This window comes from Granulicella sp. L46 (genome assembly GCF_009765785.1).
GTDB lineage: Bacteria > Acidobacteriota > Terriglobia > Terriglobales > Acidobacteriaceae > Granulicella.
The window spans coordinates 194,066-245,073 of sequence record NZ_LMUT01000018.1; the positions used below are offsets into that span (position 1 = coordinate 194,066).

General features: G+C 57.4%; 42 protein-coding genes and 1 tRNA gene. 24 read left to right on the plus strand and 19 right to left on the minus strand.

The genetic code is table 11. The annotated features are described in order from the left end of the window. The first annotated feature begins 161 nt into the window (after positions 1-161). The 13 genes from GSQ80_RS19620 (at position 162) to GSQ80_RS19680 (ending at position 13,907) form a co-directional block, all read left to right on the plus strand. On the plus strand, positions 162-2,516 hold the full coding sequence (locus GSQ80_RS19620; RefSeq protein WP_158789342.1) for a hypothetical protein: 2,355 nt from the start codon (positions 162-164) through the stop codon (positions 2,514-2,516). Positions 2,517-2,632: 116 nt separating this feature from the next. Next, positions 2,633-5,098 (plus strand): putative Ig domain-containing protein, encoded by a 2,466-nt coding sequence (locus tag GSQ80_RS19625; protein WP_158789343.1) that lies wholly within the window; start codon positions 2,633-2,635, stop codon positions 5,096-5,098. A gap of 389 nt (positions 5,099-5,487) precedes the next feature. After that, positions 5,488-6,549 (plus strand): 4-(cytidine 5'-diphospho)-2-C-methyl-D-erythritol kinase, encoded by a 1,062-nt coding sequence (locus GSQ80_RS19630; protein WP_158789344.1) that lies wholly within the window; start codon positions 5,488-5,490, stop codon positions 6,547-6,549. Between the two features lie 30 nt (positions 6,550-6,579). Beyond that, positions 6,580-6,653: transfer RNA gene (locus GSQ80_RS19635), tRNA-Gln, on the plus strand. 518 nt (positions 6,654-7,171) lie between these two features. Beyond that, positions 7,172-8,119 carry a ribose-phosphate pyrophosphokinase gene (locus GSQ80_RS19640; RefSeq protein ID WP_174241372.1) on the plus strand — a complete coding sequence of 316 codons (948 nt, stop codon included), beginning with the start codon at positions 7,172-7,174 and terminating at the stop codon, positions 8,117-8,119. A gap of 78 nt (positions 8,120-8,197) precedes the next feature. Next, positions 8,198-8,887: a 50S ribosomal protein L25 gene (locus GSQ80_RS19645; RefSeq protein WP_158789345.1), complete on the plus strand. Its 690-nt coding sequence runs from the start codon at positions 8,198-8,200 to the stop codon at positions 8,885-8,887. Between the two features lie 21 nt (positions 8,888-8,908). Further along, positions 8,909-9,517, plus strand: coding sequence for an aminoacyl-tRNA hydrolase (gene pth, locus GSQ80_RS19650; RefSeq protein WP_158789346.1), 609 nt, complete (start codon positions 8,909-8,911; stop codon positions 9,515-9,517). Positions 9,518-9,603: 86 nt separating this feature from the next. Then, the gene (rpsF, locus tag GSQ80_RS19655; RefSeq protein ID WP_158789347.1) at positions 9,604-10,068 is read left to right on the plus strand and encodes a 30S ribosomal protein S6; all 465 of its coding nucleotides are present in this window, start codon (positions 9,604-9,606) and stop codon (positions 10,066-10,068) included. Between the two features lie 205 nt (positions 10,069-10,273). After that, on the plus strand, positions 10,274-10,678 hold the full coding sequence (rpsR, locus tag GSQ80_RS24010; RefSeq protein ID WP_158789348.1) for a 30S ribosomal protein S18: 405 nt from the start codon (positions 10,274-10,276) through the stop codon (positions 10,676-10,678). 48 nt (positions 10,679-10,726) lie between these two features. Continuing rightward, positions 10,727-11,260, plus strand: a complete 534-nt coding sequence (gene rplI, locus GSQ80_RS19665; protein ID WP_158789349.1) for a 50S ribosomal protein L9 — start codon at positions 10,727-10,729, stop codon at positions 11,258-11,260. 147 nt (positions 11,261-11,407) lie between these two features. Beyond that, positions 11,408-12,151: an SOS response-associated peptidase gene (locus GSQ80_RS19670; RefSeq protein ID WP_158789350.1), complete on the plus strand. Its 744-nt coding sequence runs from the start codon at positions 11,408-11,410 to the stop codon at positions 12,149-12,151. A 168-nt stretch (positions 12,152-12,319) separates the two neighbouring features. Continuing rightward, on the plus strand, positions 12,320-12,592 hold the full coding sequence (locus GSQ80_RS19675; protein ID WP_158789351.1) for a hypothetical protein: 273 nt from the start codon (positions 12,320-12,322) through the stop codon (positions 12,590-12,592). Beyond that, positions 12,507-13,907: a radical SAM/SPASM domain-containing protein gene (locus GSQ80_RS19680; protein ID WP_158789352.1), complete on the plus strand. Its 1,401-nt coding sequence runs from the start codon at positions 12,507-12,509 to the stop codon at positions 13,905-13,907. The genes GSQ80_RS19675 and GSQ80_RS19680 overlap by 86 nt, the downstream gene beginning before the upstream one ends. A gap of 3 nt (positions 13,908-13,910) precedes the next feature. Here GSQ80_RS19680 and GSQ80_RS19685 read toward each other — a convergent pair whose 3' ends face one another. From GSQ80_RS19685 to nadA, 4 genes are all read right to left on the minus strand, one after another. After that, complete coding sequence (locus tag GSQ80_RS19685) at positions 13,911-15,173, minus strand: ABC transporter permease (protein WP_158789353.1); 1,263 nt, start codon at positions 15,171-15,173, stop codon at positions 13,911-13,913. Positions 15,174-15,566: 393 nt separating this feature from the next. Next, positions 15,567-16,448 carry a carboxylating nicotinate-nucleotide diphosphorylase gene (gene nadC / locus GSQ80_RS19690; protein ID WP_158789354.1) on the minus strand — a complete coding sequence of 294 codons (882 nt, stop codon included), beginning with the start codon at positions 16,446-16,448 and terminating at the stop codon, positions 15,567-15,569. Further along, positions 16,448-18,046 (minus strand): L-aspartate oxidase, encoded by a 1,599-nt coding sequence (locus tag GSQ80_RS19695; protein WP_158789355.1) that lies wholly within the window; start codon positions 18,044-18,046, stop codon positions 16,448-16,450. Before GSQ80_RS19695 ends, nadC begins: the two co-directional genes overlap by 1 nt. Positions 18,047-18,080: 34 nt before the next feature. Next, positions 18,081-19,382, minus strand: coding sequence for a quinolinate synthase NadA (gene nadA, locus GSQ80_RS19700; RefSeq protein ID WP_216850469.1), 1,302 nt, complete (start codon positions 19,380-19,382; stop codon positions 18,081-18,083). Positions 19,383-20,310: 928 nt separating this feature from the next. Between nadA and GSQ80_RS19705 the strand changes: the two genes are divergently transcribed. Further along, the gene (locus GSQ80_RS19705; protein WP_158789357.1) at positions 20,311-20,751 is read left to right on the plus strand and encodes a nuclear transport factor 2 family protein; all 441 of its coding nucleotides are present in this window, start codon (positions 20,311-20,313) and stop codon (positions 20,749-20,751) included. A gap of 56 nt (positions 20,752-20,807) precedes the next feature. On the opposite strand, the gene GSQ80_RS19710 is transcribed toward GSQ80_RS19705, so the two are convergent. Next, complete coding sequence (locus GSQ80_RS19710) at positions 20,808-21,005, minus strand: NTF2 fold immunity protein (protein WP_158789358.1); 198 nt, start codon at positions 21,003-21,005, stop codon at positions 20,808-20,810. Between the two features lie 421 nt (positions 21,006-21,426). Here GSQ80_RS19710 and GSQ80_RS19715 point away from each other — a divergent pair, with 421 nt between their 5' ends. Next, on the plus strand, positions 21,427-22,194 hold the full coding sequence (locus GSQ80_RS19715) for a DUF4239 domain-containing protein (protein ID WP_256369920.1): 768 nt from the start codon (positions 21,427-21,429) through the stop codon (positions 22,192-22,194). A 13-nt stretch (positions 22,195-22,207) separates the two neighbouring features. Here the strand turns inward: GSQ80_RS19715 and mtgA are convergent, their stop codons facing one another. Continuing rightward, positions 22,208-22,963: a monofunctional biosynthetic peptidoglycan transglycosylase gene (mtgA, locus tag GSQ80_RS19720; RefSeq protein ID WP_158789360.1), complete on the minus strand. Its 756-nt coding sequence runs from the start codon at positions 22,961-22,963 to the stop codon at positions 22,208-22,210. 231 nt (positions 22,964-23,194) lie between these two features. On the opposite strand from mtgA, the gene GSQ80_RS19725 reads away from it, so the two are divergent. After that, the gene (locus GSQ80_RS19725) at positions 23,195-26,104 is read left to right on the plus strand and encodes a hypothetical protein (protein ID WP_254059797.1); all 2,910 of its coding nucleotides are present in this window, start codon (positions 23,195-23,197) and stop codon (positions 26,102-26,104) included. Between the two features lie 38 nt (positions 26,105-26,142). Here GSQ80_RS19725 and GSQ80_RS19730 read toward each other — a convergent pair whose 3' ends face one another. Beyond that, positions 26,143-26,940 carry a transporter gene (locus tag GSQ80_RS19730; protein WP_158789361.1) on the minus strand — a complete coding sequence of 266 codons (798 nt, stop codon included), beginning with the start codon at positions 26,938-26,940 and terminating at the stop codon, positions 26,143-26,145. A gap of 4 nt (positions 26,941-26,944) precedes the next feature. Between GSQ80_RS19730 and GSQ80_RS19735 the strand changes: the two genes are divergently transcribed. Continuing rightward, complete coding sequence (locus tag GSQ80_RS19735) at positions 26,945-27,541, plus strand: low affinity iron permease family protein (RefSeq protein WP_254059798.1); 597 nt, start codon at positions 26,945-26,947, stop codon at positions 27,539-27,541. 42 nt (positions 27,542-27,583) lie between these two features. On the opposite strand, the gene GSQ80_RS19740 is transcribed toward GSQ80_RS19735, so the two are convergent. From GSQ80_RS19740 to GSQ80_RS19750, 3 genes are all read right to left on the minus strand, one after another. Next, entirely contained in the window at positions 27,584-29,359 is a 1,776-nt protein-coding gene (locus GSQ80_RS19740; protein WP_158789363.1) for a CHASE3 domain-containing protein, read from the minus strand. Positions 29,360-29,513: 154 nt separating this feature from the next. After that, a complete protein-coding gene (locus tag GSQ80_RS22925) occupies positions 29,514-29,741 on the minus strand; it encodes a hypothetical protein (RefSeq protein ID WP_174241369.1) in 228 nt (75 codons plus the stop codon). A gap of 56 nt (positions 29,742-29,797) precedes the next feature. Next, a complete protein-coding gene (locus tag GSQ80_RS19750) occupies positions 29,798-30,889 on the minus strand; it encodes a LacI family DNA-binding transcriptional regulator (protein ID WP_158789364.1) in 1,092 nt (363 codons plus the stop codon). Positions 30,890-31,065: 176 nt separating this feature from the next. On the opposite strand from GSQ80_RS19750, the gene GSQ80_RS19755 reads away from it, so the two are divergent. Together GSQ80_RS19755 and GSQ80_RS19760 are read left to right on the plus strand one after the other, a co-directional pair. Beyond that, entirely contained in the window at positions 31,066-31,281 is a 216-nt protein-coding gene (locus GSQ80_RS19755; RefSeq protein ID WP_158789365.1) for a hypothetical protein, read from the plus strand. A gap of 253 nt (positions 31,282-31,534) precedes the next feature. Then, complete coding sequence (locus tag GSQ80_RS19760; protein WP_254059799.1) at positions 31,535-32,833, plus strand: site-specific integrase; 1,299 nt, start codon at positions 31,535-31,537, stop codon at positions 32,831-32,833. 307 nt (positions 32,834-33,140) lie between these two features. Here GSQ80_RS19760 and GSQ80_RS19765 read toward each other — a convergent pair whose 3' ends face one another. Then, complete coding sequence (locus GSQ80_RS19765) at positions 33,141-33,410, minus strand: hypothetical protein (RefSeq protein ID WP_158789367.1); 270 nt, start codon at positions 33,408-33,410, stop codon at positions 33,141-33,143. Between the two features lie 1,289 nt (positions 33,411-34,699). Here GSQ80_RS19765 and GSQ80_RS19770 point away from each other — a divergent pair. The 4 genes from GSQ80_RS19770 (at position 34,700) to GSQ80_RS24015 (ending at position 41,519) form a co-directional block, all read left to right on the plus strand. Then, the gene (locus tag GSQ80_RS19770; RefSeq protein WP_158789368.1) at positions 34,700-35,854 is read left to right on the plus strand and encodes a hypothetical protein; all 1,155 of its coding nucleotides are present in this window, start codon (positions 34,700-34,702) and stop codon (positions 35,852-35,854) included. Positions 35,855-36,773: 919 nt separating this feature from the next. Then, positions 36,774-38,858, plus strand: coding sequence for an O-antigen ligase family protein (locus tag GSQ80_RS19780; RefSeq protein WP_216850471.1), 2,085 nt, complete (start codon positions 36,774-36,776; stop codon positions 38,856-38,858). 279 nt (positions 38,859-39,137) lie between these two features. After that, entirely contained in the window at positions 39,138-40,952 is a 1,815-nt protein-coding gene (locus tag GSQ80_RS19785; RefSeq protein ID WP_158789370.1) for a prolyl oligopeptidase family serine peptidase, read from the plus strand. A gap of 18 nt (positions 40,953-40,970) precedes the next feature. Continuing rightward, a complete protein-coding gene (locus tag GSQ80_RS24015) occupies positions 40,971-41,519 on the plus strand; it encodes a peptidoglycan recognition family protein (RefSeq protein WP_158789371.1) in 549 nt (182 codons plus the stop codon). 334 nt (positions 41,520-41,853) lie between these two features. Here the strand turns inward: GSQ80_RS24015 and GSQ80_RS19795 are convergent, their stop codons facing one another. The 8 genes from GSQ80_RS19795 to GSQ80_RS24020 form a co-directional block, all read right to left on the minus strand. Further along, on the minus strand, positions 41,854-43,059 hold the full coding sequence (locus tag GSQ80_RS19795; protein WP_158789372.1) for a hypothetical protein: 1,206 nt from the start codon (positions 43,057-43,059) through the stop codon (positions 41,854-41,856). Next, positions 43,031-43,492, minus strand: a complete 462-nt coding sequence (locus GSQ80_RS19800) for a hypothetical protein (RefSeq protein ID WP_158789373.1) — start codon at positions 43,490-43,492, stop codon at positions 43,031-43,033. The genes GSQ80_RS19795 and GSQ80_RS19800 overlap by 29 nt, the downstream gene beginning before the upstream one ends. Further along, positions 43,492-44,076, minus strand: a complete 585-nt coding sequence (locus GSQ80_RS19805) for a hypothetical protein (protein WP_158789374.1) — start codon at positions 44,074-44,076, stop codon at positions 43,492-43,494. The genes GSQ80_RS19800 and GSQ80_RS19805 overlap by 1 nt, the downstream gene beginning before the upstream one ends. Then, a complete protein-coding gene (locus GSQ80_RS19810) occupies positions 44,073-44,648 on the minus strand; it encodes a hypothetical protein (RefSeq protein WP_158789375.1) in 576 nt (191 codons plus the stop codon). The genes GSQ80_RS19805 and GSQ80_RS19810 overlap by 4 nt, the downstream gene beginning before the upstream one ends. A 462-nt stretch (positions 44,649-45,110) precedes the next feature. Further along, positions 45,111-46,085 (minus strand): tyrosine-type recombinase/integrase, encoded by a 975-nt coding sequence (locus GSQ80_RS19815; RefSeq protein WP_158789376.1) that lies wholly within the window; start codon positions 46,083-46,085, stop codon positions 45,111-45,113. Then, positions 46,082-47,326, minus strand: a complete 1,245-nt coding sequence (locus GSQ80_RS23705) for a site-specific integrase (RefSeq protein WP_158789377.1) — start codon at positions 47,324-47,326, stop codon at positions 46,082-46,084. Before GSQ80_RS23705 ends, GSQ80_RS19815 begins: the two co-directional genes overlap by 4 nt. A gap of 41 nt (positions 47,327-47,367) precedes the next feature. Further along, complete coding sequence (locus tag GSQ80_RS19825; RefSeq protein WP_158789378.1) at positions 47,368-48,381, minus strand: tyrosine-type recombinase/integrase; 1,014 nt, start codon at positions 48,379-48,381, stop codon at positions 47,368-47,370. A 10-nt stretch (positions 48,382-48,391) separates the two neighbouring features. Then, positions 48,392-49,537 carry a tyrosine-type recombinase/integrase gene (locus tag GSQ80_RS24020; protein WP_158789379.1) on the minus strand — a complete coding sequence of 382 codons (1,146 nt, stop codon included), beginning with the start codon at positions 49,535-49,537 and terminating at the stop codon, positions 48,392-48,394. Positions 49,538-50,303: 766 nt separating this feature from the next. On the opposite strand from GSQ80_RS24020, the gene GSQ80_RS19835 reads away from it, so the two are divergent. Then, complete coding sequence (locus GSQ80_RS19835) at positions 50,304-50,729, plus strand: hypothetical protein (RefSeq protein WP_158789380.1); 426 nt, start codon at positions 50,304-50,306, stop codon at positions 50,727-50,729. The last annotated feature ends 279 nt before the right edge of the window (positions 50,730-51,008 follow it).

Here is a 51,008-nt window from a genome sequence, read left to right on the forward strand (position 1 = left end):
GGTCCATCAGTCGCCATGCGAGGCAAAATAATTTTGAGGATCCCCAAAGTTTGAGATTATAGTTTTCTAATCTATACCTGCATTTAGCGGCCGCCCCTCCTGGTAATTGTAAAAGGCAGCCGAAGTACCCTGACCCTGCATCGCGTACATCGGAGATCCTCATGAAGCCCTCGGCCCTTTCCAGCTTGTCTGTTCTCTCTCTCTTGATCGGAACCCTCAGTCTGGTAGGTTGCGGCGGAGCCATGAATATGCCGGACTCCGTGGCTAGCTCCCAGGGAGCCGCCCCGCCTATCGTCGGCGGCGTCTTCGGTGGCCACGCGCCTATTGCAGGCTCGCACGTCTACCTCCTCCAGGCCAGCACTGCCAACTATGGAGGCGCCGGCTCCGGCGCCACCCTCGGCATCGCCACGTCCCTGCTCGGCACAGGAACCACCACCAACCCCGGCGGACTGTTCCCTCTCCAAACCAACACCAGCGATCACAACGTCCCCGCGGGATGGAAGTATGTCGTTACCGATGCCAACGGCAACTTCAATCTCACCAATGCCTACACCTGCACAGCCGGCGAACCCGTCTACGTTTACTCCTTCGGCGGCAACGCTACGGGCGGCTCGCCCATCACGGCCAATAACACCGCCATCGTCCTGCTTGCGGTCCTCGGCAACTGCCCGGCCAATCTCAGCTCCACCACCGGTAGCTTCCCCACCGGCAACTTCCTCTACGTGAACGAGGTCTCCACCGTCGCCGCGGCCTATGTGTTCCAGCCCTTTTCGACCGTAGCGACCTCCGCCGCCTTGAGCAGCGCCATCTACGTCGGCTCTTCGGGAACCACCCAGGGGATACTCGGTATTGAAAATGCCGCGCTCACCGCCGGCCAGCTCTACAGCATCACGGGCGGTGGCACCTTGTCCACCGTCCCAGTCGGTGAGGGCCACGTCGCCAACTTCCGCACCGGAGGCTTCACGGAAGAATTCATCGGAGGCATACCCACCTTCGTCCCTACGGTCAACTCCGGCAACGGCATCGTACCCCAGGCCGTCATCGACACCCTTGCCAACATCATCGCGGGTTGCGTCGACTCGACTGGCCCCACGTCCACCCAGTGCGCCAATCTGTTCGCCAACACTAGGGAGACCGGCGATAGCGCCGGCATAGCACCCACCGACACCGCCCGCGCGATCATGAACCTCGCACGCTATCCGGCCGGCAACAACAGCACAGCCAACACACCCAGCAACCTCACTACCATTTTTGCGCTGGGACAGGTAGGGCCCCCCTACACGCCCCACCTCACCGCGCAGCCGAATGACTTCACCCTCGGCATCCTCTACCCCAACGGCGAAGTGCATGGCTATGGAGCCACGAATGGCGACGTTGAACGCGCAGAAAGTGTCGCAGTCGACAACATAGGCCAGATCTGGATCACCGCGCAGGGCGCCGGCGGCGGTGCCGGCACCACGCCAAGCCCCAGCGCCGATCGCTGGACGCCCCTCGGTGTCCCCGATGCCGAAAATAACACCGGAGCTATCGGAAACTATATTTACGGCTACGTCTCCATCGACGGCTTTGAAAGCGCCTGGACAGGCAACGCTAATAGCACCACCAGCATATTCATTGCTGGATCGAATGGTTCCTTTACCAACTTCTTCGGCGCTGGCTATAACACCGCCTACACGATAATCGCCAATCAGGCCGGCGAGGCCTTCTTCTTCGCCTCCAACGCCGGTAACCCCAACAACACCTTCAATACCTTCGGCAACTCCCAGATGTGGGCGTACGACGAAAGCGGCTTGCTGCATACCAGCAGCGCCAATTGCGCCGGCCACACCGGCCCCTTTGTCTACAATTGCATCAGCCCCTCTATCTTCCCTGGTGGTGACAACGTTGCGCACGGTGCGATCGACGCTGCCGGACACCTCTGGCTCACTAGCGAAAACACGGGTGGTGGCGACAGGATCGCAAGAGTGAGCCCCACAGGCGTGGCCGATTTCGCCCCGATCACCGTAGGCACTCAGCCGGAGTTCCCCGCGATTGACGCCGGTGGCAACGCTTGGATCCCCGGCTACAACGCGGATGAAATCTACAAGATCACCCCCACCGGCACCAGGACAACGCTCACCAGCACAAGCACCGGAGCCGACCTGGTTGATCCCTTCGGCGCAGCAGTCGATGGGAATAACAATGTATGGATCACCATGCGTTGCGGTATCGGTAACGACTGCACAAATCCAACGGATTCCAGCACGCTCATCGAGATCAACGGCACCAATAACCAGGCCATCTCGCCTCGGCTAAACTACAGCCCCGTGGCATGGTCAACCACCGGCGCCGTGTTCAAGGTACTGACTGATCCGCTCAACATTGCCATCGATCCCTCCGGCAATCTTTGGATCACAAACTACAGCGGTACGGACACCACCAACAGTTCGGTTGTCGAGATTGTCGGTGCGGCCGCTCCGGTCGTCACCCCGCTCTCAGTCGCCGCAGGTACCAGCAAGTTCGGCGCAAAGCCGTAACCCTTACCGCAAAACCTCAGCCCTCGGCGCAGTCACTGCGCCGAGGGCTTTTTCGTTAAGCCGGCCTACTCGCGTAAACTAGCCCCGCATTGCCAATTACAAAAGAGGGCACCACGTTGAGCACCAGCCTCCGCCAGCATCCCCGCATGATCCCCGCCTCGATGAAGGCCTCTTCGGCCTTAGCAGTAACCATTCTGCCCGCTCTCCTGCTGGCGCTCGGCCTAAGCATCCTCACCGGCTGCAGCAGTCAGACCAGCTATCCGACGGCGATTACCGTCACGGGCCCGGCCAGCGATACCATCGACCCCGGCGCCTCAGCCAACTTCACCGCCGTCGTCACCGGCGGCCCCTTGAACTCCGGCGTCACCTGGAGCCTGACCGGCTGCACGGCAACCAACTGCGGCACACTCTCGAACCCCACCAGCTCCAGCGTCACCTACACTGCCCCAACCACGGTGACTACAGCGTTCACCGTCACGCTCACCGCCGCGGCGATCACCCGCCTCACTACCACCCAGACGGTAACGCTCAGCGTCCCGGTCAATCCTGCGATCACCACACCAGCCGGCGCATTACCCGGAGCCACCTCCGGCACGGCCTACACGGCTAGCCTCTCTGCAACCGGCGGCATCACGCCCTACACCTGGTCGATCTCGCAAGGAGCTCTCCCCGCCGGCCTCACGATCTCAAGCACCACCGGCGCCATCAGCGGAATACCCACGTCGGGGGGCACCGCCAGCTTCACCGTCACCCTCGCAGACTCCGCCGGCGAAAAGGCAACCGCCACGTTCACCCTGACCATCACCGTCGCAGCCGCCGCCTTCCAGGGCCAGGTCCTCAGCGGAACCACCCCGGTCAACGGAGCCACGATTCAGCTCTACGCAGCAGGCGCCACCGGCAACATGTCCGCAGCCATCCCGATGCTCACGCAAACCGTCCTCACCGACGCCCAGGGCAGGTTCCAGCTCACCGGCACCTACACCTGCGGCCAAAGCAGCACAGGCACAACCATCCCCGCCACCGCCCAGCTCTATCTCGTCGCCACCGGAGGTACCACCTCAACGACCTCGAGCACCAGCAACCCTGCCCTCAGCATGGCCACGGCAGTAGGCCCCTGCACGAACCTCACCGCCGCCTCCGCCGCCACACTCAACGAAATCACCACCGCCGCCGCGGCCTGGTCCCTCGCCCCCTTCGCCAGCAGCGCCACCACCATCGGCGCGAGCTCAACCAACACCCTCGGCATCACCAACGCCTTCCTCGACGCGGCCCTCTTAGCCAACCCCGCAACCGGCGCCCCGGCAACCCTCCCCACCGGCCTCACGGTAGAAGCCGCCAAGCTAGCAGCCCTCGCCGACGCGCTCAGCACCTGCGCGACCACCACGTGCTCAGCCCTCTTCACCGCAGCCACGCCGCCCTCTGGCACCGCACCCACCGACACCTTCACCGCAGCGCTCAACATCACGCATAACCCCGGCCAGAACGTAGCCGCAATCTTCGCGACCATCCCCGCGACGCCACCCTTCGCCACCACCCTGACCACCTCGCCCAACGACTGGACGATGTCGCTAACGGTCACCGGCGGCGGCCTCAACATGCCCACCGCCCTCGGCATCGACAGCCAAAACAACATCTGGGTAGCCAACCAGGACGGCCCACTCTCAGCCTTCAACCCGCAAGGCACGCCACTCTCTGCTACTGGCTACGGCGCCGGCAGCATCGCCCAGGTCTACGGCCTGGCTATCGACCCCTCCAACAATGTCTGGGTCACCAACTACAACGGCGGAGGCGGCACCGGCAGCGTCACCAAGTTCTTCGGCGTCAACAACCCCGCCACCCTCGGCACCTCCACCTCCACCGCCGACTCCATCTGCTATCCCACCGCGGCCGCCGCCGACACCAACGGCAACATCTTCATCGCCAATGAAGAGTGCTCCTCCGCCACCATCCTTGGCACCAACGGCACCGCCGTCACGCCCTACCTCGGCGAATCCTTCGGCCTCGCCGCCAAACCCCTCTTCCTCGCCGTCGACACCGCGCACGGCGTCTGGCTCTCCAACAACGACAACACCATCGCGCACCTCGCCGCACCCTCCGCCGCCAATCCCAGCGGCCAGCTCCTCAGCCACCCTGACTGCTGCTATGACTCCCACGGCCTCGCCCTCGACGCCCAGGGCAACGTCTGGGTCGCCAACTATCTCAACAGCAGCTTCAGCGAAGTCGGCCCCGACGGCACCGTGCTCCTCAACCAGCAAACCCTCGCCAGTGGCCTCGCCACTCCCTACGCCGCCGCCATCGACGCCGCCCAGAACGTCTGGTTCACCTCGCTTGACAGCTCCTCCATCCTCGAAGTCGCCGGTTCTTCCGCCACCAAACCCGGCACCGAGCTCAGCCCCTCCACCGGCGTCCACGGCCAGGGCGGCTTTGGCCTCGATTCCAGCCTCACCGAACCCTACAGTCTCGCCCCTGATCGCTCCGGAAATCTGTGGGTCTCGGACGACGGCCAGAATACCCTCGTCATGTTCTTCGGCCTCGCCACACCCACGGTCACTCCCCTCCAGCCAGTCCCCACCGCGCCCTGAGGCCATCGGTACTGCCTAAGCTTCACTCCGCCGGGGTCCTGCCCGCGAGCCGAAACGTCTCGGAAGGCTTGCGCATTGTGCAGGTAGAATCATTCCTGCATGAGGCACGATTTTCCATCGACGCTCCCCCGTCTTCATCCCGCCACATTTGACAGCATGCCCTCCTCGCTGTGGCTCAAAATCGCCAGAATCTCTCCTCCTCAAAATGGCTGGGTGCGTCATTTCACCCACCTCCGGTCGCAGCCTCCGCATTTCGCGATTTGTGCGTCCCCAAACCAGGCTAAAGCAGTCGATTTGGGACCCGAAACCCACCTAAGTCGCGCACAAAACGCTCGGATTTCGGCCGAAACCCCTCCAAATCCGAACTTCCCGCGACAGGCGGCAGCCTAATGTCCACCCGCGTCCGCTCCTTCTGCAAAATAAATCTGGGCCTCGCCGTAGGCCCCTCCCGCCCGGACGGATTCCACGCCCTGGCCACGGTCTACCAGACCCTACAACTGCATGATTTCGTGACAGTTACAGCCACCCGCGCCGCCGAAACAACTATCGAGATCACCTCCAATCACCGCGGCGTCCCCCGCTCCGACGCCAACAGCGCCGAGCGCAACACCGCCTGGCGCATGGTTCAAAAGACCCTCGATCGTCTCCAAATCACCGCCAAAGTCCACATTCACATCGAAAAGACCCTCCCCATCCAGGGCGGGATGGGCGCCGGCTCGGCCAACGCAATAGCCGCAACTCTAGGATTAGAAAGGGAGTTAGGCATCGCCCTACCGGGTCCGACACGCCTCGAACTGGCCGCGGAAGTAGGTTCGGACGTCCCCCTCTTCCTCCTAGGTGGCACGGTCCTGGGCCTCAACCGTGGCGAAGAAGTCTACCCCCTTCCCGACTCCCCACCCGTCCCTTGTGTAGTCGCCTTGCCCGACATCGGAGTCTCTACAGCCCTTGCCTTTCAACAACTTGACGCAGAACAATTGACTTCCTGCGCGGCTGTGGATAAACTAAAACAGTTGAGCCGCGCTCTAGCCTCTGTCTGGTCGACAACTGGCGTCGAGTCTGGCCCCTCCGGTATCGCTTTTATGGACCGTTCTGGACTGATTCCAGGCGACTTACCTTCGGGTAGGACCTCAGAAATGAGGGACGTATCAGGCGATCTGGCCGAGAATCCCCTTCTCGCGCTTGTCCGCACCGGGATTGAGAACGACTTTGAAGAAGTCGTCTTCTCGCAGCATCCCTCCTTGCGTTCAACCAAGCGTGATTTAGTGGGAAGTTCAAGCGAATCTGCGATTTACGCAGCTCTCTCGGGTTCTGGTTCGGCGTTGTTTGGACTCTATAAGTCACAAACAGACGCTCTCGCCGCTCAACATCGTGTCCAACAAAACGGCACGCGGGCAATCTTAACCGAAACCCTGCCTCGCCGAGATTATTGGAATACGATGTTCGCAGAGTAACTTTCCCGGCAACAAGCGCGCCGGCAGTACTGGGCGATCGACTAATGGTAGGTCAAGTGCCTTTGACGCACTTTGTCTAGGTTCGAATCCTAGTCGCCCAGCCATTCAGTCGTTCGCTGGATTTACGGAGTGAGTGATCTGTAAGTTCTGCGTACAGATGAAGTTAGGGAACTTTTGATTTTTTGCGATGGAACCGATATCGCCCAAGATTCGCAAGGCCCGCACATGTATCTCGGCACAAAGCCGATGCGCGGGAGTAGCAAGAAGTTTGCAGTTGGCCAAGGGATGAACCAATCCCAAGGCAATACAGAAGGAACCAAGCTCTCGCACCATGCACACGACCGGTGATGAAACAGTGCCGGCCGCATAGCAGTAAGGCAAGCAGTATGGAATAACCCAAAGGTCAACCAGCCTGGAGGATTTCAACGTGAGCGAACAAGACACGACTGTGGTTCCTTTCCCGAGTTCTATTAAAGAAGTCTCCACCGCAACGGCCACATCGGCCTCACCTGCAGTGGAGCAACCGAAGCAAGTCCCCGAGCCAGTTGTAACGCCGGCGACCTCTGCCACGGGCACAAAGGCGGTAGACCCGAAAGCAGGAGAGAAAAAACGCTCCTCACGCCTGAGTGAAGACAAGCGCTTCAAGATCTTCTCCGGCTCGGCGAACCGGCCGTTGGCGGAGGAGATTGGTAAGTTTCTGGGTGTACCTGTGGGAGAGACGCGGTTACAACGCTTCTCCGATGGCGAAACTCACTTTCAGCTCATTGAAAATGTGCGTGGCGCGGACGTATTCCTGATCCAGCCCACATGTCGTCCAGTGGACCAGCACCTGGTCGAACTGCTGATCATGATGGACGCGCTGAAGCGCGCCTCAGCAGGGCGAATCACGGTGGTGGTTCCGTACTACGGCTATGCACGGCAGGATCGTAAGGATCGTCCCCGCGTAGCAATTACCTCCAAGCTGGTAGCGGATCTTCTTACTACCGCCGGAGCGAATCGGGCATTGTTTGTAGATTTGCATGCGGCGCAGATCCAGGGCTTTTTCAATATCCCGGTGGATCATCTGTTCGCCAGCCCGGTGCTGGTTGGATACTTCCGAGACTTGAAGCTGCCGAATCTTACGGTGGTGAGTCCGGATGCAGGCGGTGTAGAGCGCGCGAGATTCTTTGCGCAGAGATTAGAAGTGCCTTTGGCGATCGTTGATAAACGCAGGACGGATATCAATGTGACCGAAGTGATGAACGTGATCGGCGATGTGCGTGGACGGACTTGCTTGATCCTCGACGACATCATCGACACCGCGGGAACGCTGGTGAAGACGGCGGAGGCGTTGTTGGAGCAGGGTGCCGAAAAGGTTTATGCGTGCGCCACGCACGCAGTCCTCTCAGGCCCGGCTGTGGAGAGAATCAGGGCGTCGAAATTGGAAGAGGTCGTTGTGACGAATACGGTCCCCCTCTCCGAGGAAGCGCAGCAGTTGAGCAAGATCAAGGTGCTATCGATCGCCGGATTGTTAGGTAGAGCGATTGAGAGCATTCACATGGAGACGTCGGTATCGACGCTCTTCAACTAGAGTTTTGCAGTTTGCAAGATGATTTGCGATGCAGGAAAGGGAGCGAGGCTCAACCTCGTGCCCGAAAGGACAAAGAAGATGGCAGAGAAAAAGATTGAAGCGGTGGTGGCAACTCCCCGCACAGGAACATTCAACAAGAACCACGCGCGCCGTGTGCGCGTACAGGGACTGATTCCGGCCGTTGTGTATGGCGCGGGCAAAGAGTCGGTTGCGGTGACGGTTGATCCCAAGGTGATCACCAAGATTTTGTACGGCGAGTCTGGCCACAACACAATCTTCGATCTCACGATTGAAGGCCACGCCGCGGCGAAGGCCATGATCGTCGATTGGCAGCACGAGCCCATCAAAGGCAAGCTGTTGCACATCGATCTGAAGCGCATCGCGATGGACAAGTCGATGACGGTGTCGGTTGAGGTCAAGCTGATCGGCATTCCTGTCGGCGTGAAGACGGGCGGTGGAATTCTGAGCCAGGTGCTGCACGAGGTTGAGATCGAGTGCCTGCCGGCCGATATTCCGGGCCACATCGATGTGGACGTTAGCGGCCTCGAAGTTAATGGAGCGGTCCATATCTCTGACCTGCCGCATTCGGACAAGATAACGTTCCTGGGCGACGAAGATGCGCTGGTTGCTCACGTGACCGTGATGAAGGAAGAGGTTGTGGCTGAGCCGGTTGCTGGCGCGGCCGAGCCCGAAGTAGCGAAGAAGGGCAAGCAGGATGCACCTGCTGCCGATGCTGCTGCACCTGCTGCGGACAAGGGCAAGAAGTAGTTTGAAAGGCGTTGTGCGAGCGTGAAGCTGATCGTCGGTCTTGGGAATCCTGGTCCGGAGTACGCGTTCACACCGCACAACGCCGGGTTTCTGGCGATCGATCGCATTGCAGTGATTTGCGATGTGCAGATTGCCAATCGTCGCGGACGAGCGCTGACGGCGCGGACGAAGCTGGCAGGACATGAAGTGCTGCTGGCCAAGCCGGAGACCTTTATGAATCTGAGCGGGCTTTCGGTAGCTGCTCTGCTGAACGAGTTGGAACTCGGCGTGGAGGACTTGATTGTCCTGTATGACGAGCTGGCAATCCCGCTGGGCACGATTCGCATTCGCGAGCGCGGTTCAGCGGCCGGGCACAACGGAGTGAAGTCAATCTCTGGTGTGCTTGGGACCGAGGAGTGGACGCGCATCCGTATCGGCATTGGCAAACCGCCGACTGAGACCGGAGGCATCGTCAAATCCGGCGGCAAGGATTTTCTTTTGACGCCCATGCGCAAGCAGGCGTTAGGGGAGTTGGATGAATCGCTTGACCAGGCAGTACGCGCGGTTGAGGCTGTGCTGACGAAGGGTGTCAGCGCGGCGATGAATGAGTTCAATCGCAAGATTGAACCTGGTAGTGAGAACGGTATTTGAATCGCAGTAACAATCTTCCACACCGGTTTCGGATGGAAGTTTTCACCGAAGCGGTGCGGGGCAGAACCCCGCAGAAAGAAGTAGAGATGAATCGCACTTACGAAATCATGTTTATCGTTCGGCCCGATGTTGAAGAGGTCGAGCTCGACAAGCTCATTGAGACGTTCTCCGGTTATGTGACCGGGGGCGGGGGCACCGTGAAGACGACCGAGAAGATGGGTCGCCGCCGGCTGGCTTACACCGTCAAGAAGTTCAACGACGGCTTCTATGTTCTGCTGGTCGTTGATGCCCCAGCTTCGCTGATCTCCGAGATTGAGCGTCGTCTGCGCGTCTCTGAACAGGTGATCAAGTTCATCACGGTTCGCATGGACGAGGAAGACAAGCGCGTGGCCAAGATCAAGGCGCATCGCGATGCGCACGTGAAGCGCAGCGCGCAGCCGCAAGTGAACGTCGAGGCTGCTGCTGCGACCGAGACGCATGAAGCTCCGGCCGTGGAGGCCTCTGCTGTTGCAGAGCCAGTCGCCGAGGCTGAGCCCGCAGTCGCTTCGTAGGACTGGCTCGTTCGCGAGCAAGACAAGCTTCGCAGGCTGGAGAATTCCGGTCTGCTGACAGGACAAACGCAACGCTGCAAGATGCTTCCACGATCTTCGAGTACATGACGAAGATCCAGTCCAGAGGCCCCCAAGCGGGTCTGGAGCAAGAGCAGCAGAACCGGCTGATGGCACAAGAGCCATCAGCAGACAAAGGACAAGCAACATGGCTGACGAGACAGTGAACCAGGCAGCACCCGCGGCACCGGCTGCGGCATCGACCGAGGGCAGCACCAGCGCCCCGGCGCCACGCACGGGTGGTTACCAAGGACAGGGCGGCCCACGTTCGGGCGGATCGCGCCCACCGCGCCCAGCAGGAGCTGGCGGCGGCGCAGGCGGAGCTGGCGGACGCAAGTTCTTCCGTCGCAAGAAGGTTTGCAAATTCACGGTGGAGAAGATCGACACGATCAGCTACCGCGACGTGCGCCTGCTTCAGCAGTTCGTGTCGGACCGCGGCAAGATCATTCCGCGCCGTTTGACGGGCACCAGCGCTCCGTTCCAGCGCAAGCTGACGCGCGCCATCAAGCAGGCTCGCGCGATTGCTCTGCTGCCGTTTGCAGCGAAGTTCTAGTTCACCGCGCCGACATGCGGCGCGAACCAAGTACGTTGGAGACGTGTCATGGAAGTCATTTTGAAAGAGGATGTAAACAAGCTGGGCCACCGAGGCGATGTGGTGAAGGTCGCTGACGGATATGGCCGCAACTACCTGTTGCCGGGCAAGCTGGCGATGGAAGCCACGCCGGCGAACAAGGCTGTCATTGAGCAGATGAAGGCTTCGGCGATCCGCAAGTCGGCGTCAGAGAAGGGCGGAGCGGAAGAGCTCGCCGGCAAGCTCAACGAGCTGGTGCTGACGTTCGAGCGCAAGACTGGCGAGAACGATCACCTGTTCGGGTCGGTAACTTCGCAGGATATCGCGCACGCGCTCGAGGCAGAGGGCTACAAGGTCGATCGTCGCAAGATCCACCTGGAAGAGCCGCTCAGGTCGATTGGCGAGTTCCATGTGCCGATCAAGCTGCACCGCGAGGTGTCGGCGCATCTGCAGGTGAACATCAAGAGCGATGCTCCGGAGCGCTCGGCTGAAGAGGCGTCGGTAGCGGATGATTCGGTGTTCAAGTCGACCTACACGGGTGAACTGGACGATAACCGCGACTAGTTGGTAAAGACAGAGAAACGCCCGCGCTTCCGAATGGTGGCGCGGGCGTTTCTGCGTCCGGTCGTCGTTCTCTCGAACGTTGTGGGGCGCGCCAGGCATTTGCGCGACGAGCAGGCAAAGGTGGTTAGGGGATGCTAGGCTAAGTCCATGTGTGGTCGGTATTTCCGTAGGTCGGACAAGCAACATATTGCTGAGCGATTTCATGCCAGCAAAGTCTTTGAGGATCCGCTGGCGGCGGACTACAACATCGCGCCGACAACGTATCAGCCGGTCATTCGGCTAAGTCGGGATTCCGGCGAGCGAGAGATGGCGCTGCTCCGGTGGGGGATGGTGCCGTTCTTTGCAACGAGCTTGAAAGAGTTCAAGGGCATGACCACGTTTAACGCGCGAGCTGAATCGGTGGCGAATTCCGCGACGTGGAGGGAGCCCTTCAAGCGGCGGCGATGTTTGATTCCGGCAGACGGATTTTATGAGTGGGCGGAAAAGAATGGAGAGGTGCGGGCGGGGGCGCGTCCGAAGACGCAATCCAAGAGTGGAAGACAGCCATACGCGATCACGTTGAACGCTGGTGGCGGAGGGCTTATGGCCTTTGCGGGATTGTGGGACGCGTGGAAGGAGCCTAAGAAGTCTCCTCAGGAGGTAGACCGCTGGCTGCAGAGCTTTGCCATTATTACAACCGAGGCAAATGAGTTGATGTCGACGATCTATACGCGGATGCCTGCGATTCTGCACGCGAGGGATTGGGAGGAGTGGCTGGACCGGGATGATTCGAGGCCAGCGCCCGCGCACTTACTGCGCCCCTACGAGTCTGAGGAGATGAAGGTAGAACTTTGCAATACGGCGGTGGGAAACGTGCGGAATAATGGGCCGGAAATGTTGAACAGCGCCTAGCGAGTCGCTTTCCGCAAGTCGGAAAACCAGCGTTCCATTGTGTGCAGAGCGAGTTACGAGTGGGCGTGATAAGCGTCACCGACCTTGGAGGTGAGGGCGGGGTAAAAATGGGTGGTGTCCGCTGCAAAAAACGGACGGCTCAATGGACCGAACACGAAATAGGGACCTATGTTGAATACCCAAGAGTTGAATATCGCCGAAGGTCATGGAACACGGCTGGTCTGCGCCGGGGACGTGATGGGATGGCTGGGAGGATTGCCGCTGACCCTGATCGAGGATGTCCGAATGGGCAGACCTGCGGCGAGCGTGAAAATGGCGCAGGCTGCCGGCAATGTGGGCGCGATGGATTGTGCGAGTGGGACAGGGGAGTGCGGAGTGGGCGCGGATTGCGCTGGCGGGTCCGGATGTTGCGGCATCGGCGGAGATTGCGCGGGGCACTAAGACAGTGCGGAAGCGCGTATTTCGACTGAAGCTGGCTGACGGGGTCGTGTACTCAGAACGCGCCGGGAAGCATCTCTTCCTGCAACCGAAGTCACCCGACTGGATGGTGGTGAACCAGAATGGGGCCATTCTGTTGTCGCGGTGTGATGGCGCGACGATGGAAGAGGTACTGGGACCAGCAGGCGAATCGGCTAGGGGACAGGCAAACGCACTGTTTGCCGAGGCACTGGCGCGGGGTGTTTTGGTGAATGTCTCAACCAACACCAAGGTAGAAACTCTAAAGATTGTGCGCCGCGAGCAGCGAGACATTCCCGAGAAGCTGAGCATCGTGCATTTGAAGCTCACTAACCAATGCAATCTGGGTTGCAGCTATTGTTATGCGCAGAGCGGCAAGCGGTCGGATGTATTGTCCTGGGGAGACCTGGAGACGATCGCGCGGGATGTGGCGGCGCTGTCGGATTCGGTGGCGTATGTGCTATCTGGTGGCGAGCCATTGTTGCATCCCAGCGCGCTGGACTTCGCCGAGAAGGTGAGAGCAGCTGGAAACAAAGTGCATCTGCTGACCAATGGCTCGCTGATCGACGGCGCGAATGCGAAACGTATTGCGGCCGCGGCGGACGTGGTGAAGATCAGCCTGGACGGCAGTAGCAATGCTGTGCACGCGACGACACGAGGCAAAGGCAACTTTGCGCGGGTCACGCGAGCGATTGAGATGCTGCTGGACTGTGGCGCGAACGTAGTCGTGGCCATGACGGTAACGCGGGCGAACTGCAATGACATAGCAGCGATGGTGGCGAGGTATGGCTCGCGTCTCGCGTTGCAGCCGTTATTCAAAGCGGGACGAAGGAGTGCGGTGAACGATTTGGCGCTGACCGGAGTGGAGTATTACCGAGCGCTGGTAGCGGCGGAGGGAGTGGCGCCGATGGGAGCGGTCGGCGCAAAGTTGAACGCGCTGCGCGGCCGCGGTGTGCGACGTTGCGCGATGGCAGAAAGAGAGATCAGCATCGCGGAGACGGGCGATGTATATCCGTGCCAGCTGCTGCATGAGAAGCGGTTTCGGGCGGGGAATGTGCGGGAGCGGTCGGTTGGCGAGATCTATGCGCAATCCCCGGTATTTGCGCTCCTGCGGGAAATAAGCGTGGATACGCTGGCGAAGTGCTCTGCATGCGCTGTGCGCTATCTATGTGGCGGAGCCTGCCGAGCGCGTGATTTGTTTGAGGTCGGGTCGGAGGAGTTGGTGGGGGAGTTCTGCGCGTATGAACGCGAGGCGCTGCTTAGCGGGATCTTTGAATCGGCTGAGATGCATCGAGTGTAGAAACTACTCGTACTTGAGGGTGGCGACAGGGTCAAGTACGGCGGCGCGGTTAGCGGGAAGCGTGCCGAAGATGACTCCAACTGCGACGGACGTAGCGAGAGAAATGACCGCGGCCCAATACGAGAGCGGGATGGCGAACGGGGTGAAGAGCCCAACGCTGAAGGGTATGGCGAGACCGATGATGGTGCCGACCAATCCTCCGGAGAGCGAGAGGAAGACGGCTTCGGTGAGGAACTGAAGGCGAATCTCGCGGCTGGTGGCGCCGAGAGCCTTTCGAATGCCGATCTCCTTGATGCGCGCCTGCACATTCGCGAGCATGGAGTTCATAATGCCCACGCCGGAGACAACGAGCGTGATGGCAGAGGCAAGCACCAGAACAATCGTGAGCATGTCGGCGATGCTGCGCATGGAGTTGAGGATGTCGGTGAGGGTGGCGGCATTGTATTCGCTGGTGGGGCGATGGCGGCTGGAGATGAGAGTGGTGATGCGCTTGGCTGCGGGCTCCACGTCCTCTCGTCTGTCCATGCTGAAGAATATCTCTTTGAGGTCATTGGTACCACTGAAGTAGCGCCCGACCTCGTAAGGGACCAGGATCGTGTGATTGCTAATCTCGGATGAGCCGAAGGTGTTGATGCTTTCGGTGAAGACGCCGATGACGGTGAATGGGATTCCGCGGATCGAGAGAGTTTGACCGATGGCCGCGCCGTAGCTACCGTAGAGTTCGATGGCCATAGGGCCAACGATATCGGCGACATAAGCGTGGGTGAGGGCGTCCTGGTCGTCGAAGAAGCGGCCAGCTTTAATCTTAAGGCCGCGAATGTCTCTGTACTCGGGGCTGACGCCGAGCAACATCGCGTCTCGATGAACGCCGTTGCCGACGGCGATACTGTCGTGATCTTCCAGCATGGGCGAGCTGTAACGAATGCCAGGAACCTGTTGGTCGACAGTCTCCATGTCCCGGATGGTCAAGTAGTCGGGGGTACTGACATTGTTGGGGCCCATGACGAGGCCTCCCGAGTATTGCATCTCGACTTTGTTGGGGCCGAGGGAGGAGATGGTGTCGAGAGCGAACTGCTTGCCTGTGAGGCCGACGGTGGCGACCAACACGATAGAGGCCGAGCCAATCACCATGCCGAGCATGGTGAGCAGAAATCGTGTCTTGCTGGCACGGAAACTGTCGAAGGCAAGATTGATCGTCTCGCGAAACGCTACGGTAGACCGCGCGCTGCGGAGCGTGTTTTCGAAGGTGTCGCGGACAGTCGTCATGGACGAGAAGAATCGAAGTTAAGTATCGCAGGCCCGGTGCAATGCGACCAGCATGCGAGGTAAAGCTCCTGTGTTTGTTGGATGCTACGGGAGCGCGGTCGATTCTGCGAACAAGAGAGTATGGCAGGTGCCGGACAGCCGCTCTAGCCCCGGCCTGAAGCGTGCAGAAAGAGGATTTTCGGCTAAGCGTTGAGATAAAGGGCGGCACCCCGGAGGAGGCAAAGGGGTGCCGCAAACTTTTGGAAGAGGTGGGCTCGCTTGCGTAGGAAACACAAAGCGCAGAAACCGGAGAGCTGCCAGCAGGATGCATCCGGCTGGCGTTACGAAAACCACTCTAGCGAATGCGCGTTATAGTGCGCATCGACCAATGGATTGAATTATTTTCAACCGGGATCAAGCAGGCTTGATGGCTGGGACGTCCGCTGGATTGATATCCAGGCCAAGGTCGAGGGCGCGAACGCTGTGGGTGAGGGCACCTACCGAGATGAGGTCGACACCTGTGGCGGCAATATCGCGAATTCGGTCGAGGGTAATGCCGCCGCTGGCTTCGGTGAGGGCGCGATGGTTGATCTGCTGGACTGCGATTCGAAGATCGTCGATGGAAAAATTGTCGAGCAGAATGGTGTCGACGTTGGCAGCGAGAACTGCGTCGATCTGGTCGAGGCGATCGACTTCGACCTCGAGGTGAGCGGTGTGCGGGACTACCTGGCGTAGGGCGAGTAGGGACTCGGTGAGACTTGCAGACGAGTGGGCGGCGAGGACGGCGAGGTGGTTGTCCTTGACCATGACGGCATCGGAGAGCGAGAAGCGGTGGTTGTGCCCGCCGCCGCAGCGGACGGCGTAGCGCTCGAAGAGGCGGAGGCCGGGTGTGGTCTTGCGAGTGTCAACGATGCGGGCTTTTGTGCCGGCGGTTTCGGCTACGTAGGTCGCTGTTAGCGTGGCGATGCCGGAAAGACGCTGCGCGAAGTTGAGGGCGACGCGCTCGGCTTGGAGGATGCCGCAGGCTGGGCCTTGGATGGTCGCGATGATCGCGCCGGAGTCAAAATCTTTGCCGTCAGTGATATGGACGTCGGTCGTGATGGCGGGGTCGGTGAGAGAAAAGGCGGCGGTTACGATGTCCTGGCCGCAGAAGACACCGAGTTCCCGCGCAACGAGCTGGGCGGTAACTATGGCGGTGGCGGGGATTAGGCTCTGCGAGGTTAGGTCGCCCCAGGGAGCGTCTTCCAGGAGTGCCATGCGAACGATGGCGTTGACGGCGTCGTGACTGGGTTTCATCAGCACGGGACGGCTACCTGCAAGGTATTGATTTTGCGGATTTTCGGTTCCTGAGCGTAAACGAGGGAGTGTTCGTAGGCAGCGGAAGGGTGGGGAAAGTCGGTGCGGAAGTGGGCGCCGCGGGACTCCTCGCGCGCAAGTGCGGCGGTTACGAGAACACGGGCGAGGGCTAGAAGGTTGGCGGTTTCGAGGTCATGGATGGTGGTGCCCTCGACGTGGGAATGGTCGAGGGTGTGGAGGGCGGAGCCGAGGTCAATGGCGTTGCGCTCAATGCCGGCGTGGGTCCAGAGGAGGGTTTGGAGCTCGAGACGGGTGATGGGAGCGGTGGGTATCTGAGCCTGGGGCTGTGCCTCGTGAAGGATCGTAGGTGTGCCACTGAAAGGAGTTATGTCGGCAGAGGGCGAGTCGGCTTCAAGCAACATGTGAGCGCAGCGCCACGCAAACGTGAGGCTTTCGAGGAGGGAGTTGGAGGCTAGGCGGTTGGCGCCGTGGACGCCGGTGCAGGCTACTTCGCCGACGGCGTAGAGGCCGGGGATGGAGGTGCGGCCGTAGGTGTCGGTACGGACTCCACCCATCCAGTAATGGGCTGCGGGGTTGATAGGAATGGGGTTACGGGACCAATCTAAGTTGCGAGCGCGGGTTTCGGCGTCGATGGAGGGGAATCGTTTGGCTAGGAATTCCGGGGACATGGCCGTGGCGTCCAGGAGGGCTGGAAGTCCTTGCTGGAGAGCCATTTGGCTTGCGATGCCACGAGCGACTACGTCACGGGGAGCCAGCTCGGCGGCTGGGTGGATTTGCGGCATAAAGCGGTGGCCGTCGGTGTCGAGGAGGACGGCGCCTTCGCCGCGGACGGCTTCCGAGATGAGGAATGGCGATGAATCTAAAGAGGTTGCGGTCGCTAGCGCGGTGGGATGGAACTGGTAGAACTCGAGGTCGGCTAGCTGGGCGCCGGCGCGGAGGGCTATGGCTGTGCCGTCGCCCGTGGCTACTGACGGGTTGGTGGTGTGGAGGTAGAGTTGGCCGGCACCGCCCGAGGCCAGAATGACCGCGTCGGCGTCGAGGGTGCGGGGAAGGCCTTCGGAATCAATGATTTCGAGGCCGGTGACAGCGCCGTTTTTAAGGACTAAATCGAGGGCAAAGGTATGTTCTAAGACGGTGATTTTGGGGGTGTTGCGTACAGCGCGGACTAAGGTTGTTTCTACGGAGAGGCCGGTGGCATCGCCTCCGGCATGGAGGATACGTGCTTTAGAATGAGCAGCTTCCAGGCCCCTGGCTAGGTCGCCGTTGGGGGTTTGGTCGAAGGGGACGCCGAGGCGGATGAGGTCGCGGATGCGGGCTGGGCCTTCTGTGCATAAGATGTTGACGGCGTTGGGGTTACAGAGGCCTGCGCCAGCGGCTAGCGTGTCGGCGGCATGGCTGGCGGCGGAATCGTCGTCAGCCATGGCTGCGGCGATGCCTCCCTGGGCCCAGCGGGTGTTGGATTCGGCCAAAGCTGCTTTGGTTACAACAGTTACGTCGTACTTGGCGCTCAGCTCGAGGGCAGCGATGAGGCCGGCGATACCGGAGCCTACGACCAAAATGTGTTTGTTTTTCGACATGTTTAGCCTTGTTTCGGGTTACGCAGCGACGTCTTTAGCCTAGTTTCGGGACACGCGGCGCCAAGCTCAGCATGGTTTTGAGCGCGAGGCGGGCAGGGACGGCGATGGGCTCGGGGACGGTGATCCGGTTGAGGACTTCTCCGCGCTCGAGCGCTTCAAGAACCCACGCAAGGTAGCCGGGGTGGATGCGGTACATCGTGGAGCAGGGGCAGACGATGGAGTCGAGGCAGAAGATGGTGTGTTCGGGGTGCTGAGAGGCGAGGCGCTGGACGAGGTTGATCTCGGTGCCGATGGCGAAGGTGCTGCCGGCGGGTGCGGCAGCGATGGCCTTGACGATGAAGTCGGTGGAGCCGGAAGAGTCGGCTGCGTCGACTACCTCCATGGGGCACTCGGGGTGGACGATGACGTGGACGCCAGGGTGGCGTTGGCGGGCCATGGCAATTTGGTCGACGGTGAAGCGTTTGTGGACCGAGCAGAAGCCGTGCCAGAGAAGGACGCGGGCGTCGCGGAGAGCTTCGGGGGTGTTGCCGCCGTTGGGGAGGTTTGGATCCCAGACGGGCATTTGCGAGAGGGGGATGCCCATGGCCTTGGCAGTGTTGCGGCCGAGGTGCTGATCGGGGAAGAAGAGGACGCGCTGGCCGCGCTCGAAGGCCCACTCGAGGACGCGGGCGGCGTTGGAGGAAGTGCAGACGACTCCGCCATGTTCGCCGCAGAAGCCTTTGAGGGCGGCCGAGGAGTTCATGTAGGTGACGGGGATGACTTGCTGGCGGCCGTCGGGGGTGAGGTTGTCGCCGAGGACTTCGGTTAGTTGCTCCCAGCAGTCGGTGACGGAGTCTAGGTCCGCCATGTCGGCCATGGAGCAGCCGGCGGCGAGGTTGGGGAGGATGACGGCCTGGTCGGGACGGGAGAGCATGTCGGCGGTTTCGGCCATGAAGTGGACGCCGCAGAAGACGATGGTTTCTGCGTTGGGCCGGGTGAGGGCGGCGTTGGCTAGCTGGAAGGAGTCGCCTACGAAGTCGGCGTACTGGACGATTTCGTCGCGCTGATAGAAGTGGCCGAGGATGACGAGCTTTTCGCCGAGAGAATGCTTGGCGGCGCGGATGCGGAGGTCGAGTTCGGCGGGGCTGGCGTTGCGGTACTCGGCGGGAAGGCCGGGTTGGCGCGGGGCCGTGGAGGGGAGGTGATCGGCCATGGAGGCGCCGGGGCCGTAGGTGGGCTCGGCGTCAAAGGTCCAGGGCGCATCGGCGAGGGCCGAGCTACAGGTGGAAGTCTGATTCTGAGTTCCTTGCTGTTCGTTGATCTGAATCAGCTGGATGGTGCTATCTACAGAAGGCACTGCGGACTCCTTGAGGCTGCGCTCCCTGGCCCCCGAAGGTGTGGTGGGCCGGGACGTATTGGATGCAGCCGTACCTTTATAGGGTACAAGAATCGCTGGGCGGCGAAGGTGGTTTGCGTCACCGAAGGTGGCCGAATTTACGGGTGGGTGGGAATTTGGTTGAGGGTTGCTTTGATTGGGCCATGCGCGTATCCGGGAACTCATGTAGCGCCTGGTCGAAGCTCAATGAGTGCTTTGGCCTGTTCTCAACAATTGAAACGAAGTTGCCGAAAACCCGACTTTAGAGGAAGCTCGTCACTTCACAGCAGCGAGAGCCTACTCTGCCTGCAGAAAATAGATCATCGTGTCCGCACCAAATGCGACGCCGATTGCAACGAGTGTCAACATCCTTCCTCTGCCTCTGCCAGCGATGGCTAAGCACACGTCGATCAGGAGTGCCGAGAGGAACAGTTTGTGCAAAGGAACCCATACACCCATGGGTGTCCCCATTCCGTGCGGGTCTCCGCCCGCTCGCAACCAAGCGACCTTCGCTGCATAGCCCAGTACGATCGCACACCACCCCACAACCACAGAGGCAAGCCCGACTTTGTTTCGCCAGTCATGCGTCCGCGCCGCATCCCAAGAACGCTTCATCCTCACGCTAGCGAAGGTGATGAGCGTAACGGGTACGAGGAAAAGGATAAATACGGCAACGCCCACATCTCCTCCAACCCAGCCAGTGTACAAGCTTGGGCTACTCGTTCTCTGAAAACGGGGTTTTGGGAAACTTCGGCGAACTTGCCGGAAACGCGACTTTGCGGGAAGCCTCGCTGAGCCGACCTCAATGATCCGTAGCGTTACCTTCGCCGAGAGGTACGCACCTCTTCCCGCGACGGTATGTTCTTGCCGATTTCTGCATGTTTTGAGAACATCATGGCAGGAGTGGATCATGTCGAGGTCTTTTTGGTTTGGGCAGGTTTTACTCTTAGCGGCGGCTGGCCCGTGCTTGGCCGCGATACCCTGTAGCGCCTCTTCCGATCCTGCGGCAGTCGTACAGGCGCAGGTTGATGCCTATAACAGGCATGATGTCGAAGCATTTCTGAACTGCTACTCCGACAACGCCACCGTTTACTGGCTTGATGGCCATAAGGAGCCCGCTAAGGGCGCGAAAGCGCTCCGCGACGAATTTGAGTTCCTGGCGAAGATTCCTCCTGCGGGATCTGGATTTGGGGTCGATGTTGTCACGAAGACGATCACCGGACCGACCGTCGCTAATGTTGAACACATGCGCGGTCTGCCTCCTGGAGCGCCACCCGTGCCCGACACCCTGGTCATATATGAAGTCAGAGATGGCAAGATCTTGAATTGCTGGTTTGCGCCCGCCAAATGAGCGTTGGAAGTGGGGCTCGAAGTTGCCGAAAATGCGACTTTGCGGGAACTAGCTGGCTACTTGCCGTGCATGAGATAGACAATCTTTCCGGACACTCTGTCGATCTCGACGAGCACTGTCCCTCCCTCCAACCCTTTCGCGAGTGTCCCTTCAACCCTCCACGTTTGCCCTTTCAGGGTGGCGTGCAGAGGAAGTTCCGAGTCAATTTGCTTCTTTCCGTAGATCGGTATAGCGACCGCATACGCTATGGACATAGCTGTGGCAGCATCCGGAACCATTCCGGACGGGGGTCGGTACGACTTCGCGCCAATCTCCTGCGCGGGCGAAAAGGACGCGAGGAGAAACAGAAGCCCTCGAAGCACACTTGCCCTACGAGTCATGCTATCGCAGCGACTCCGCATACAGACTATTTCCCGCAAAACGGGGTTTTCGGCAACTACGATTTGTTGTGCGCCATCTCCGCCTCTTTTCAATTGGTGCTAAATCGCCAGGTCACTCATCAGGAAAAACTCGTACCCATGAGCCGGCTTTGCGGGAGGTGTGGCGGGACTGGCGGCTGGGCGGTAAGATGGGACCGCAGCCGCTAGATCATCCCAAACCGTATGCCTGATGTGTACGGCATCAGCGGACGTCACGCCCTATGGAGGGTGGAGCGTTCCGCGCAATAGGGGCATTATGCTTAGCCTTTCTCAGACCGTTGCTTTGCTGGTTGTCACTTGTCTGCTGTCGTTGGGTTTCACGTTGTGGCTCAATCGCATATGGCCTTGCGAAAAGCGCCCTGTCCAGAATGACTTGGTTGGTTGGCAACTAAGCATTCTTGGGACGACGTACGCGGTCATTTTGGGATTCATGTTGTATGCCGTGTGGAGCGAGTTTGGTGCGGCAACTCTGAATGCGGATCTGGAGGCGAGCTCGCTTCGCAATGTTTATCGGTTGGCCGTCGGTCTGCCGGAACAGCAAAGGAACGAACTGCAAGCAGAGTCTAGGGCATATGCTGCTGCCGTCGTTAACGATGATTGGCCGGCTATGGCGCAGGGCCAACTACCGGACGCGAGTCACACAATCAACGAGAAGATGTGGGGCACTCTTATGTCGGTAAAAGGAAGCTCGACGTCGGAAAATACGGCGGAGGACCACGCAATCTCCGAGCTCAGCGCGATGACTACCTACAGACGAACTCGGTTGGTGCAAAGTACGCATCGGCTTCCCGCGATCCTGTGGTGTGTGTTGATGGTGGGAGGCTTGCTCACGTTGTTGTCGGTTAACATATTCAACTCCGTAAGCTTGAAGCTTCATGTGTTCCAGGTCTTCTCCTTCACCTTGCTGATTACCCTGGTGTTGCTTGCAATCGCGGACGTGAACAGGCCATTTAAAGGTTGGGTCCACGTGAGTAGCTATCCGTTTGTGCGGGCGCAGGAAACTATGAGTGGCGCGGAAGACTGATGCGGGCCGCGGGCTACCAGTTCATCTGGCTCATGCGTTCCTGGATGAGGGTGCTGTAGCGGGTCATGTGGTCGGGGCGGCGCTTGAGCGGGGCGGGGAGGATGGCGGCTAGCTCGGCGGCCTGGCGGCGGTTGAGGTTGCGGGCGGAGGTGTGGAAGTAGTAGCGGCTGGCGGCTTCGGCGCCGTAGATGCCTGGGCCCCACTCGACGACGTTGAGGTAGAGCTCGAGGATGCGCTGCTTGCCGAGGACGAGTTCGGCGATGGGGACGAGGGTGGTTTCGGCGCCTTTGCGGAGGAGGGTGCGGCCGGTGCCGAAGAAGAGGTTCTTGACTAGCTGCTGGTCGATGGTGGAGCCGCCGCGGAGACGGTGGTTGGGCTTGTGGTCGTCGAGGTCGCCTTCGGCGGCGATCTCCATTGCTTGCCAGTCGAAGCCGTGGTGCTGGTAGAAGCGGGCGTCTTCGGCGGCGATGACGGCGTGCTGGAAGTCGGGCGAGATGCGGTTGAGGGGGACGAAGTCGTAGGAGGCGGTGTAGGGCTTGCTGGAGAACCAGGACTGGATGCGGCGCTCGGCATGGACGGCGGTGGTGGGCGGGTCGAGGAAGCGGAGCGCGACGAGGGTGAGGGCGGCTAGCAGCCAGAGAGACGCGAGAGTGATGAGGAGCCAGCGAGCGAAGGAGCGGAGGGTGAGCTTTCGGCGCGGCGGGTCTAAGTGCGGCGGGTCTAAGTGCGGCGACTCTAAGTGCGGCGACTCTAAGGGCGTGCTGGGCATGGTGGCGATGCTTCAGCATATCGCGGGGTACTGGGACGCAAGACTTTAGTTTCGGCGAGGGCTTGTAGGCGCGTCGTATGATGGGCGGGTAAAGCTGCCTTGGTTTCACTTGTGGTGCTGCTGACTGTCTGCCGGGGGAAGTATGGATTGCGGGATGGGCGAATTGATTTCGCTGCATTCCACGTCTATGGCTGATGAATGGAACTTCACTTCAGAACGGGCAGGAGTCTCATGATTTTTTCCGCGCGAATTTTTGAGAAGAGATGTAACTCCCGTGGGGCTGGAGTGGGGCGCTGGTTGTTGACGCTTGGCTGCCTGATGTTGGGCTGCGTGGCGTTGACGGCGGGTGGGTGTGGTTCGACTGCGAGTGTGGTGCAGGACTTTACGCTTGCGGTGACGCCGGCGAGTGTGGCGCTGACGGCGGGCGGGGCGACGCAGCAGATCACGGTGACGTCGACTGCGGTGAATGGGTATAGTGCGCAGATTTCGATTGCGATTTCGGGATTGCCGGCGGGGGTTACGGCGAATCCGGCGTCGGCGATGATTGCGCCGGGGGCGACGGAGACGATTACGCTGACGGCGGCGGCTACGGCGGCGACTAGTTCGGGGACGGTGACGATCACGGGGACTTCGGGAACGCACGTGCATAGCGGAGCGGTGGCGCTGAGCGTGACGGCTGTGCCTCCGGCGGACTTTACGCTGGCGGTGAATCCGACGACGGTGAATGTGACGGCGGGCGGTGCGAGCGGGTCGACGGCGGTTTCGGTGAGTGGGATTAATGGGTTCAACTCGGGGGTGGGGATTACGGTGGGTGGGCTGCCGGCTGGGGTGACTGTGAATCCGGCTACGCCGACGGTGACGCCGGGAACGTCGCAGACGCTTACGCTGACTGCTGCTGCGAGTGCGGTTGCGGGTTCGAGCACGATTACGGTGACAGGGACTTCGGGTGCGCTGGCGCACACGACAACGTTCACGCTGAAGGTGGCGGCGGCGCCGGCGGACTTTACGCTGGCGTTGAATCCGACGACGGTGAGTGTGACGGCGGGTGGTGCGAGCGGGTCGACGGTGTTGTCGGTTAGCGGGATTAATGGGTTCAATTCGGGGGTGGGGATTGTGGTGAGTGGGCTGCCGGCTGGGGTGACGGTGAGTCCGGCTACGCCGACGGTTACGCCGGGAACGCCGCAGACGCTTACGCTGACTGCCGCTGCGAGTGCGGCTGCGAGTACGAGCACAATTACGGTGACGGGGACTTCGGGTGCGCTGGTGCACACGATAACGTTCACGCTGAAGGTGGCAGCTGCGGCGGTGGCGGACTTCACGCTGGCGATTAATCCGACGAGTTTGACGCTGACGTCGGGTGCGCTGGGGCAGGGTACTGCTGTGACGGCTACCGCGGTTAATGGGTTCAGTGGGACGGTAAGTGTTACGGTGTCGGGACTGCCTGCGGGGGTGACGGTTGCGCCTACGAAGCTGACGCTTGCGACGGGGACGCCGCAGACGCTGACGTTCACTGCGGCGGCGAATGCTGCGGCGGGGACGTCGAGCGTGAGCATTACCGGGATGTCGGGGGCGCTGACGCATTCGGCGACGCTAACGCTTACCGTGGCGGCGCCGGTGGGCGTGAATGTGACGACGTATCACAACGACAACTCGCGGGATGGGTTGAATGCGAGTGAGAAGATTCTGACGCCGACGAATGTGAGCTCGGCTACGTTTGGGAAGCTGAACCTGCTGGGCGTGGATGGGGTGGTGGATGCGGAGCCGCTGTACCTGTCGGCGGTGACGATCAGCGGGCAGACGCACAACGTGCTGTACGTGGTGACCGAGCACGGCAGCGTGTATGTGTTCGATGCGGATAGCGGGACGCAGTTGTGGAAGGTGTCGGCGCTGGGGAGTGGGGAGACGACGAGCGACAATCATGGGTGCTCGCAAATCACGCCGGAGATTGGGATTACGTCGACGCCGGTGATTGATCGGGCGAAGGGTGTGAATGGGACGATATTCGTGGTGGCGATGTCGAAGGACAGTAAGGGCGCGTATCACCAGCGGCTGCATGCGCTGGATTTGACTACCGGCGCGGAGACGACGGGAAGCCCGACGGAGATTGCGGGAACGTATCCGGGAACGGGAGATAACAGCAGCGGCGGGAACGTGGTGTTTGCGCCGGGACAATATGCGGAGCGGGCTGGGCTGTTGCTGATGAACTCGACGATTTATCTTGCGTGGACCTCACACTGCGATGCGCGACCGTATACGGGATGGGTGATGGCGTATAGCGAGAGCACGCTGCAGCAGACGGCGATTCTGAACCTGACACCAAATGGGAACGAGGGATCGATCTGGATGGCGGGCGATGGGCTGGCGGCGGACAGCTCCGGGAATATTTATTTCCTGGACGCGAATGGAACCCTGGATGCGAAGGATACGGTGACGGGATTCCCCGTCAATGGCGATTACGGGAACGCGATGATGAAGTTGTCGACGGCGGGGAACTCGCTGGCGGTGGATGATTTCTTCGAGACGTATAACTCGATTAATGAGTCGAACGGCGACGTCGATCTGGGGTCGGGGGGAAGCTTACTGTTGCCGGATATGGTGGATGCCAAGGGCGTGGTCCGGCATTTGATGGTGGGCGCGGGCAAGGATACGAATATCTATGTGGGTGATCGCGACAATCTTGGGAAGTACAACGCGGCGAACAATGACGCGCTGTACCAGGAGATTACGGATGCGCTGCCGGGTGGGGCCTGGTCGATGCCGGCGTATTTCAACTACGCGGTGTATTACGGCGGGGTTGGGGATTACTTGAAGGCGTTCACGATTACGAATGCGCTGCTGGGGGCGACGCCGTCGAGCAAGTCGGCGACGACATTTGGATATCCGGGAGCGACGCCGAGCGTGAGCGCGAATGGGACGTCGAATGGAATTGTGTGGGCGCTGGAGAGCAGCACGGGATCGACTGCGGTGTTGCATGCGTACGACGCGACGAATCTGGGCAAGGAACTTTACAACAGCACGCAGGCGGCTGGGGGGAGGGATAGTTTTGGGACGGGCAACAAGTTCATTACGCCGATGATTGTGAATGGGAAGGTGTATGTGGGAACGCCGAATGGGGTGGCGGTGTTTGGATTGCTGCCGTGAGGGGTGGTCGGGGTGCTGGATGGTTTCGATTGCTGTTCTTAAGGAAAGTCGACGGATAGGCCGAGCTGGCCGCCGACTCGCGGGCTTGCGACGTAGACGCCTCCTAGTAGACCGAAACACAGGGCGATGTTCTTGCGGACGTTGTATTGGCCGCCGAACATTCCCTGAAGCTGACTTCTGCCGAGATCGCCGCTATCGGTATAGGCGCCGTAAATTTCGCCGCCCAGGGTTACGCGGTCGTTGAGATCGTGCAGCAGAGAAAGACCGTAGGTGAAAACCTGGCCGCGCGTGTTTTCCGTACCGATGTCGCCGGTGCTGGTGTTGCCTGCGAACAGGATGCCGACGTTTCCATTGATCTTGGTCTTCTCTGACAAGGATTTTTGCAGCATCACGTTGAGAGCGTAGTCGTAGAGTCCAGAGCCAAGTTGCTGGCTGGCGTCTCCGGTTGGGAACTCTGTGTAGAAACTCGCGCCAAGAGCTGGATGCCGGCTGCCTTTGGATTCTTTCAGGAAATTCCACTTGATCCCCATGTTCGTGTCGCCGACACCGTTGGAGGGCTCCTTCCCGGCGGAACGCTGGATGTAGATGTACGGCGCGTCCACATCAAGCTCCAGGTTGTGAGGGAGGCCGTAGTTGATTTTTAGGTTGGAGGTGTTTTGGCGAAGGTTCGGGTATTGAAGCTGGAGGGAGTCGTATTCATTGAAGAACTCGAGATGCCACTTCCCGCGGTCCGTGACACTGGGGTCATCGGTGTAGAAAGGCAGTTGAGCATGCAGAGACCTTGATCCAGCGAGCACAGTAACGAGCAGTAAAAGGGTGCGGATGGCTGGAGGCATCGGAATGAGCCTTCAGAGTAGCAGCAACGGGAAAGGCATGAATGACGGGCAAGCCGCGGCCGCTAACTTAGGGTGCCGGCAACCCGAGTGTGCTCTTGTTCATCTCATTCACCGACTAAGGCGGCTCATCATGACTGACAAGAAGGCAAGCTACGCGCACGCGAAAGCTCTGGCCGAATCAAAGCAGTTCGCCACGAAGACGAATCATGATGCCTTCGGCACATTTGCCGCTACAGCTTCAGGATGGCTCGGCTCGAAGTGGGCGTTCCTCGGTGCGATTCTCATCATCGTTGCGTGGGCATGCTGCGGTCCGTTGTTCCACTACTCCGATACCTGGCAGCTCGTGATCAACACTGGCACGACGATCGTGACGTTTCTCATGGTGTTCCTGATACAAAACACACAGAACCGGGATGCAAAGGCGATCAACCTCAAGTTAAACGAGTTGATCTATGCAACGGCTGCGGCTGGCGATCAAATGCTCGACATCGAGAAGTTGAGTGACGAGGAACTGAATACGATGCAGGCACGGTATGAAGAAATTCGTGCCGAGTGTATTCGTCGCGAGGGGGCTACGCCCAAACACAATGCCGCCGATTAATCGGCGGATGGAAGAGCCTGGCGGTGACTGAGGGGCGGGGGATCACGCTTCGGTTTTTGGGGACTGGACGAGGATGGTTTGGAAGTCCGGGCGAACGGGAAGGGTGATGCTGAAGGACGTGCCGGAGAGGTCGGGGTCGGTGATGGAGCGGACTTCAACGGTGCCGCTGTGGCGCTCGATGATTTCCTTTGTGACCCAGAGGCCGAGGCCGGTGCCGACGTCTTTCTTGGTGGTGAAGAAGGGCTCGAAGATGTGATCGCGATGTTCGGGGGCGATGCCAGGGCCATCGTCTTCGACGATGATCTTGACGATGTGAGTGGTTGCATCTTCTTGGCAATCGATGCGGACGCAGATGGTTCCGCTATGGGGGACGGCGTCGGCGGCGTTGGAGACGAGGTTGGCGACGGCTTGCTTGAGTTCGCCGGCGAGGGCCTGGATGGGTGGGCAATCGTGGAAGTCGCGAAGGATGGTGATGTTCTTGGTGCGGAATTTATTGGAGTAGATATTGAGGACCGACTCTACGAGGACGGGTAGATCGACCTCGTTGGGCTGCTTGGATTCGCGATAGAAGCCGAGGGTTTGGCGGGTGATGTGCGAGACGCGGGAGAGTTCTTCTTCGGCGAGCGTGAGATTGGTGAAGGCGGATTCGGGGAGGCCTTCGGTGCCTTTGGAGATGTAGATGAGATTGCCGATGGCTTCGAGGGGATTGTTGATCTCGTGAGCTACGGTGGCAGCGAGGCGAGCGGCGGCGGCGAGCTTTTCGGTCTTGCGGAGGACTTCCTGCGACTTGCGCTCGGTGGTGGCATCGCGGAAGACCATGACGACGCCGACGACTTTGCCGCGGCCGTCGCGGATGGGGGCGGCGCTGTCTTCGATGGGAATGTAGGTGCCGTCGGTGTTCAGCAAAACGGTGTGGTTGGCGAGGCCGATGATGAAGCCGTGCTCCATGACTTTTGTGACGGGGTTGTCGACGGGCTTGAGGGTGGTCTCGTTGAAGATGGGGAAAACGTCTTCGATATATTTGCCGCGGGCGACGGAGAGGGTGCGGCCCATGAGCTTTTCGGCCATGGGATTGAGGAAGGTGACGCGGCCTTTGCCGTCGGTAGCTATGACGGCGTCGCCGAGACTGGTGAGGGTGGAGCGGAACCACTCTTCGCGCTCTTCGAGCTGGCGGGCGTAGATATCGCGCATGGCCATGGCCTTGGTGATGAAGTAGGCGAGGAAGAAGAGGCCGGCGGCGGCGACAAGCGAGGCGAGATAGATGGAGATGTAGGTGTCGCGGATACTGCGGCGCGTGGCTTCAGCGCGGGTGGACTCGAGGGAGGTCTCCTCGAGTTGAATTGTGCCGATGAGGTTATCGATCTGGACCATGATGAGGCGGCCACGATCGGAGAGGACTAACGCGCGGGCGGCATCAGGATCGCCGGAATTGTAGAGGCGGATGGTCTCGGCGAGCTCAGCCAACTTGGCTTGGGTGAGGGTGCGAAGCTGCGCTACTTCAGCCTGCTTGGCGGGATTTTTGAACATCTGCTGAAGGAGGCGAAGCTGGGGATCGAGTTGAGCCAGGGCCTGATGGTAGGGGTCGAGATATTGTGGATCGCCGCTATAGAGGTACCCGCGCTGGCCAGTCTCGGCGTCCTTGATGAGGGACTGGGTTTGATTGAGCGCGATGAGGATTTGCTGGATACGCTCGACGCGGGCCTGATTTTGAACCTGGACGTCCAGCTGACGCCGGGTAAGGACGGCGTTCGCGACCAGCAGGATCAGGAGGAGTACGAAGCCCGTGATGACGCCGAAGCGCTTGTAAATGAGTTGCATGGCGATTTAAAGGTCGGTCGACGTGCACCGCGCTGCGTGATTATAGCTGAGAGTGTGGCTGGATGCGAAGACACGGCTCGGCGGCCGCTGAAGGTTGGGCGCCGGCTCGTTGATTGTATGAAAGAGAGCGAGGGGTGCAGTGAAAGCTTGGCTTCTAGTAAGAACGGGCGCTCGCTGCGCGAGCGAGATGCAGGTTCCTCGCTGCGCTCGGAATGACAGCCAGAAAGGCAAAAGCAAAAGCAAAAGCAAAAGCAAAGGCAAAGGCAAAGGCAAAGGCAAGAGCAAAGGCAAAGGCAAAGGCAAGAGCAAGAGCAAGAGCAAAGGCAGATGCAGAGGCAGAGGCAAGAGGCAAGGTCAAGGGGTAATGCAGGGATCTCTCCACTTCGCTCTGCTCCGGTCGAGATGACGATTGGGAGGGATGGTTTGGTGGCGAGGGCTTCAGGTGAGGGGTTTTTGGCGGGTGCGAGAGTTTGGGGCGGTGGATGCGTTTGGGTTGGTGGTGGATTCGCGGATCATTAGTTCGGGTTCGAAGAGGATGACTTCGGGGTAGGGGTTGGCGGGGGCTTCGATGCGCTTTAGGAGGGTTTGAACGGCTGCCTCGCCCATGCGGCGGAGGGGTTGGCGGACTGTGGTGAGGCGGGGGGTTAGGTAGGCGGCAGAGGAGATGTCGTCGAAGCCGATGACGGAGATGTCTTCGGGGCAGCGGAGGTTGGCGTCGGCGATGGCGCGGATGGCGCCGATGGCGGCGATGTCGTTGGAGCAGAAGATGGCGGTGAAGTCGCGGGTGCGGGCGAGGAGGTCGCGGATGATGGGGTAGCCGAGTTCGGGGGACCAGGAGTTGGCTTCGAGATAGACGCAGAGGTCGGGGTAGATGGTGAGGCCGACGCGCTTGGCGATGGTCATGATGCTGTCCCAGCGGAAGTCGGAGTCGGAGACCTGGCGCTGGCCTTTCATGAAGGCGATGCGGCGATGTCCTAGATCGTAGAGATGCTGGAGGGCGAGGAGGGCGGCGCGATCATGGTCGAGCATGATGTTCGTGTTGCCCTTGAGTTTCTTGTGGCCGGAGATGGAGACGACGGGGACACGGACGGGTTCGTTGAGCGAGGTGTTGACGAGCAGGAAGCCGTCGACGGAGCGCTTGGTGAGGAGGCGCGGGTATTCGTCGATGAGGTCGGGTTTGCCTTGATGGGTGACGACGTAGTGAAGGTAGCCGGACTGGAGGAGACTGTCTTCGATGCCGTTCATGAGGGTGGTGAAGTAGCCTTCGGAGAACTCGGGCACGATGACACCGATGGTGAAGGTTTGGCGGGTGCGGAGAGAGCGAGCGATGGGGTTGGCGCGGTAGTCGAGACGCTTGGCGGCTTCGAGGACGCGCTGGCGCGTGGCGGCGGAGATGGCCGAGGCGCCGGGTGCGTTGTTCATGACGAGCGAGACCGTGGCGGGCGAGAGGCTGAGGTGCTCGGCGAGGGACTTTAGGTTTACGGGTTTGGGTAGTTCGGGCTCGGCGATGGGTTTGGGCTTGCGCGGCATTGGTTGACCCCGTTGTAGCTGTGGGAGGTAGTTGAGATTGGGTTGTGGCTTCTATCGTTAGTCAGGAACTAGTAAGAACGGGAGCGCGCTTCGCGCTTGAGAAGCGGGTTCCTCGCTGCGCTCGGAATGACAGACAGAAAGGCAAAAGCAAAAGAAGAAGCAGATTCCCAGAGGGAATGACAGAAAGAACAGCAAGAGCAAAGGCAAGAGCAAGAGCAAGAGCAAGAGCAACAGCAACAGCAAGAGCAACAGCAAGAGCAAGAGCAAGAGCAAGAGCAAGAGCAAGAGCAAGAGCAACAGCAAGAGCAACAGCAACAGCAACAGCAAGAACAAAAACAAATGCGGGGGTCCTTCGCTTCGCTCAGGATGACAAATATATCGTAAATAAATAAAAATAAACCACTTATTACTTTGGTATTCTCTATACGAGTCCTGCACAGATATGTAGACTCAGTTGCTTACAGAATCTATCTACACGGAATGTACACAGAACGAATCCAATAGAGCGAGGCGAATATGGCATTCGTCACTGAAAAATCGGAACTCAAGCCGGGCCTGGTTCTCTTCCGGCGTGGCGATGTAGATCATCGGATGTGGTATTGCCGCATGAAGATTCCTAGAGCCGACCGTTATAAGACGGTTTCGTTGAAGACGACCGACCTCGACGTCGCGCGGGAACGCGCCTTCGATCAAGACGCCGACATCCGATTCCGCCTAAAACATGACGTTCCTGTGTTCAACCATCCCTTCCGCGAAGTGGGGAGAGAGTATTTGCTGACGCAGGAGGCGCGGGCGAAGCGCGGAGAAGTCAGCGCAGCCCGGCCCAAGAAGGTCCGTGCCATTATCGAAGGCGCTTTGGACCGATATGTAGGTTCAACCCAGGTGCACCTTATCGGTGACGACCTTTGGGGCGGCTACCCGGCGTGGCGGCGGGAGAATGGCGCGGGCCGCCATAGGCGCAACGGCGTTCGGGAAGTCAGCGACAAGATGGCGCAAGTCTTCGCGGATGAGGAAGCCGAGCGCCGTACCAAAACTCAGCAGAGTCTCGGCATCAGGGTTTTGAGGGCGATTCAAGTTAAACTTTCCGAAGAACGAACAGTTCCTTTTATCAGCGACTCTACCATACGATTTGAGATGTCCATATTCGGTGCAGTGATGAACTACGCCATCAAGAAACGTTACGTTCCTGCCAGCCAGCGTTTTGATGATCGCCCCAAGCTCAAGTCCATGCGGCGCGATGAGTTCACCCTAGAGGAATACCGCAAGCTCCACACCGTAGGCCGCAAGTGGATTAGAAAGACAGACAAGCCTTCGAGCACTTGGCATCGCACAGTCACCTACAACATGATCCTGATTGCGTGCAATACGGGCATGAGGCCAGCGGAGATGAAGAATCTGCGCTGGCGCGACATCATGCCCGCAAAAGACCGCGACGGGCGCGAAATTGTCGTGCTGTTCGTGCAGGGTAAGGGCAAGTCGCGCAAGCTGGTCGCACCTAAAAGCGTCGGAGATTATCTGGAGCGCATTCGCGTGATCTCCAAAGCGACGCAACTGGAGGATAGAGTCTTTACCAACATCACGGGCAAGCCTGCAAGAACTCTCTACAATTACTTGATTGGGGATCTTCTAACCGAAGCGAATTTGCGCGAAGGTACGCAGGGCGTGCCGCGCTCGACCTATTGCTTCCGGCACACCTATGCCACGCTTCGCCTGCAGGAAGGCGTAGACGTGTATTTCCTCGCCGAACAGATGGGAACTTCCGTCCACATGATTGAGCAACACTACGGGCATGTGAATACCATCAAGCATGCTGACCGCGTATTGCAGGGGATGGCAGGATGGGAACTCCCGCAACCGGACGACTCCAAGGCCAGGTCGTCAAAAGCAGCGGCGGCTCACGATCAGTCCAAAAGAGGTAAGCGCGCCAACCTTCGCTTACTGTGAACCTCCCGAAGCCGTCTTAAGCCGGAGCCGCTGGCGGAGGCTGGCGCAGGGAGGAAATCGTCCCAATGGCCGGCCCGGAACTCCTCACCGAGATTGTTCTGATTTGCCGTTGCCCCGCTGGGGCGTTCTTAGCTGCAAATCTCGCTGCACGAGCCGCCGCTGGCGGCTGTCTTCGTGCAGTTTCCACCTCTGATGTCGAGAAGTCGAACTATGTGTAAGAGTCCTGCGCGATACGTGATCCGCGGGAATACCTTGACACTAAGTCCCGAAGAGCGGTGTCGGAATTTAACCATTTGTAGCCCACCACTCAATCTGGCCGTTTTTTCTTTGCAGCAGCTTTTTTCGCAACAGATTTCTTTCGCGGTATGCCCCCCGCAAGAGGAGCGAAAACCTCTACCTCTGAGCGGCCGACAAATTTCCTTCCGCCTATCTCGACGATATTCAATCTTCCTTGCTGCACTAGCTTGCGTATCCGTTCTTGCGAGATGCTGCGAACCCGGGCGGCCTCCGCTTGAGTTGGGACTTTCGTCACCACCTGCTCACACAAATCGAAATGCTGCGCGGAGATATCTCGCATGAAGAACTCAGCCAGAGACTCGGCGACGTAACTGAACGCTGTCTGCCTCCGTACATAGAGCCGGGAAGAGTCATCTGACGGAAAGCGAGTTCAGGGACGTTGCGAAAGCTCTCAGGATAGATGCGCAACTACTCGCACGAGCATTGGCCTCATCTCTTAGTCTTCGTGCAGCGAGTGAGCATGCTGTCATCCGGCTGGTGAATCGAGCCTACGAGCGGTGGCGGCAGCATTCGCGTATTGCCCATCGCGGAGTTCTGTCCCATCTCTCTCCCATGGCCGTCATTCGATCGAAATACGTCGACCGCCTTCCCATTCAGACTCCTCTTATATCGCTGGGTTCCTATAGTTCTTACGAAAAGGAAAGGGACACCCTGTAAACCGCGCGCGCTTTGAGCGTGCCTTCGAAAAGTTGATCGAGTCTGTGCACGGTGGCCTTATAGCCCGAAATATCGGAGCACTACGCTATATCAACGGGGAGCGAGACAACTCATGTGTGCGCAGCCTACGCGTGGGCTGGACGTGAGCCGATCGACCTGTCCGGCAAGTCGGTTCCCTTCAAGAGTGAGGCAAAGACCGGACCCCCGATTCGACCTAGCCTCGAACCCGATACCACAGCTCCGTCGGCGCGCACGGAAGGCTCGTACTGGGTGTAGATCGGCCACAGCGTGATCCAGATTTAGCCCAAGGAAATGGCTGGATTGACTCCGCGGCACATCATTATGCTGCGGGCGGTTCCAGCGTCTCATTCAACACTTCGACGAATCGCGTGCAGAGAGGTGGAAACGGACCTAGAGGGGCTTACGGGCAGGCATCTGAGTGGCCTGTTTGTGGGTCCTTCCACTGTGAAATGTTGGCCAAGGTTGCAAATCAGCGAGTCTTGACAAGTTCGTGGTCTCCGTGCAGACTGTCTTAACCGTTTGTCTTCATGTAGAGCGGGCAACCGTATGGGGACGGGCGCGCATCAATAGTGAGCATTAGATCTCATTTCTGAATATGCGTACGACCTAAGCAAGCTTCACCCCGCATCGCCATTGTGTCTATGCATCCTTTTCTCCCGAACATGCAGCTTTCGTTGCGCGATATGGTACCTACGCCAATAAAGTTCGTTAAGGAGAATTGTGAAAACAACTTCATTTAAGCTACTCGCTTACTTTACTAGCCTGTTCATGTACGCCTGTTGTCTCCAACAGGCTCCGGGCCAGATTGTCGCCTCATCAGATACTCCTTTGCGAGGCGGCACGGCCGTAGCCCATTCGTCTCCAGGGAATACTGTTACTTCGAGTGGAGATATGGATGAAGACAGTCTGTTTGGCAGCTCGTCTGTTTTGCTCAATCAACCACAAAAAGGGCTAACTAAACTGACTGTCAAGCCCCCGGTGCCATCCGCCTCTGCGCCTGACGATTCTCAGATCATTGTTCAAGGCGTGGTCTACAAAGAAGTCGCGCACCTGACATCTGGAAACCGAGCAGTTTATACACAACTTCACATTGATGTTACGAGTGTATACAAGACTGATGATCCCACAATTCGTCCTGGGGCGGCGCTGAGCTTCCTAAACGCGGGCGGCGTGGTCATTGATGATGGTGGAAATACCACCGTCGTGAGGAACTCGCGCACCGGTTTTCCGACTTTAGGTCGAAGCTATCTCTTTTTCGGAACTAAGGCGTCCCGTCCTGGCGTATATATTCTGACCAACGTCCTCCACATGACCAAAAATGGTCTGGGCACCGCAACCGGCGTCAGTCCGATCGAGGATCAATCTCTTATTTCTCGCTTTGCCACTGAATACCCTCAAGCAATGAAGGATCTTTCATTGCACGAAGACGACACGATGCCAATCGCGGACCTGTCAACGAAATCTTCGGCCGCCTTAAGTCCTCATCTCCAGTCGCTCAGTTCCCGCTTTGCCGGAACGTATTCCAGCGGCCTTAATTCAGCCGTACCACACCAGTCAAGCATAGTTGAGCTAGGTCTCCTCCCCGCGAACAAAGCGGAACTCGGTGTAGTCGCGCACATAGTTTCGTCTCAGACGGTAGTGACGGCCGACCATTCCGCGATCTTCACGGACTACACCGCCGTGGTCGATCAAAATATCTACCACCACGATAGCTACAGTGGTCCGCTGCCACAAATTGGATCTACTGTCAGCTTTCACATGTTTGGCGGTCGTTTCCGTGCCAAGAGCGGAGACATTATTACTGTTGACACTGCAGGACACCCATTTCCACCGGTAGGAACCAAGCAGATCCTCCTCTTGGATTCCGAAGATGAGGACAAAGCTTTTAGTCTCGTCCATTCCTATTTAGTTATGGGAAGCAATGTCGTGTCACCTGAACATCATCGCGGTAGATATCAAGAAATTGAAACTGTCCCACTAGAGGATTTTCTATCGCAGCTGCAGATAAAGGCAGTTACCGCCCCGAGCAACGGAGGGCAGCGATGACACGACTGAAATCGTTCAGCATTGCAATTACGTCTGTCGCGTTGCTGTGTCTTATCTCTACGTATTACACCAGCAGGCGCCACGTAGTAGCAGCTCAAGCTTCTACTACTTGCACCTTAACCTGCCCTACGGTGTATCTGACATCGCCTTCGCAAGCTTGGCCAAATAACACCGGAACTGGAAATTTTACCATTCTTGTCAACGTACTTACACCTATGTCCAACTCGATGGGATCGGTCGGAAGTCTAAGTGCCGCCCAAGAGTCTTGGATAGCATTCGCAGTTCAGCAATGGACAGGCACTAACAACGTGAGTTTCAAGGTGCAATATGGTACTTCTAAGATCTCCACACCAAATAGTATGAATATCATCGTGGGTACGCCACCTGCAGGCACGTCCGTCAGCGGGCAATTTGTCCCCACCTCTTATAACGCAGATGGACAAAGTCTCTCGACTGCTGACGTCTACCTTACGTATAACCAGGCTGTTATGTCGAACGAGTCGGCCATGATTAGCTTGACTGACCACGAGACCGGACACTCTTTTGGCTTGGGAGACAACTATGACTCTTGCGGTAGTAGTACTGGAACGAGCGCGATGTTCGAGGACTTAGGATGTCGATCCTCATCCCCAACATGCTGTGACAAAATCAATGCCGCAAAAGGTACAACAAAATACCCCACTCCGCCCAATCAAAACGCGAATTCGGGAGCGGGCGGCACCGGAGGCGGTTCCAGTGGCGGCGGCAGTGGAGGCGGCAGCGGTGGCACTACGGGCGGAGGTGACGATGGCGGCGGCGGCGGTTGCAGCTTTGACCCCGAGACGAATACAGAAACCTGTTGACGAGTAGCAATACTCGCTTCTTCCATAGACGCCGCTTGTAGCATGCTACGAGCGGCGTCTATTTAGGCGGCACTCGGGTGGACTATCGCGTAATGATTTTTTCCGCAGTAGGTCTCGGAGAATTGTGGCTACTTCTCGTCGCAGAACTGCATCCGGCTGATCTATCTCATTCATGCTTAGTGACTCTTGCTGCGGGTTATATTGTTTTCTTCTTACTTGGACTTCGGTTATACTGTCGCGCCTTATTATCAGTAGGCTTTGCCATAATAGCCGTGACATCCGCGGCCTCAATCGTTTGGTTCGCCCTTCATTACTCCACGTGGCTGCAGTATGGGTTCCACGATCCCTGGCGGTTTAGACGACAACTATCACTTTATTCATGGACGCCGCTTATAGGCACGCCTGACGCCCTAATCATCACACTGCTCCCTTTTGGTGTTTTGTTCGCGAGAAAGGAATCACGCCGATTCCTCGCTGCTTTCCTGGTCTACTTCACGCTCGGTTGTGCGCTCCTGCTTTGCCTCCTCAGTCTTTCCCGTACGACGTATCTGGCGTTACTGCTTGAAATTGTCTGTTTTCTCCTGCTAGCTCGTAGGGGAGGGCTGGCCGTAGACAGGTCTGTAAGGACCGCTCTGGCCGTCACAGGTGTCGCGGCAATAATTGCAGTCGCCTTTATCGGTTATCTACCTTCTGTGATAAGCGTGCTGGGACTATTTGTTCACCATGAACAAGTACTGAGCGCAGCAGGTCATTGGAGCCGCATTGTTGACTCGCTTGCGATTATCAAGCAACATCCGGTCCTGGGGGTCGGCTTAGGTGGATATGCACGAGCGCTGTTCGAAGCATCACACGGGCGGATACTGGCAAATCAAGCACTGAACTCCTATATCGAGCTGAGCTGTGAGGCGGGTATCATCTACGTCATGATGCAGGGGATTGCTGTTGCTGCAGTGGGGTACGCAGCATTCCGCGAATGGCGGTCCAAAGGATGCTCCAGAGATCCGGCGATGGATCGCTACAGAGCCGCATGTGTTAGTTCCCTAATAGGAACAGCTACGCTAAATTGCGCTTGGTCAGCGACCCTCCATAGCCCTCTTGATTACATTGCTTGCGCGGCGATTTTAGGACAGCTTAATGCCAGCTCTAACACAACCGAGCAACTTCACACTTCAAGCGGGCGCTCTCTCAATCGGTGCTGGGTTTCCTTTGCTACCGCGTTTGCCATCGTCTTGGCACTCTCGGGATGGGCACCTGATAGCTTTGCTACCTCGATCGGGGTTCTGTTCGCAAGAAATCATGCACCAGCGGTACCTTCAGTAGTGAGAAGTGCTATTGATCCATCCGGTAAGGATGGGGTGACCAGCGATGATACGTTAGCTACTTCTCTTAACCAACGGCAAACGCTTCCAGAATATTTTAGCAGGCGTATACAATCCTATCCAAAAGATGATGCCGCAGACTTCTTAGATGCCGAGTACAAACGCACTTCTGGGGATTTACGTGGCAGCCTATTTTTTTACGATAGAGCTATTGAATTGGCTCCTCAGGACTGGTTATACAGGCTTCGATATGCAGCCGCGCTGGCGACTTTACAAGAGACGGGGGCCGCGACACAACAGCTCGCTTCGGCCTTCTATCTGAAACCAGTGCTTGTTCGTCTATTTCATGTTGATGGCTCGTGGCTTACTTCAATTGAAGGCAGAAAGTCTCTGTCTCTGGCTTTACAGATTGCGAAATCCCAGCAGTCGCTCGACGCACCAGGACGAATTGCATCACTTTTGTACTGGAGTGGCAATTACTCTCTAGCGCAACCATACATCGGAGAGTGCCTTCGACGTCTACCTTCAGCATCCGTGTGCTGGTACCTAAAATCAGAATCCGCGGCGCGAGTAGGTCAATATGATGAGTCGAGTAAGGACTTGAAGAAGTCTTTATATCTTCAACCACCGTCGAACAGTTTCTTGTACGTTGGATCTATGAACGCGACAAGTCTGCGAAATGGAAAGACGAGTGGCACATGCTCCATCCCCGATCCCTGGTGGCAGCGGGAGCAATTTTTCAGCGGTAGGGAGGCGTCGCGGATGGATACTCCAAGCTTCGCTTGCGCGACAAATTCAGTGGAAAGCACAATTCGTGAACTATCTTCCGCGTCTCCAATGTGAAAATGAATAAAGTGAAATTCTCGTTGTAACGCTGGCAAGCTCGTGCATTTCCTATAGAAATAGCTGCCCTATATCGGAGCCACAGTGGTAAAGATGTGATGTAGACAAAACGGAAAGCGGTGCATTGAAACCACCTATCGCGGCTGAAATATCAGATTGCTCACCGGCGTCTCAATGGACATGAAGCAATGATGATCGCCTTGGATCTACCCGTTCGTAGATCTTGTTCAACTTCCAAATGTAGATACTCGCTATGGTAGGGTCAGCCGGGATCTCTTCATGCCAACAAAGCAATTATTTCGAATAGGGATCTTTGTAGTGCTGACCGCGATGTCAGTGGAGGCCGTGTTGTTTATTTTGAAGGATTGGCGGAACGTTAAAGTCTATGCCACGTTGCTTAGAAGGCAGAATGACTTTAGGGAAATCGGTCGGCAAGTCATCAAGCCATACCAATTTCCAGTAGCATTAACGACGGACAAACAGCTAGTGCTTTACAAAGAAAAAACCAGCTCCGCTTTTGCTTTACGTGTCTATCGGAGCAATGAGTTAGTAGCGAGAGTGGACCTCGAAAACGCTCCGTGGGGGATCTCTTGGAATCCTACCGGCACGACCGTCTCATTTCTGGCAGAAGTTGCAGGCCGGGCGGGAGTTTATGCTCCATACGTATGGTGGCTTACGCAAGATCATGCCACCGCTCTAAATGGGCCATCCATGATCAGCGCTTCTTTCGCAATACGATGGTCGCCCGATGGACGTCACATCTCCTATATTGCAAAGACCCTGGATGGTGCCAACCTCGTGCTTATGAGGGTACAGCGGAGCGGGTCAGCGGTCGAATCTGTAATCACTAAGGTGGACGCTGATGCTGGGTTTGCCTGGTCGCCGGGGAGCGACACGCTTGTGTTTTCGCAACGGACTGCTAGTGGATCCGTAATACGAAAGCTCACTTTGAGGGATTTGAAAGTATCAGACTTGGGTCAAATTGCGGACGGCGCAATAAAAGACCTGGCGTGGTCACCGTCAATTGGAACAATCGTAATGAGTTTTCGTGGGGAGCATGATAACTTTTATCGATTGGCTCTTTTGTCCATAAGTGGACATGTGCATTACTGTGAGGCCGAGCAAGGAGATGTACTTTCTCCCTTGGCGGCGGACAATGGGCGGGCCACGGAGTTCATACTTGAGAATAATTCGAACCAAACCGTTCACGTCGCACGCAATTGTAACAAGTCAGTGAAAATTTTCAGCTCGGAAGCGGGATCAATTCGGCTGCAGGACGACGGCTATAATCATCAGCCACTGCCGATCATAGTAGATAAATTGGATGGTCCAGCAGAACTTGTGCAACCAACCAGCACTACCGCAACGTCTTCGTCGACGCTTGACGATGAAGCCGTTCGGTCCAGCCTCAATCAATTGTGGATTACAGCGCCGAGCCATCCCGTCGCCGCGTGGATCTGGGAGCCACCCGCTGGCAGATCGCTAAACCGAGCGGTCGTGATCGTCCATGGTGGACCCCACCTTCATGAGAGGGACGATTGGCAGCCTTTTCGCGAAGCGTTTCGGAGCCATGGATATACTGTCGTGGCCTTAAACTACGGTGGGTCGTCTGGATACGGAAAGCAATACGAAAGATACGGGGATTTAGACTCTCAGTCCGATGATTTGATTGCAACGATTCAATATTTGTCTATCAATCGAAAGGTAATGTCGGACCACATTACGGTGCTTGCATCAAGCTACGGAAGTAGGGTGCTACTCAGAGCATTGAGACGCGAGCCCGATTTAGCAACAACGATCGTTTTCGCTCCTTTTCTGGCAGCCCCGTCCGACATAAAGGACTTGATCCGATTTCAGGGGACGGTGTTGGCTTTCCATGGACGGAGAGATTCCATATCCAATCCACGTTTCGCGTTTGAAGCGCTGCAGAAGGTATTTCCCACTGCAGTATTAAGAGGAAAGCTATACTGGCGAGAGTTTGACGATGAAGCTCACGGATCGAATAGAATTTCTTCCATCCAAGAGGAGTACGGTACGATCATCTGCGCCGTTGAACCTTCGTCATGCAACAAGGTCCGCTATGCAAAGCAGTAGCCCGCAAGAAATAAATATATGACTTATACGGCGAACCCGATCGTTACGAGGCGACACCTGCTCTTGGTGCTCGTCGGCACATTGAGCGGGATATCATTTCTAGATGGGATCATTTCGCTGCCGAAGACTATTCGCCCCCGCGGTATTGTCATCCACCATTCCGCATTGCCCTCGGACGAGAGCGTGGCGGACATAGAAAAACTCCACACCGCCCGGGGTTTTGGGGTCTTTTATTGGACTCGAATGTATTATATCGGCTATCACTACATCATCCGAGCTGATGGACAAGTAGTTTCCACTAGGCCTGAGTGCCTACGGGGAGCGCACGCCAAAGGGTCCAATGACATGCTTGGAATTTGTATCCTTGGTGACTTCGATTCCTCTGCTGGTGATGCAGTTCCCACCGCTCCCCAGATGAGAGCACTTCAGACACTCTGCAGATCGCTAATCGCTAAGTATAGGTTTCTTGATTCGGACGTTCACAGGCATAGTGATGTTGATAGCTATACCGTTTGCCCGGGAGATCATTTCCCGTTCGAGCAACTTCTTGCTTCGTTGCGTGGATAATGAGAAGTTTCGCGTGTTATCGGCAAGCTCGGCGGGAGCAAACGTTGTTCTGCGGGGAACCGGGATGCCCAGAGCGGGCCAGTGGTTTCTGAGGTGTTTCGTACATCGTCAATATTTTCGGATTTCCGAGTCGAAATACTGATCGTTCATCGTTAAATTAGAGCACGACTGGAAGCATGAAAGTTTTTGGTGTGCACCAGCGAATGCTTTTCCGGTCACCGCGTCCGTAAATGAGCGCCCACAGAAATTCATTTAGACACTTATTACGTACCCGCCAGTACCCACCATCCAACAAGGGTGCTCACCAGACGCTTACGTCCGTTCTGTAGTTTGCTTATGAGAGCGCGACTGCCCATCTGCTCAACGATGATCCGTAATTCTCTGCTTCTAGTTGTCCAATGGCATTAAGAACTTCGACAGTTTGCAGGAGTTCCTTCGTCAGATCACCTAAGGCTTTGGCTCGCACTGACTCAATTTCTCTTTGACGCGACTCCATAAAGTGATCGAGCGCTTCTTGAAGAGTCACGGCAGTCAAGGGTTTCTGAGCCAAAGCGTATTCAGTGAGCAGGTCGGAATCGGCGGTGAAATACTCTTGATTCCCGGAAACCAGAGACTGCGCATTCGCCGTGTCGAGAAACCGATGCAATTTTGGCATATAGAGTCGAATATCAGCTGTGCCTCCCCGGTGATATCCGCTATCGCGCCACTCGCCGTATCCTACGCCATTGCCAAAACCTGACAGCCCCTTTTTCTCCAACAGAATCGCAAAATAGCCCCCATGTAACGCAAGTGTCGAAAGGCCAGCAGTTGCAAGGGCTAGGGCGCTCTCGGTATAGTTCTTCAATTCTCCAGCGTCTGCCTCATGTTCTTTAAAGTTATTGGGATACGTGAAAAGAGTATTGATTCCAGCCGCCTTGAGACGAGCACCAACTGCAGCCCATTGATCTTTCGCAGGCCAATCTCCGAAATGGACGATTGGGCATATATCTTCTGCCTTTACCAAGGATGTAGCGGCTTCATTGCACCTCATGGATGTCTCGTACCAATCATCGCCTACGGCGCCAAACCGAAAATATGGTGGAATGAAGTGTTGGGGATTGGATATTTCCGGCACGGTATCGACACCAAGAAGCTTCCGGTATTTATCGAGCTTTCGTTGTTCATCCTTCAACACTCGAAAATCTAGTTGATACTGAATGCAAGTTTTCGTTATCCCGCTGATTGCTGCGTCTGGCAGGTCCTGAGTCGTTAGGGCTCTCTGCAGCCCGATTGACGAGAATGGCTCACCAAAGATCGCAGCCATCTTCCGGTGTGGCTCTCGGACATTTGCGCGGCTCCATCCCTGCTGAAAAAGCGCACTTCGAGGGTCGAGCGCAAAACGCTTGCTCTGATCTTTTCCGAGGAGAGCGCGAATAAATCCATAAGTGGCAGCTGGGAAAGAAGCTGCAATTGAAAAGGGAACGATGATTCCATCGAACTTCTCAAGATGCGAGATGAAGAACCGCTGAACGTTATGCTGGTAGAAGAGATAGTGTGTCAAGACGTTCGTCCTTTCCTTTCACACTCGCAAGCTCATCAAGAATTAGTTCTTGCTGCCGAATGCGTGTTGAGCTTGCAGAAATCCGGGGCTGCAATACAACTTCAGCACCACCATTAGATACCGAGATGATCCCGACTCCGTAGGACTCAAAGAGATATTGCTTGTGCAGTGCGGCTCGGACTGTAGTGTGCCATAGCGCAACGTAGGAACGGTCAGACAATTGAGTGTTGACTGCAGCTTGCCAGAGAGCTTTTTTCCAGTTCCTAACCTTAAGCTCCACGGAAATCCACGGACAATCGCCATTCGGAATCAACAGTAGGTCAATGCGCTTCCGGCTCAGTTTGGCCTCTAGAAGCGTCTGATAGCTGGTGCTTGCAAAGAGGGCAACCACAGGCTCTAGAAGCTCAGCCTCGGCTGGAAATTTTATCGGCATTAGGAAGCCTTCCTATTCATCGACAAACTACGATTCAGCTCATCTCTCTTTTGGTGGTAGCGAATAACACCCATGATCAGGAGGACGAGCGTTACTGAAACAACGAGAGCCAGCCCGCTGGCAACAATTCCTCGAACGATGGTCGAGTGGATCAGGAAGCTCGCAGGAAAAAAAACGACTGCGAGTGAATGGGCTAATCCGAGTTTCCACAGCGTTGCCGCCAACTGGTGCAACCTGTCCAATACGTCCTGCATGGACTTTTCCTCACGCAGTGCTGCTTCCGCCTCTGAGAAATGTGGCAGAAAATCGACTTCACTTAAAATGTCGTCAGTGGTCAGCAGCTTGAGGTCCTTTGGAGTTTTCAGGGCTTTTGCAGCTGCAACTGCATCGCACAATCTTGCCAGGGCAGGCACTAACTTTTGCGCTTCGACGCTGCTAATGGCAAGGTCCATCGCACCACTGCTGACTACATCCTTAAAGAGGGATTCATTTTTGTCGTAGAAACGCAAAGTGACGAATTGGGTCCATAACACGACCCAGGCGGACGCGGGTCCGTACCACAAGATGATGTCGTGCCAATTCATGCTTGCTGGACGAGTCCCTGCGCTTCAGGGTGAATGCTATTTTCTGCCATCTTGGGATAGCGGCGATAGACGTAGCGGATGATTTGGTTCAGCGGCAGCGAACCATAACGCCCCACTATCTGATCTATCTGATTCATGGCATCCGGATAGTCCTTTTCCCAGATTGAACGAAGCTTGCCGGCCAATGCCTTCCCATTCTTTGTGAGCGCAAATAGCTTTTCGTGACCTGTGGGCGTGGGCTGCTCGATTTCATCCTCAGTTTCAGTGTCTCGTTGCAGTTCCTTCTCTTCCTCCGCCAGATAGTAAGAGTAGTAGGGCTTCACCTCGACGTCCACGAGATTGGCGGACTGTAAAAAGGATGCGGCGTCATAGACCCCCTTCGAGTACGGTCCAAATTTGTATGCACGAAACGCAAACAACTGTCCTACATCCATAAGTCCGGCCTCTTCAGCCAATAAAAAAACAAGCTTCTCAAGACGAGTGACCCCATTGAACGCTGCCTTGTTAAACAGGCGTTCATACGCATCGAAGATCAGAAGTAGAACGTCTTCTCGGTCGATTTCGATACCCATAATTCCCTCCTAGGGGTGAACCAAGATTCTAAATGGCTAGTCGATCTTCTCGCTTCTCTCAATCCCTGGAGACCGGAGTTTGAGAAAGCCTTCCTTAATCAGTCGTTCGACTTCTCTTCGGAGGAGCGTGCGCGCGACATCCGAGCGACAGTCGCCATGCAAACCAAGATCTGACAGGTCTCCCAAATACGCATGAAGCACGGGAGACATTCGGATGTTCAGCCTCTCTAGTTTCTGCGCTTTTCTTCGCCATCATAGGCATTGTGCACCTTTGGTGCGCATGTGGTGCACAAATTCTCTCTTAATCGACGTAATACCCCTCTGCGAGACAGCCTCGCTCAAGGGATTCTTGGTTTACAGTTGTATTCCACGGAGTCGCTGCGGTGGACGATCATGGCGGCAATTCCCAGCAAAACTCATCTCTGAGTAGGATCCCAATCCGAATAATTCCCTTCTTCGACCTCAGAGGCTGTCAAGAAACTTCATCAATTTGGCGTCATCGCGCCACCTCCTCTTACCTCGTTTCGGGCTAAGCTTGTCCAGCTGTGCTCGAAACCGCCCTGGCGTAAGTCGCAGATAACGTTCCGCCGCTCCCAGGTCATGTTGTCCCATGTAGGCCGAGAGCGCCGGAATCATTCGACCCATGTCTACGCTGTGCTTGAACCACGCTGTCAATCGGTGGACAGCGAAGGTGTGTCGCAGGTCGTGCATGCGCGGCTGGTAGCGCGCTCCATCATTGCGAGCGACTCCTGCTTTCTTGCGCACCCTCCGGAAGGTCTTATTAGCTGTGCCCTCTTTGATCTGCGATCCATCCTTGGTTAGAAAAAACGGCGAATGGCGCATTGTCGCTTTTTGATGGTGTGTTCGGTCATACTTCAGCAAAATGTCGTAGAGATCGGGACCAATCGGAAGCTCGCGCGCCCGGCGGGTCTTGCAACCGGTGAGGGTGATTCGCCTCCTGCGAAAGTCTACGTCACAGCGCTCCAGTTGAACTGCTTCACCGAGCATCGCGCCGGTTCCATACAGAAATAGAAGCAGAGTCCGAAAGGTGTTAGCGTCGATGACGCAGTTGAGATCCCGTTGGGTAATTCCGGTTGCCACTAACAGCCGTCTGAGTTCAGTCCGCGAGTACACATAGGGGACAAATGTTTGCGCTGGCGCCCGACGCGGCGGAGGCAGAGGCAACCTGTAGATCTCATTGCGAACCTTCCAATAGCGAAAGAACTGACGCAGGGCACCATATTTGTTGTACCAAGTTGCAGCAGCGGTTAGGGGGCCGTCGAGAATGGGTACAACCTGGTCGACACGGATTCTATCGATGGGCAGATCGCCGACGTGCCGGTAAAGGGCACGCAGGTTTTGCGCCCCTTTCACCCAGGGCGTGCCTTCGGATTTTCTGGCTTCAATATAGAGTTCAATTGCTTCTCGCAGCTTCATCGTAGTCCGGTAAGCCGAAAGGCTGCTACCTTGCGAAGACCGGCGGTGTCGAATTTTGCATATATGCTAACGGACTTCGTGTCGCGGTGCCCCAGGAACTCGGCGATCTCTTTGAGAGATGACCCTTTCTGGAGCAGCCGAGTTGCACATGCGTGGCGTAAGGCATGGGGACCGAGATGCTCGATATCGATTCCAAGCGTCCGAAAACGCCTCGATGTAGTTCTCCACACACTGCCGTGCAGCAACGGCCCCCAGGGACGCCGCTCGCCAAGGAAGACGTGGCGGCAATTGACCCGAGGCCGGGCGTATTGAAGATATTTGAGGATCGCCTCTCCCACTTCATACTGGATCGGATATTGCTGCATACCGCCGTGCTTTGCGCGCCGAACGGTGAAGACTTCGCTCTGCCAATCGAAGTCCTCCAAACGTAGGTTTATGACCTCGCTGGAACGGAGACCATACACCGTAAACAGCAACAAGAGGGCTTTGGCGCGAATGTGCTCGGGCTCGCTTCCCTCGGCCAGCTTCAACAATTGGCGGACCTGCGGCCAGGTCGGCCCCATGGGACGCGGCTCACCTTTTGAGATGCGGGGGCTTTGGATGGCTAACGCGAGGTCCGGTGCGCACCAGCCGCGCATCTCAGCGAAGCGGAAGAAGCTTCTCATTGCCTCGCATTGGCTCGCAATGCTGCGGGGCTTGCACCCAGCGGCGCGCTTCGCTGAGATGAACTTGTTTATCTCGGCCACCGAGACCGTTTTAAGATCTCCGCCTTGCGCTGTAAGCCATTTAAGGAATATAAGAGTGCGCTTGGAATAGCTGCGAACTGTTGTTGCGGCGAGACCATCATTCAATCGCCGCGTGCTTGCGAATAACCGCGTCTGTTCGTGGAAAGGCGGATCCGGTGAAACTGCCAATTTGCCAAGGAACCGAAACCAAGGGCGAGCATACTTTATGAAGGATAGTGGGGAACCATATTGGCAGTGGCGAGCATCTCGAAACGGGCCGCGGTACTCCGCCCAAGAGTCTGCTCCCCTCCTAATCTCGTCCACATGAACCACGCGCAACTCATTGAGTTCGAGGATTCGGATGATATGGAGCATGTAAGTCGCCGCACTTACGACTTTGCTGTGGCAGTGTCCTTCTTCGAGCAAGTACTTCAAATACCGTTCGCGCTCGGCACGCAGCGGTGCCTGGCGATGTCGTTCAATCAGTCGGGGCTGTTGATAAATCTGTTCAAACATGGTCTATCCGCTCCATTTGACTGGCAATCAGCCTTACACGATCACGAGGCCGCGCTACTTCCACTACGTTTCCCGCTGTGGTCATCAGAGAGCTGGGATAAGAATTTCATCAGCTTGGGATCGTCTCTCCACCTTCTTCTGCAACGCTGGGGGCTCAACTTTACGAGCTGGGTCCGAAATCGCTCCGGCGTCAGGGAGAGATATGGTTCTGTCGATCTGAGACCAGTCAGCCCCATATAGACCGCTAACGCTGGCAACATACGATTTAGATCCGCACGGCGCTTGATCCACCCAGCGATCCTGTGCACCGCGAATGTGTGCCGAAGATCGAACATCCGAGGTTCAACACTGGCCTCATGGTGGATGATTCCAGATCTTCTGCGCAGTTTCTGGAATGTATGTATGAGGGTGGCGGCTTTAAGGCCGTCCCCTTCTTTCGTCACGAAAAAGTGCGGAGTCCGCGTTATTTGTCGTTGCCTCGAATCTAGGTATTCGTTGAGTACCTGCTTCAGATCTGGGCCGATCGGGATGGTGCGTGAGAGCCTGAAGCGTTTGACACGGATCGTAATTGCGCCCTTGCCAAGGTCCACATCATCAACTAGGAGCTGTAAGGCTTCACCGACCGCCGCGCCTGTCCCATAGAGGAAGATCAACAGTGTGCGAAGAGTGAGTGGGGCAATACAGCACGCACTCTCATCTTTGTTGCGATGCACTGCTTTCAACAGGGCGCGGATTTCGGTGTGCGTGTAGACGTGAGGGACGAATGACGGCGGGCCGGCCTTTCGCCTCGGCGGCATCGGCAGCACTGCGATCTCGCCGCGCGCCAGCCAGTAATCAAAGAAAGCGCGGAGGAGCAAATATCTCTGTTCCCAGGTTCGAGGAGAGAGCTTGGAGCCGTCAAGAAACGTCGAGACCTCCCGAGCGGTCAGACGTTCGAGGGCAAGATTTCCAACGGACTTGCCAAGGGCTAATAGATTTGCCCCGGTCGTGCTGTATTCAAACCCCTGGGAGCGCTTTCTCTCGATATAGGTTTCGATTGCCTCGACGAGCTTCAAAGTATCTCCTTCAAGCTGAAGGCTGCGACATCACGCAAAGATCGCCTGTCATACTTCGCGTAAATGGACACACATTCGGTAGATTTATGTCCAAGAAAGTCCGCAATTTCTTCAAAGAGCTACCCTTCTTGAGCAGTTGCGTTGCGCAGGCGTGACGGAGCGAGTGCGGTCCTTGACGTTCGGACTGAACCTCCATCTGTTTCAATCGTTTCCTGGCGATGAATCCCACTGTGACTGGATTGAGGGGACGGTATGGAAGCTTCAGCGTGAGAAAGATGTGGCGGCAGGCACAATGAGCGCGCCCGTTGCGAAGATAATTGAGAAGGGCTTCGCCCACCTCATACTGGACTGGGAATTGCTGGATGCCCCCGCGTTTGGAGCGTTGGACTCGGAACGTCTCGTTCCGCCAATCGAAGTCATCCAGACGAAGGCGCGTGACCTCACTGGCCCGTAGACCATAGACCGAAAGCAAGAGAAGGATTGCCCGTCCCCGTAGTGCTTCCGGGGTCTTGCCCCTTACGGACCGAATGACTTGGCGGACCTGCGCCCAGGTTGGTCCTGTTGGGGCCTCCGTATACTTTGGCGAACGTGGAATCACGATGCCGTGCCAGACACTCGGCAAACACCATCCCCGATATTCCGCGTAAGTAAAGAACGATCGCAAAGCCGTGCACTGGCCCGCGAGCGTCCTCAGCCTCCAACCAGCCTCGCGCTTGCTATCAAGAAAATCGTCGACATCGTTCACGGATACGTTCGAAATGTCGCTGTGGCGTTCTGATAGCCACTCTAAGAACACGTGTGATCGGTCAACATAGAGTCTAACGGTGCAGGAAGCCAACCCGCGTAGTTCCAAGGCGCTCTTGAACTGGGCAAGGTGCGTATCAAAGCGCCCGGTCGGTGCCCCCGGCAGGATCAGGAAACCGTGAAAGCGCAGCCACTGTCGTGCGCGCGTTACAAAGAGCAAGGGCGAGGCTCTTCCGTGAGCGCGCATCCCTCCGCGGTAGTTGTTCGTCCAGCGTTCCCCAGCCTGGTCGATCTCCGTGACATCGACCATCCGTAAACTGGTCAATCCCATGGCGTGGACGATATGAATGAGAAGACTTCCGACACCTAGAACCCTGCGTGCATCCCAGCCTATCTGCAATAAATGGCTCATGTACTGCTCCCGCTCCTTGAGGAGTGGTGCAGTACGGTGACGACGGTGAACAGTGGGCCAGCTAGAAAGGCTTTCTATCAAATCTCACCCTCAGCTATACCAATTTCATGCGGCTCTTAGGCTGGGACCACGGAGAGAACTTCAACCTATTTCGATTCGCTGTCGAGTTCAATGGTTCGCGAGAACAGAGTTCTTCGGGTCGCAGCAAGACGTGACCCCAAATCTCAAGGCTCCGGTGGGAGCATCACCGAGGCCAAAAGCGTTCGTCGGCGGACGCTTGCGCACTGACGCGGTGGGTGCTGAAGGCTGGCAGCCCAAACTCGGGCCGATTCGGATGCTGTTTTGTCGGTCCTCATCGGTCCCGAATGACTACTGTCTCCTGCACGCGACGAGAGTCGCGTTTGTCCGATACTGTGTAGATTGCCATCATACTGCGTCTTTCTTTCTCCCGGATACTCCAGCATCGGCTAAGCTTGCGCTGCTGCGCAGCGGGTTAGTAGTGACACGTCACCCCCAAATGGGAACTGTGAAGCGAGCGCGCGGCGGGGTTTGCGTTTACACATGTGAACGGTTTTAGATTCTGCAACATCCGGGCTACGCGGATCTCTAGCTGATTCGTGCGGTTGTTCCATGTCGCTCGATGTAAACGCGGAGCGCACGTGGACGTAAACGGGTTGATTTTGCAGGGTCTTGTTCGTTTTGACGAAATTAGCTGATTGACGTGCCAAGGCGAACCGGGCATGCTGTTTCCAAGGCGAGGTTCCCCATGAGCACTCTCGTCAAAGGCACTCCGACTACTTCTAGCGCTCCAGAGAGCGCCCGGGAGAAGCCCGGCTTCCGTACCAAGACCGTCGCGACAAGGATCACTCCGGAGGAGCTGCGGGAGGTCGAAGCGGCTGCCGAGAAGAGCGGTAAGACGCTCGCGGTATGGCTGCGCGAGCTTGCGCTCAAAGCTGCGCGGGAGGGTCCCGCCGATTCCACGGAGCTGCTGCTGGCCGAGGTCATGGCCCTCCGGTATATGCTCCTTAATTTCTTTCATGGGGCGGCCACGGCGCAGTCCGAGGGTAAGTATCTGCTCCCGGAATCCGTGGTCAAAATCCGCGACAAGGCAGAGGCCCGGAAGCTGGCCGACGCCCGCAAGTTGCTCACCGATTTCCTTACCGGAGAGGATGGAGCCGGGGGGCCAGGGTGAGCGCCGGGCCAATGCGCTTTCCGAGCCGGAGCCGGTGGCTCCTGTGGTTGGTTTTGCTCTTCGCGGTGGGGCCAATTCTGGTTGTTCTTTTGGCCTCGCTGTGGCTTAGCAGGACCATGAATCCCGTCCAGACCTACTATCTCGGAACCTATACCGCGTGCTCCCTATTGAGCGGCGATCTCGGAGCGATGACCACCGTTCGCTACGCCGAAAAGACGGCTCCGGGGCGGACGCCGGAGACGCTGCTTCCAGACGATGCAGTAAAGGGATCGGACCCGA

What these genes read in the sequence shown, in the direction of transcription:
- GSQ80_RS19630 (WP_158789344.1), top strand. Translation starts at nt 5,488, where the DNA reads ATGTCCACCCGCGTCCGCTCCTTCTGCAAAATAAATCTGGGCCTCGCC.
- GSQ80_RS19750 (WP_158789364.1), bottom strand. Translation starts at nt 30,889, where the DNA reads ATGCCGCGCAAGCCCAAACCCATCGCCGAGCCCGAACTACCCAAACCC.
- GSQ80_RS19675 (WP_158789351.1), top strand. Translation starts at nt 12,320, where the DNA reads ATGTTGAATACCCAAGAGTTGAATATCGCCGAAGGTCATGGAACACGG.
- GSQ80_RS19715 (WP_256369920.1), top strand. Translation starts at nt 21,427, where the DNA reads ATGCTTAGCCTTTCTCAGACCGTTGCTTTGCTGGTTGTCACTTGTCTG.
- GSQ80_RS19730 (WP_158789361.1), bottom strand. Translation starts at nt 26,940, where the DNA reads ATGCCTCCAGCCATCCGCACCCTTTTACTGCTCGTTACTGTGCTCGCT.
- GSQ80_RS19670 (WP_158789350.1), top strand. Translation starts at nt 11,408, where the DNA reads ATGTGTGGTCGGTATTTCCGTAGGTCGGACAAGCAACATATTGCTGAG.
- GSQ80_RS19735 (WP_254059798.1), top strand. Translation starts at nt 26,945, where the DNA reads ATGAGCCTTCAGAGTAGCAGCAACGGGAAAGGCATGAATGACGGGCAA.
- GSQ80_RS23705 (WP_158789377.1), bottom strand. Translation starts at nt 47,326, where the DNA reads ATGTTTGAACAGATTTATCAACAGCCCCGACTGATTGAACGACATCGC.
- GSQ80_RS19785 (WP_158789370.1), top strand. Translation starts at nt 39,138, where the DNA reads ATGCCAACAAAGCAATTATTTCGAATAGGGATCTTTGTAGTGCTGACC.
- GSQ80_RS19810 (WP_158789375.1), bottom strand. Translation starts at nt 44,648, where the DNA reads ATGGGTATCGAAATCGACCGAGAAGACGTTCTACTTCTGATCTTCGAT.
- GSQ80_RS19685 (WP_158789353.1), bottom strand. Translation starts at nt 15,173, where the DNA reads ATGACGACTGTCCGCGACACCTTCGAAAACACGCTCCGCAGCGCGCGG.
- GSQ80_RS19695 (WP_158789355.1), bottom strand. Translation starts at nt 18,046, where the DNA reads ATGTCGAAAAACAAACACATTTTGGTCGTAGGCTCCGGTATCGCCGGC.
- GSQ80_RS19620 (WP_158789342.1), top strand. Translation starts at nt 162, where the DNA reads ATGAAGCCCTCGGCCCTTTCCAGCTTGTCTGTTCTCTCTCTCTTGATC.
- GSQ80_RS19835 (WP_158789380.1), top strand. Translation starts at nt 50,304, where the DNA reads ATGAGCACTCTCGTCAAAGGCACTCCGACTACTTCTAGCGCTCCAGAG.
- rpsR (WP_158789348.1), top strand. Translation starts at nt 10,274, where the DNA reads ATGGCTGACGAGACAGTGAACCAGGCAGCACCCGCGGCACCGGCTGCG.
- GSQ80_RS19710 (WP_158789358.1), bottom strand. Translation starts at nt 21,005, where the DNA reads ATGTCCATAGCGTATGCGGTCGCTATACCGATCTACGGAAAGAAGCAA.
- mtgA (WP_158789360.1), bottom strand. Translation starts at nt 22,963, where the DNA reads ATGCCCAGCACGCCCTTAGAGTCGCCGCACTTAGAGTCGCCGCACTTA.
- GSQ80_RS24015 (WP_158789371.1), top strand. Translation starts at nt 40,971, where the DNA reads ATGACTTATACGGCGAACCCGATCGTTACGAGGCGACACCTGCTCTTG.
- GSQ80_RS19645 (WP_158789345.1), top strand. Translation starts at nt 8,198, where the DNA reads ATGGCAGAGAAAAAGATTGAAGCGGTGGTGGCAACTCCCCGCACAGGA.
- GSQ80_RS19740 (WP_158789363.1), bottom strand. Translation starts at nt 29,359, where the DNA reads ATGCAACTCATTTACAAGCGCTTCGGCGTCATCACGGGCTTCGTACTC.
- GSQ80_RS19725 (WP_254059797.1), top strand. Translation starts at nt 23,195, where the DNA reads ATGATTTTTTCCGCGCGAATTTTTGAGAAGAGATGTAACTCCCGTGGG.
- GSQ80_RS19815 (WP_158789376.1), bottom strand. Translation starts at nt 46,085, where the DNA reads ATGAAGCTGCGAGAAGCAATTGAACTCTATATTGAAGCCAGAAAATCC.
- GSQ80_RS24020 (WP_158789379.1), bottom strand. Translation starts at nt 49,537, where the DNA reads ATGAGCCATTTATTGCAGATAGGCTGGGATGCACGCAGGGTTCTAGGT.
- GSQ80_RS19805 (WP_158789374.1), bottom strand. Translation starts at nt 44,076, where the DNA reads ATGAATTGGCACGACATCATCTTGTGGTACGGACCCGCGTCCGCCTGG.
- rplI (WP_158789349.1), top strand. Translation starts at nt 10,727, where the DNA reads ATGGAAGTCATTTTGAAAGAGGATGTAAACAAGCTGGGCCACCGAGGC.
- GSQ80_RS19765 (WP_158789367.1), bottom strand. Translation starts at nt 33,410, where the DNA reads ATGCGAGATATCTCCGCGCAGCATTTCGATTTGTGTGAGCAGGTGGTG.
- GSQ80_RS19770 (WP_158789368.1), top strand. Translation starts at nt 34,700, where the DNA reads ATGGATGAAGACAGTCTGTTTGGCAGCTCGTCTGTTTTGCTCAATCAA.
- GSQ80_RS19705 (WP_158789357.1), top strand. Translation starts at nt 20,311, where the DNA reads ATGTCGAGGTCTTTTTGGTTTGGGCAGGTTTTACTCTTAGCGGCGGCT.
- nadC (WP_158789354.1), bottom strand. Translation starts at nt 16,448, where the DNA reads ATGAAACCCAGTCACGACGCCGTCAACGCCATCGTTCGCATGGCACTC.
- GSQ80_RS19755 (WP_158789365.1), top strand. Translation starts at nt 31,066, where the DNA reads ATGACAGAAAGAACAGCAAGAGCAAAGGCAAGAGCAAGAGCAAGAGCA.
- GSQ80_RS19800 (WP_158789373.1), bottom strand. Translation starts at nt 43,492, where the DNA reads ATGCCGATAAAATTTCCAGCCGAGGCTGAGCTTCTAGAGCCTGTGGTT.
- rpsF (WP_158789347.1), top strand. Translation starts at nt 9,604, where the DNA reads ATGAATCGCACTTACGAAATCATGTTTATCGTTCGGCCCGATGTTGAA.